This is a genomic window from Draconibacterium orientale, from assembly GCF_900111425.1.
GTDB lineage: Bacteria > Bacteroidota > Bacteroidia > Bacteroidales > Prolixibacteraceae > Draconibacterium > Draconibacterium orientale.
On sequence record NZ_FOHT01000025.1, the window covers coordinates 1 to 57671 of the forward strand.

The window sequence follows — 57671 nt, forward strand, 5'->3', positions numbered from 1 at the left end:
ACGTTTGATCTTATTGTCATATCCACCTTTAAGATACAAATCTTAAAGGGACAATAAAAACAAAGGCTGTCCAATTTTACTTTTTGGACAGCCTCTTCCTTTTGGTTGTATAATTTTTATTTCTGTACGTGTACATCCATTTGCGGGAAAGGAATATTGAGGCCTTCCTTCTCGAATGTTTTGTAAACATTTTCATGAAGATCAAAATAAATACCCCAGTAATTGGCGGCTTCGGCCCAAACACGAACCACTAAATTAACCGAGCTGTCGGCCAGTTCGCTAACTGCAATAAACGGTTCGGCCGGGTCGTTTATAATTCTTTCGTCGGCTTTTATCAGCTTCATTAATACTTCTTTGGCTTTGTCAACATCATCGCCGTACGCAATTCCAAAGGTAAAATCAACACGGCGTTTAGCTTCCGCCGAAAAGTTGATCATCGATCCGGTTGCCAACCCACCATTTGGAATAATAATTGTTTTGTTGTCGGGTGTTTTCAGTATCGTGTTAAAGATCTGAATTTCGTTTACGGTTCCCGAGTGGCCTTGCGCAGTGATGTAGTGTCCTATTTTAAATGGTTTAAAAATAAGGATCATAACTCCTCCTGCAAAATTTGATAAAGTGCCCGAAAAGGCCATGCCAATAGCCAAACCGGCAGCACCAAGAATGGCAATAAAAGAGGTCATTTGAACGCCCATCATTCCAATAACAGCGATCCAAAGCATGGCTTTTAAACCAATCCCGATCAAACTGTTCAGAAAGCCCCGTAGAGAGGGATCTACATTTTGTTTTTCAAAACGGCTACGAATTGCTCTTCTAAGAATAGAGATAATCCATAAACCCACAATAAGTGTGACGATTGCTCCAATTAGTTTGGGGCCATAGAACATTACTAAGTCGTAAATTTGTTCTGATAATTTGTTTACTTCTTCCATCTTGTTTCGAAATTAAAATTTTGTTTAAGTTACAAACTTTCAATTGAAAAGTTCAAAAAAAAAGGGACTCAAATGCATTGAGTCCCTTTTTTGTTCATTTCTGTTTCTTCTGTCTAACTTCTCGAATAAACCAATTCCCCACGTAGGTACAGGAGCGTATCGTTTACACTCGAAAAACGACTTAGCTCTTCATCATTAATTCGAATGGTGAAGATGCGTTCTAAATAGTGAATAAAAATTGTCCAATCAATGTGGTCGAAATTCAGATCCTCATAAAACGAGGCGGTTAAACAAATGTTGTCTTTGGTAACACCTGTTTTACGTAGCACCCGGTAGAGGTTTCTTCGTAGCGACTTTTCTGTAACTGTTTCCGTTTTCATTGTTAAAGTTTAAAATTCGAACAAATGAATTTACGGGTCAAATATATAAAAATTCAATGAGTTCGTATTCTTTTCTGGCTAACAAACTATATTATAACCATTGTTTTACATTAATACCGACATGAAAAGCTGGTGGAGGTTGCAACTATTCTGCAATTTCGTGTTTGAGCTTACTGTAAATTTTAAGGTTTACATAACCAGTGTTGTGGTGTTCTCCCTGGCGTTCAGTGCCTTCGTAAACAAATCCCAGTTTTAGAGGAATTTTCTCGCTTTGTAAATTTTCTTCTGCCACTTTAATTTGTATGCGGTTCATTTTTTGTTTTTGAAAAGCAAACCGGATGAGTTTTTCAACGCTAGAGGTTATAATTCCTTTGCTCTGCATTTTTTCGGCCAGCCAGTAGCCAAGTTCCGTTTTGCGGTTTACCCAATCGGTGTCTTTAAAACCTATCAGTCCGGCAAATTCTTCGTTGTACCAAATGGCATAAACCAGGTCGCTTTTGTTACCGCTTTGCGTGATGCTGGCTATAAAAGCCTTCGTATCTTCTATTTTGCTGGTGTATTGCACAAAGGGGAGCCATTTTTTCAGGTACTCGCGATCGCGGTCAATAGTTTGAAATACAATTTCGGCCATCGACGAATTAATCAGTTCGAGCCTGATTTTGTGGTTTACCCTAATGTGTTCCATCGCTGAGTTTATTTAAATCGAACAGGAAAACCTGCTGATTGTAACTTTGGGTTTTTTCGCACGAAACCAAAATGCTGTCGTTGCTTAAAAAGCAAATGCCCTCGGTCTGGGCGCCGTCAATTCCTTCCAGTTTAATGTGCTGGCTTTTGCCTTCAAAAAAACGATCGCCCGGAAAATCGGAAAACAACCAGATAAACGAGCGGTAATTTTCATAACCCACCAGCGCCAGTGTTTTATTATCGGGGCTGATATCGGCTCCCGTAACCAGGCACTTTACATTAAAAGTATCGGTTGGGGTTATTTCGTAATCGCCTTTTTTTGTGGGCACTTTGTACTGCCAAGTAGTTTCGTCGCGCCAGTTTTTACTAAAAAGATACAGTTTGTTTTTAAAGGCTACCATCGCTTCACAATCGTACGGTGTGGTTTTTTTTAAATATGAGAAGTTATCCTGTAGGGCATATTTTAATTTAATTTCTTTGGTATCAATTTTTTGTTCTGCTTTTTCCGAAAGATCTTTTTTGTCGATTCTGTAAATGAGCAGGTTATTGCGGTTGCCCATGTTGTTTCCAAAATCGCCGATAAAAATGTTCTCCTCGCTTTGTGTTATCGACTCCCAATCTTCGTTTTGGGCATTGTCGAGCTCAATCTCGTATATTATCTGGCCCGATTTATTAAAGCCATACAATTCGTTTTTGCCACCGCTGTCGTTAAATCCCCAAAAATGCTTGTTGTAAATCATCAATCCAGATATCTCGTTTAATTTATCTGCAATTTCAGGAATATAGTTCTCAGCCTTTAATTGAACAGTGGGGTTTTCGTGCTCTTTCTCCGGGATTGAACATGAAAAAAACACGAACATTAAAAGAAGCCAGGAGTGAATGTTTATCATCTTTTTATCTTTACGGGAATTTATAATGTCAAAATAAGAAAATTAAATACGAATGAGGAAACGAGCAGCTAAGAATTTTACACAATGGAGGAGGATTATAAGCGAGTTCCCGGCCTACCGGTCAGGCAGGCATGAGTTACCATTGAGAATTGACAATAATAATCGCATGAAATTAATTATTTTAATCTTAATTGTTTTTGTTGGAGTAGGAATTTCGTGTAGCAATGCCAAACAAAGTAGCGATAAGGACCTGGTTGTTATTTCAACCGATTTTGGCGAAATAAAATTGAAATTATACAACGACACGCCCGAGCACAAACAGAATTTTCTGAAACTGATTGACGAAGCTTATTACGATGGATTGCTTTTTCATCGGGTAATAGAAAACTTTATGATTCAGGGAGGCGATCCCGACTCAAAAGATTCAGCACCAGGCGTTCGTTTGGGAGGCGGAAATCCCGGATACACCATCCCGGCAGAAATTTTACCGCAACATTTTCATAAAAAAGGAGCTTTGGCAGCAGCACGTCGTGGCGGCCCCTCGAATCCTGAAAAACGATCGAGTGGCTCGCAGTTTTATATTGTGCAGGGCGAGGTTTTAACGCCCGGAAAACTCGACACTATGGAAATGATGATGAACAGCCGCGCCAAAAATGAATTTCTACAGGAAAAACTTGCCGAAGCAAAACCGCAATTAGACGAATACCGGGAGAATAACGATCAGGACGGGTTTAACATTTGTTTATCGGAACTGCGCGCCGCTGCTGATAGCGCGTGGACTGAACAGCCACAGCTTTCGTTTACTTATGAGCAGCGTGAGGCATACACCACCATTGGCGGCTATCCTTCGTTAGATGGAGATTACACTGTTTTTGGCGAGGTTGTTGAGGGACTGGATGTTTTGGATAAGATTGCGGCCGTTGAAACGGATCAGTACGATCGTCCGAAAGCGGATATAAAAATGGAAATAAAACGCTCAAAATAGTTTATGTTTAAAACCGGATTTTTAATTGTATTTGTTTGTTTATTAGGTGTTTCATCTTTTGCTCAGTCGCGTGTTATTGAGATTTCGACGAATTACGGCGATATGCGTTTCCGGCTGTACGACGACACGCCAAAACACCAAAAGGCATTTATCGAACTGGCCAACGAAGGTTATTACGATGGCACTTTGTTTTACCGCGTTATCGAGAATTTTCTGATTCAGGGCGGTTCAAAAAGCTCGCGAAACGCACCTCCTGGAAAACGTATTGGTTATGGCGATCCGGACAAAACCGTTGACGACGAAATTCTGAAGCATTATTTTCATAAAAAAGGTTCGCTTTGTGCACCCCGACAGCCCGATGAGGTAAACCCGTTTAAGCAGTCGGATATTTCGCAGTTTTTTATTGTAAAAGGAAGCGTGCATACTGAGGGGGCTTTGGATACGATGGAGTTGGCCGTGAATGTTCCAATTCGGAAAAAAATTGTGGAGAAGTATATGACACCCGAAGTTCGGGAGCAGTTGAAGCAGCTGAAGGAAGAGAAAAAAGTAAAAGAATTCCGCGAATTGGCCGGCGAAATAAAAGCCGATATTGAAACCGATTACAATTTGAATCCCAATACGCTTGAATTTTCTGATGCCCAGCGCGAAGCTTACACTACCGTTGGCGGCTACCCCGAACTGGATGGGAAATACACCATTTTTGGCGAATGCATTTCGGGCTTTGATGTAATTGATAAAATTGCAGCACTAAAAACCGACAGCAATAACCGGCCGTATAACGATGTGAAAATCAAAGTGAATGTGATTAAGTAGTGTTATGATAAAACAAATCCTTTACATAGTTCTGGCTATTGTTTTTTTGAGTTCCTGCGGAAATAAAACAAAAAAGGGAACAACACAGCAACAGGAAACACCATCAAAACAAGAAGCCGCTGCTGATGAAAAACAGGATATCTGGAATCAGTTAATGCGATCGATTGCAAAAATTGATTCGTACGACGGCGACCGGATTCTGGAATCGGGGCAGGGATTTTTTGTGGGCGAAGACCTGTTGGTTACTAAATATTCGTTGGTCAATCAGGCCACCAATGTTAAGGTGCAGCCTTTTGATGAGGATAAAAAATACACGGCACGCAGTTTTGTGGCTTTCGATCGGATAAACGACCTGATTATTTTGAAGGTGGACAGCATTAGCCGCGAACCCATTGAGCTGCATAAGGATACCTTGCCCAATTTTGCCAAATCGTTTTATGTGGCACCAAAAACCGGGAAAACCCTGCAACTTTTTACCGGCAAAGTGCTAAACCTTGCAAACATCAGGGGGACGAGGTTGTACCGCTTAAGTAACAAGATTCGGACATCGCAGTTTGGCGCACCAATTTTTGTCTCAACCGGAAAAGCGATTGGCGTGGCTTATTCCGGAACGGTTAATTTCGAATTGCAGAGTTTTGCCATCCCGGCGGAATTTATTGCAGCCATGCTGCGAAAGAAAAACGAAACTCCCGAGCCGCTGGAGATGCTGAAAAATACCTCGAACGAAAAGATTGCCGCCGAAAACCGCAAAATTAAAGGGCTTGTACTGGAAACCGATTACGGCAACATTACCATAAAACTGTTTAACGAAACGCCCGAGTACCGCGATAATTTTATCCGGCTGGCCAAAGAACATTATTTCGATAGTTTACTGATTCACCGTGTTATTGCCGACTTCGGAATACAGAGTGGTGCCGCTGATACCCGCTATGCGGTGTCCGGTGCAAATGTGGGCTGGAAAGGCCCGGGCTACACCATCCCGGCGCATATTGTTTCCGGGTTGTATCACAAGCGCGGAATGATCGGTTCGCCACGAAAACCGGATACCGAAAATCAGCGACAACGCTCCGATGGATCGCAGTTTTACATCGTTTCGGGGCGGAAATATTTTGATAAAGGTTTGGATGAGCTGGAGGAAGTTAACAATTACAAGTTTTCGGCCGAGCAACGGCAGGTGTATAAAACCATTGGTGGCGCACCTCACCTCGATGGCAGTTACACCATTTTTGGGCAGGTAACGTCGGGAATGGATGTGGTGGATAAAATCGTTCAGGTTGAAATCGACAGGCGTTGGCGGCCACTTGAAGATATCCGTATAAAACGGGTTCGGATAATAAAATAATGCGAGCTCCATTTCAAGAAAGAATTACAATAAATAGTATTTGCACCGTCTTTTAAGGCGGTGATTAATGATGAGCTCTGTTTAATGTAAATTTTTAGGATTTTTGTAAACTTCATGTTACAAAAATCCTAAAAATTAATTGAGGCTATCTTCACTTTTTAACACCGCTCTAAAGAACGGTGCAAGAAATATTTACCCGATTTTTTATCGAAGTCAAATTAAAATAGCTCCGTCATTTCCATACCGTTTTGTAACCAGAAAGTTTTTAATCCGGCTTTTTGCGCGGCAACGATGTTATTTTCCAAATCATCGATAAACAGCGTTTCTTCCGGATTAACCCCCGACAGCGCAATTACCTTTTCATAGGCACTTACTTCCGGTTTGCGATCGTGAATTTCGTGCGAATAATAAACCGTTTTAAACAGCGATGGGAAATCGATGCCGTGTTGAGTTTTAAATTCTGTAAGCAATCGGTCGATATGAATTTGATTGGTATTGCTAAACAAGTAAAGGTTATAGTTTTTGCTGAGCTCCTGCACCTTTTTTACCCGGTGTTCCGGAATGTCGAGAATCATCGCATACCAGGCTTTGTCAATTTGGCGGTCAGTAAGTTGTTCTTTTTTAAGTAGTTTTCTTACGCCACTTCTGAATTCTGCAGGAGTAATTTTTCCAATTTCGAGCTTGTAGAAAATAGGATCGACATAAGCATTTTTATGATCCAGAACTTCGCCATCGCTGCCAAGTTGTTGAAAGGCTTTTATCGACGCATCAAAATCAAGATTTAACAACACGCGCCCCAAATCGAAAATGATATTTTTTATGTTTGAAAGGTTTGCTTTCATTCGTTTAAATTTATTTCACTAAAATAAGCATTTCGGGAAAATCTTTTTTAACTTCATATTAAACTTTAAAAACTACAGGAAGTTCAGTATTCATGAAAATTCAGGGAAAACATTATCATACTATTTGGGTTGACGCGGATGACCCAACTATTATTCAGGTCATCGATCAGCGGAAATTGCCGTTTATCTTCGAAACTTTTGCCATGCGTTCGGCCAACGACGCTTTTTTTGCCATAAAAGAAATGGTGGTTCGCGGTGCGCCGTTAATCGGGGTAACTGCGGCCTATGGCATGTACCTGGCACTTTTTCAGCTGAAAAATGAAAATTGGGAAGAAGAACTGAACCGGGTGGCCGAGTATTTAAAATCGTCGCGGCCAACAGCTGTAAACCTGGCTTTTGCGGTAGATGAAATGATGGCTTTTATTCTGGCGAATAAAAATGAAGCCGATTTGAATGAAAAAGTACTGGCAAAAGCCGGCGAATTAAAACAGCAGGAAATTGATTTTGGCGATAAAATAGGGGAGCACGGACTGAAGCTGATTGAGGAAATTTATAAAAAGAAGGGAAGTGCAGTGAATATTTTAACCCACTGCAATGCCGGCTGGTTGGCCTGTATCGACTGGGGAACTGCAACCGCGCCCATTTATAAAGCACATTTAAAAGGAATTCCGGTGCATGTTTGGGTCGATGAAACACGCCCGCGCAACCAGGGAGCACGATTAACCGCCTACGAACTGGGCGAGCAAGGCGTGCCGCACACGGTTATTCCCGACAACGCAGGTGGCCATTTAATGCAACACCAAATGGTTGATATGGTAATTGTCGGCAGCGACCGAACCACTGTTACCGGCGACGTGGCCAACAAAATAGGAACGTATTTAAAAGCGCTGGCTGCCCACGACAATAACGTACCTTTTTATGTGGCTCTGCCATCGAGTACCTTCGATTGGGAGATGAATGACGGAGTTAAGGAAATTCCAATCGAGCAACGAGCTGCCGATGAAGTGGCGGAAATTGAAGGCTGGCACGATAAGCAGATAAAATCGGTACGTTTAATTCCTGAAAAAAGTACGGTGGCCAATTATGGTTTCGATGTAACGCCGGCACGCCTGGTGAGCGGATTGATATCGGAACGGGGAATTTGCAAAGCCGATAAACAGAGTATTTTAAAATTGTATCCCGAGAAAATTTACAGATAACGCTATGAAGAAAATTGCAATAATAGGAGGTTCCGGTTTGGAAGATCCTGCCATTTTGAAAGAGGTAACCGAAGTAAATGTTGAAACGCCTTACGGCGCGCCTTCGTCGTCGTTTAAATGCGGTAAAATTGGAGGCGTGGAAGTGGCTATTCTATCGAGGCATGGCCGTGATCATTCTATTCCGCCTTCGACGGTGAATAACCGCGCAAATATTTGGGCCATAAAAGAATTGGGGTGTACACATATTCTGGCAACAACTGCCTGCGGAAGTCTGCGTTTGGAGATTGGCCGCGGTGATATTGTGATGCTCGATCAGTTTATCGATTTTACACGATTCCGGAAAAACAGTTTTGTGGAAGAATTTGAAGACGGACAGCTGAACCACCCGGCGATGGCCGATCCGTTTAACTGGCATTTACGTCAGGCTTTAATTGAAAATGCGAAAGCTTTGGATCTTGGGTTTCATAAAAGCGGAACCGTAATAACCATTGAAGGACCGCGCTTCTCGACACGTGCCGAATCGAATATGTTTCGTGTGTGGGGAGCTGATGTTATAAATATGTCGACAGCACCCGAGTGTGCTCTGGCCAATGAACTGGAGATTCCGTATGCGGCGGTGGCACTAAGCACCGACTACGATTGCTGGAATGTGGATGAAGCGCCTGTTACCTGGGAAGAAGTGCTGAACGTTTTCAACGAGAACGTTAAGCATGTAATTGCCCTGCTGCAAAACACAATCACATCGCTGCAAAAACAGGGTAGAGTGAATGGATAAAACGCATTTTTGGCACAGCATTTGTTAAATGGATTACATCTGCTTCAATGCCATGAAACGCAGTTTTTATAACCGTTCAGTTAGTACTAAATAATTCAGCCAACTTGCTAAATTGGCTATTCAGTTTCCGGCGGCACTCAACAGAATGCCGCTTTTTTTATGCGAACATATTGCATAAAACAACAAAGCCGGTACAAATGAATTGCACCGGCTTTGTTCTTTCTGAAATTGTATTTTACTGGTTTTCTTCCTCAATATTTTCTTCTACTTCTACATCAACTTTCATCTCACCGTTTTTCTTCGTTTTCTTAATGATGATCTTTTTGCCGTCTTTTTCAATTATCTGCGTGTCTTCGTCACTTTCTTCAACGGTCCAGGTTTTGCCGTCCTCCAAAATTTCAATGCGGCCTTCATCATCGGTAATTACTTTAATTCTTTTGGTCATATTTGGCATTCCTTCATGAATAATCATTGGTGCTGCGCCGCTGTTGTGCATAATAATTTCTTCGTGTACTTCAATGTTTTTTTCGTTTGGCTTTTCTCGTACAATTACGATCTTTTCTTTTCCGTCTTTTAAGTCTTTCTTCTCGAACGAAATAATGCCCGGATCGCTCAAATCGATCACATTTCCGCTTTTTTGTTTGTCGATTCGAATAACTTTCGGACCGGCTGATCCCGGTGCACCAAAAAACATATCGTTACCATGTTTGCCGTGCCACTGCATAATGTCAGACGATACATCATCCGAAAATATTTTCATCATGATGTGTTTTGCCGAGTCGCCATCGTTGGTTTTAAACTTGTATCTCATTGGCTTTGAGGCTCCGTCGCCTTTCAAAATAAATACATTTCCGTTTTCGTCGGTTTCCATGTCAAAATCAAAGTCAATATCAAAATCGAAATCCTCTTCTGCCATCCAACTCAAGGCTTTGTCGCCGCCAATTGTATCGCCATTCCACACAAAAACCTGGTCGGCCTCTATTACCGTGTCGATTTCCATTTTTTTGCCATCGTCTCCAATTTTCACCATTTTAATGTGTTTCTGCACCTTTTTAGTTTTTGGAGGATCCTGCGGTGCTTCGTTAATCGAAATGGCAGATGAGAAAAATAAGGCAAGGGCAAAAATTCCTGTTAGTGATAGTACTTGTTTCATGTCGTTAATTTATTTTGTTTTTCGTTTGAATATTCTGGCTGAAACCAAATTCTGATTCCCGAAACAAATATAGGGTGAGGTCTGTCAATCAGTCCGTTAAAGGCCGGTTAAAATCTGTTAAGGAAAAGTTAAAATCTTCTGTTGGCAAACGGTTTTGCCTATATTTGAATCATGAACAAGAAACTTTTTACCGGATTGATCATTTTGATGGGGATCTCTATTTTGGGGATTATTGCCGTTCAGCTTGTGTGGATGAACAACGCGATTCGGGTAAAAAACGAAATGTTCGAACGTGATGTTAATCAGGCGCTGCAGCAAACTGTAAGTCGTTTGGAAGATTTGCACAATTTTGGTGTGGTAAACGAAATGTTTTTTGCCGCCGACTCGGCCGATCTTTTTCAGGATTTTGATTTGGATCTGGAATTTGATACCGACTCGGATGGCGCGTTCAGCTGGAATGTTTCGCCAGACAAAGCACGTGTTTTGCGCCAACAACCGGATTCTACGCGAAAACCTGTAAAAATCATTCGAGAATTTGCTCCCGATAATCAGGAATCCCGTATTGAAATTCATATCGATAATGATTCCGACAGCCGTAAAGTACAGTCGTACTCATATAGTATGAGCACTACATCCACGGATAAAAACCATGTGTTTGTTAGGGGCGACAGTGCTAAGCCGGGGAGTGTTGTATTTGTAAAAAGCGATACGATATTAAGCGATGTCGATTCGCTTTATACCATTAGTACCGTGAAGATCGATTCGCTGCTTACCGATCTGGATACTTTTAAAATTCTGGCTCCCGACATTTCAAAGCGCGTGAAGCTAAAAGCCACCAGCCTGAAAAGAATGGCGAATAAAGTAGTTACCGAAGTTGCCACCTGGGATGTGCGTAGGTTGGATGAGGAGCTGATTTATGACGTGCTTAAAAAGGAGCTGGATGAAAACAACATTCCTCTTGATTTCGAATACGGAATTTATCGGGGCGAGGAGCTGAGCTTTCCCCGGCCGGTTACCGATTCGCTGAAAGTGGCGAACACCGTTTTCCAGGCCCAGCTTTATCCCAACGATATTTTTCAGAAAGACATAAAACTGGCCGTTGTATTTCCCGGCCGCGACAGTTTTATTTATCGTTCGCTCAACTGGTTGCTTGTCGCTTCGTTTTTATTCTCGCTGATCATTTTAATGACTTTTGCCCTCAGTATTTTTTACATTATTCGGCAAAAGAAAATTTCGGAGATGAAGTCGGATTTCATTAATAATATGACCCACGAGTTTAAAACGCCCATCGCAACTATTTCGGTGGCAACCGATTCTATTACTAATCAGAAAGTGCTGAGCGATCCGGAGCGTATAAAATATTTTGTGGGCATGATAAAAAAGGAGAATACCCGCATGAACAGGCAGGTAGAGGACATTCTTACTATCGCACGATTGGATAAAAAAGACTTTGAATTTCACTGGGAAACCATTGATGTGCACGACCTGATCAGCGATGCCGTTCAGGGAATTAAATTGCAGGTTGAAAAACGCGGTGGCAAGATTGAACTGGATTTAAAAGCCATTAATTCAATGGTAACTACCGACCGGATTCACTGTACAAATGTGGTTTATAACCTGATCGACAATGCCAATAAATATTCCGGCGATACTCCCGAAATTACCGTGTCAACTGTCAATCACCAAAGAGGCGTGGTGGTTTCGGTAACTGATAAAGGAATTGGTATGAGCAAGGCAGTTCAGGCAAAAATATTTGAGCGTTTTTACCGCCAAACCAGCGGAAATATTCACAATGTAAAAGGTTTTGGGCTGGGATTGAGTTATGTAAAAGCCGTTTTGGAAGCCAACCGCGGAACGATTTCCGTGAGCAGCGAACCCGGCAAGGGAAGCAAATTTGATGTATTTTTACCTTTTGTGAGGGAATAATAAATAAAGCTGTCATTTCGAAGAAGGTACGACTGAGAAATCTGTTACAGTTTTCTCACTGCGTTCGAAATGACAATAATAAAGAATGACAATAAAGCAACACATATTTCTGGTGGAAGACGACCTGAGTTTTGGGGCAGTTTTAAAATCGTATCTCGAGTTGAACGACTTTGAAGTTACCTGGGTTGACGATGGAAAATATGCCGTGGATAAATTCATAGCCGAATCTTTTCAAATCTGCATTTTGGATGTGATGTTGCCCAATATCGACGGATTTACAATTGGAACGGAAATACGCAAGCTCGACGCGAATATCCCAATGGTTTTTCTTACCGCAAAAACATTGAAGGAAGACATTCTGAAAGGCTACAACGTTGGAGCCGACGATTACATTACCAAACCTTTTGATACCGAAGTGTTGCTGTGTAAAATTCAGGCGATTATTAAACGGCAGTCGACACAGCCGGTGCGTGATGAATTTCTTTTTTCCATTGGTTCGTACTCGTTTGATTCGAAGTTGCGCTCGATCTCGCGAAATGGCGAAAAACAAAAGTTGTCGCCAAAAGAAGCCGATTTGCTGAAGCTGCTTTGCCAAAATAAAAATGAACTGCTTTCGCGCGAAACGGCACTTCGCAAAATTTGGGGCGAAGATGGTTATTTCACCGCCCGTAGTATGGACGTTTTTATTACCAAACTGCGTAAATACCTGAAAGACGATCCGAACATCGAGATCAAAAATATTCATGGCAGCGGTTTCCTTTTGGAAGTGAATTCTTAACAGAACTTAAATGAAGCCGACTGAAAATGATTGCCGCAGATCGGGCGGTTAAAATTCACAAATAGCTGTTTTTTCAGGATTCCTCTTTTTATCTTTAGGATTCAAATTCGAAAAATATGGAGCAAAGTAAAACTGCCGTTGTTAAAAGTTGTGGCACATTAAAAGATCAACCACAATTAGCCGATTTTCAAAAATATGTTACCGCTTTGGAAGAGGAGCGGGGTTTTGCCACGCAAACCACAATCGACAAGTGCCTGTTGCTGGGTGAGGAGGTAGGCGAGTTGTTTAAAGCCGTCCGAAAATCGGAAGGATTGCTGGTCGATTCCAATTCCGATTTCTCCGAAATTGCTGATGAACTGGCAGATATTTTCATTTATTTGTGCGCCATTGCCAACCGGAAAGGAATCGATCTGGAAGCGGCTTTTCGCAGCAAAGAGGAAAAGAACAAACTGCGAAAATGGGTTCGCGTTTAATCAGAGTATAAATTCATCAAGGGCAGTTATTTTGCATACAAACGGGTTGCCCGGTGGCTTCTAAAACGCTTCCCCACAAGTTCCCTTCGAGGTTCACTTTTTTGCGTTCTTTTGTAGCCAGCGGAATAGGAAGCACAGTATAAGCTCCCTGCCAGTACCCGACTACAAAATCGGTTCTTCCGGCCATGGCGGCGTGCACCGCATTTTGTGCTAGCTGAAAACAAAATTTGCTGTCGTTTGCATTGGCCGGTGTGCTGCGCAAAATGTAGCTCGGGTCAATATATTTTAGTGAAAATGGTATATTGGACGCCTCGAATTCTTCACGGATTTTATCACGTATGTACAAACCGATGTCTTCGTAAACTTTATTCTCCAGTGTATTTTTGTTGTCTTTCCCAAAAAAGAACTGACCGGCGCCTTCGGCAACAACAATAACTGCGTGTTGCTTTTTCTGCAGCCTTCTTTTCAGAATAGTAAGAAAACCCTTTTCTCCATCCAGATCGAAATTCATTTCCGGTATCAGTACAAAATTTACATCGGGGCAGGCCAGAGCGGCATTGGCTGCGATAAATCCTGAATCGCGGCCCATGAGCTTTATAACTGCAATGCCGTTGTAAACTCCTTTTGCTTCGTAGTGGGCGTTTTGAATTACAGTCATTGCAATGGAAAAAGCCGTTTCGAAACCAAAAGAACGCTCGATCATGTTAATGTCGTTATCAATCGTTTTTGGAATACCGGCGATTGAAATCTTCAGATCCCGTTTCTTAATCTCCTGGGCAATTGCATGTGCTCCGCGCTGCGTACCATCGCCACCAATGGTAAAAAGGATGTTAATACTTAGGCGCTCAAGTGTGTCAACTATGGTTTCAACAGGTTGCTCTCCGCGCGACGATCCGAGCATTGTTCCACCTGCCTTGTGAATATCATCAACCACATCCGGATCAAGCTCGATGTATGGGAAATTGTACTCGGGAATAAAACCGGAGTAGCCATATTTTATGCCGTAAATTTTCTTTACTCCGTAACGTTCCCAGAGGTTGTTTACAAGTCCGCGTATTACATTGTTCAAACCGGGGCATAAGCCGCCACAGGTAACAATTGCAACGCGTGTTTTGGCCGGTTCGAAGTAAAGGTGTTCCCTGGGGCCGGCGCGCTCAAACGAAAGCGGTTCTTCGCCTTTTGCCAATTGTTCTTTTACTTTTGATACTGTATTATAGTAGAGTACACGTTCTTCATCGCGGGTAAAATCAAAAATCCCGTCTCCTTCAACCGTTGAAAGGTTCAGCGGCGATTTAACAGTGCATTTTCCCAATCTTTCAACATAAAATTCTTCAGCCATACCCATGTTTTTGTGGTTCCATTAAACCTTTCAAATTTAGCCATTATGGTTTAATAATACCTGCTGGTACAGAATAGATTTTGGTAATATGGAATTGTATTGAAAAAAAGGTGCAGAGGATTGCGGTGTTATAAAGAGGCAAGCCGATGAAGTTCTCTCCATCGGCTTGCTTCTTTTTACTCATATTCCTGCACAATCACGCCGGTTAAGCGCAATAAGGATGTTTGTGCGTTAATGAAATTATAAATCGCTTCCAGTTTGCCTTGTGCCGCACGCAGGTAAATTTCCTGTACATCGCGGAAGTTGAACGAGTTGATGGCACCCGCTTCAAACTTATCGCGCGAAATTTGCAGGTTCAGTTGGGCTGCTGCCAGGTTTTCGTCGGCAACCGTTAGTAACTCTTTACGCACCTGGTAAAATTCGAACAGATTGGCCAAACTGTTATCCAGATCGTGCTGCATGTCGGTGAGCTGAATTTCAGCGATGTCGCTGTCTATCTCTGCAATTTGCAATGCCCGCTTCCGGTTTCCGCCACTAAATAAATTCCAGCTGAGTGTGAGATTACCATAAAAATTGGCTGAGTTTGCCCAATCCATGTCCATGTCGCCAACTTTTGTTCCGGCACGTGATCCTGTCACTCCTCCTGTAAATCCTAAGGATGGAGAAAACGAACTTTTTGCCGAAGCAATTGCATTGTTGAGCAGGCGCTGATTGATGTACTGGTTTTGCAAACTCTTGTTGTTTTCAATCATTTGCGCCCTGAGATTTGCTAACGTATAATCCTCTGTAATGGCTTCAAAATCATCGGTGTATTCGTAATCTACAGCTTCTGTTTCGGCCATTAAATAAGCCAGATTACGTTTCGCGTTTTTGTAAGCTACTTCCTGCAAGAGGTAACTTGCCCGGTCGGCCAGGTAGGCATTTTGTGCCTGCAAAACATCGTATGTAACTGCCGATCCGTATTCTTTTTGTTGCTCCGCTTTCTGAAAACGATCTTGCGAAAGTGCCATTACTTCGTTATAAGTTGCCAGAATTTCTTTCTGTAACAAAACATCGTAATAGGCCAGAATCACTGATTGAATGGTCCCTTCAACCATAACTGCCGCATTGTTTTTCGACAGGTTCTCCAACTCCTCTAAACGGGTTTTGGTAATACTCACCGAAAAACCATCAAAAATAGTCCAGTTTACCGATGCTCCACCTGTTAATCCAATTGAGGTGGTATTATCGCCATCAACTACCCGAACTGAGTTGTTATCGCCCAGCGACAGATTGATGTAAGGGTAGCGGCCGGCTGTTCCCCAGTTGTTTTCAATTTCGGCAACGCGTTGGTTTTCTTTTGCAATAACAATGTCGTAGTTGTTTTCCAGCGCCTTGGTAATGGCGTTGGTAAGTGTAAGTGGCTGCTGGGCCTGCGCAAACAAACCCGAAGCCATTATTAATAATAGTGTTACTATCTTATTCATTGGTATCCTCCTCATCTTCTTCGTGATAAATGCTGTTATCGATTTTGCGTTGTGCATTTTGCCAGGCAATTTCTACGTGTTCGCGTTCAAAAGTTCTGCCGGTCCACTGTTCGCGTACAAATTTCCGGATATCGTTCAATACCAGTATTAGAGCCGGAAAGAACAAGAGAATAAACATGGTTCCGAAAGCCACTCCATATACCAGCGAAATGGCCATTGGAATAAGGAACTGCGCCTGGAAACTGGTTTCGAGAATAAGCGGATACAGACCGAAAGCAGTAGTAAGTGTCGTTAAAATAATAGGACGAAGCCGTGATTTTCCGGCCTCAACAATGGCGTCTTTTACTTTTAGTCCTTCCTCGACAAGCAGGTTGTATTTGGAAAGAAATACCACCGCATCGTTAACAATTACACCGGTAAGTGCCACAATTCCCCACAAGCTTAAAATCGAAAGCGGTTTGCCGTGAATACCGTGTCCCCAAACGGCGCCCAGTATCGAAATCGGGATCATAATAATGATGATCATCGGTTGCTCGAACGAACGGAAACTGATCATCAGAATAAAGATAATTGCCAGAAAAGCCATTGGGAAAAGGAAAGCCAGGTCGCTCATGTTTCGTTCACTTTCGCGCTGTTGTCCCTGGAATATTACTGAAATTCCCGGAAATAGCACCTTGAGTTCGGGAATTACTTCTGCTTTAATCAAATCCAGCGTTTCGGTAACCGAAGCATCCGGGTCAACCATGTCGGCATTTACCCTGATTTCGCGTTTTCCGTTAAAGCGGTTAATGTTTACCGGGCCACGTTTCATATCGTAATCAACCAGTTCCATCAGCGGGTATTCGCCTTGTGGCGTTTTTACCTTCATTTTTTCCAGCTGCCCGATGCGCTCGCGTCCTTCGGCGGGGTAACGTACCCAAATACGAAGTTCGTCGCGGCCAACCTGCAGGCGTTGTGCCTGTCCGCCATAAAATGCCTGGCGTACCTGGTTGGCAATGTAGGTTTCGTTTAAGCCAAGCATGTAGGCTTTAGGTTTTAGTTCCAAAAGAATTTCCTGTTTACCCAAGGCATTTGAATTAACCACATCTTTTAACTGCGGATATTGCAACAGCCTGTCCATGAGGTAATCACGTGCAGCTTCCAGTTCTTCGGTATTTCTCGACATCAACCCGACAGAAACCGGATCGCCAAAGCGGTTGCTGGCGCCAATGGTAAATTTCTCGGCTTCGGGCACATCTCCGATTTTCTGGTTTAAACGACGGATAATCTCATACGAACTGATTCCTGTTTCTTCCGAGTTTCGTGGCGATACATCAATATTTCCGCAATGCGCACCACTTTCGTCGCGGCTAAAAGCAGAACCCAAATTGATAATGCTGTTTTCGATAATAGGCAAGGAATCGTTGTAATCGGCCATCAATTCTTCGTTTACCACCCACACAATACTATCAAAACGCTCGAGGTATTGCATGGTTTGGCGTTCTCCTGAACCCGGTGTAAAAGCAATATTAATGTTGAAGGAATCGAACTCCATTCGCGGAAAGAAGGTTGTTTTAATCAGTTGTCCGCCAATTAATCCAAGAGTAATAACAATCATTGCCACCGGAATTCCGATTACAATATAGCGCCACTCCAAAACCAGTTTTACTACCCGGTCATAGGCATAATCGCGTAACCAGGTAAAAAAGCGTTCAGTATATTTTCGCAGGCCTTTTGCTTTTCTGTGTAATGTTTTTCGGTTTAAAACCTTTTCGTTACCAAGGTGTGCCGGAAGAACCAGAAAAGCCTCGATTAAGGAAATAAGCAAACTGGCAATTACGATTATTGCCATTTCGTACATCATTTCCATGCGACCGGTTATAAAAATAAGCGGCGAAAAAGCAACCACAGTTGTTAGTACCGATGACGTTACAGCGGGAATTACTTCCACAGTCCCGTCAACAGCAGCCCGCATGGGGCTTTTCCCCCGTTCGAAATGCTGGAAGATATTTTCCCCGATTACAATTCCGTCGTCAACCAGAATACCAATTACCAGGATCATTCCGAATAACGACATCATATTAATGGTAACGCCCATCAAATTCGCCACGATAAACATGCCCAGGAAAGAAGCCGGAATACCCCAGGCAACCCACAACGATAATCGGGTGCTGAGCATAATTCCGAGAATAAGAACCACCAGGATCAAACCCATTCCTCCGTTGCTGTAAAGCAGGTCGAGGCGCGATTTTAACAAGTCGAGATATGAACGGGAATAGATGAGTTTTACGCCGTGTGTTTCAGTGTTAAAGTCTTTTACATACTCCTGAATGTATTGGTCTATCTCGTCAAGGTCTTCCGTAATCAGTTTCATTACGTTGATGTTGATCAGCGGATTTCCCTTCTCAAGTGCTTTGTTGGGCACATCCGAGAATTTCATTTTTACTGTGGCAATATCGTTAATGCGAAGCACGCTTCCATCGGGGTTGGCACGTAAAATAATGTTGCCAATTTTATTCGGGTCGGCACTCCGCGAGCGCAAACGAATCAACAGCTCTTCATCTTTCGATCGTAGCTGCCCGCCCGATACATCGCGGTTGTTGTTGGTAATGGCGCTTTGCAAATCGTCGAATGTTAATCCGTAGCGCAGCAAATCTTCCTCGTCGGCTTCTACTGAAATTTCGAGGCTTGGAAAACCCGAAATGGTAACCTGGCTCATAATTCCCGATCCCAGGAAATCTTCTTCCACCTGCTGGGCGTACGATTTTAGTGTCATTAAATCAACGTCGCCGGTAACCAGCAAACGTGCGGCCGGCGATGTGGTTCGTGTTTTGGCCACAATGGGGCGTTCGGCAGCCGTTGGCAAGGCCGAAATTCCATCCACTGCATTTTTTACTTCAATAAGTGCTTCGTCGATATCGTATCCGGGCTGTATTTCAATACGGATGCTGGCACTGTTTTCGGCCGATACTGAATTGATCTCGTATATGCCGGGGATGGCTCTCACTGCTTCCTCAACACGCGAAGTAACCCCTTCTTCCATTTCAACCGGCGATGCACCGGGATAGGCTACACGAACAGTGATCATATGCGATTCGCGTTCGGGGAAGAAAGATTTCTTCATTGAAAGAAAACTTATGCTACCCACCACGATGAGGAAAAGCAGGATCAGGTTGGCGTAAAACGGAAATTTTACAAATAGTTCAACTATCTTCTTCATTGATCTGTCTCCTTTTTCTATTGAGGTTTAGTCTGGTTTCCGGGTTGTGGCTTGTTGGTGCCTTCTTCGCCCTGAATATTAACCGGAGTATTTTCTTTTACATTTATTAATGGTTCTGCAACTACTTTGCTTCCTTCAGGCAAACCATCAAAAATCAGTGTTGTTTCGTTGCGTTTTATCACGTTTATTTCGCGTTTTTTCAGTTCGCCATCAATTACAACATAAACCGTACTTGAGTTAAAAACTGCACCACGAGGAATTTCCATGGCATCGGCAATTTTTTGTCCGGGGAAAGTTACTTCGTAAACCTGTCCGGGAAGTACCTTGTCGGAGTAGGTTTGGTCAACCTGCACGAAAATGCTTAGCGACTGTGTTTCGGCTTCAACAAAATTTGATTTACGCACTACTTTGCCGGGAATTGACGAATTGTCGAGGTTGGAATGAATGAGCACTTTATCGCCGATTTTTATCCATTCGCTGTCTTCATTTGGCACCGGAACTTCAATCTCCACATGGTCGGTACGAATCATTCGTGCAATTTGCCCGCCGGTATTTACATACGATCCGGTTTCGTAATTTACCTGTGTAAATGTTCCATCGAAAGGCGCATAAAGTGTATGGCGTTTTAATTTTTTCTCGTCTTGTTTAATGCTGTAATATTCGGTTAACACTCCGCGGCTGGCTAAAAATACTTTTAGTTTTTCGTCTTTTACAACCGGCATTTCAGTCAGGTCGTTATCCAAATCGATGGCTCTGAAAAATGTTTCGAAAGCATTTAGTTGTTTTGGGAAATCAACTTTCAGGTCGGGTAATAACGATGTTATTGTTGTTAAAAGCTGAGCTTTACGGGCTTTTAAGGCAAGTTCTACTTCATCTTTGTAAATTTCGGCAAGCAACTGGCCTTTTTTAAACGATGTGCCTTTGCGCAGCACAACTGCTCCCGGCTCAATTTTTCCCGATGCTTCGGCAACCAGCAATACTTCGCTGCCCGATACGGCTCGTCCGCCGGGGAGTGAAAGAGGGGAAGTAATTTCTGAATAGTTAACTGTTTCCACTTTTACCGATCGTTTCATATCAACATCGGGTCGTTTGGTTTGCTCCGGTTTCATTGAGACGAATAGTTCTGATAATGCTGCGGCTCCTCCTAACAAAACAATAAGGGCAACAACGATAAACGTAGTTTTTCTCCAACTCATGGCTATTTCTTTTATTTGAATTTTTTAATCAACATAGGTTTAGTGTCGAGTGCAAAAATCACTAATTTTTTAATGTAACAAATTTTATTTTGTAAAAACGACACATTAATCGCTTATAATTAACCTCTACTGTCGCCAAACAAGTAATTACAAAGACCTTTTAGTTTGAGCTTGGTTTAATTTGAAATGTAACTTTTTTATATGAACAAAACACCAAAAAATATAAGATGTTTAACACGAGTAATTTCCGAGTGTTTAAAACTCTACTGCGCAGTGTGAAAATGGGGGTTATGGCTTTTGAAAAGTAGTCGGTTATGTGCGAATTTGAATTGCAAAAGGGGAGTGAATTAGCCCTGCGTACGAACAAGCCGTTAGCTCATTTCCCGGAAAAATCCACACGTCATTTTTTCGGGCAAGGCATTTATTAATCAGGGCAAAGTAAAACCTAAGTGATAAAATATAGGTTTTTGCTTAAAAGAAATGCTAACTTTGCAGGCTTGTTTGCGGGAAGCAGAAAAAACAGATGCAAATACTTGAATTTGATACGGTTGTAATAGGGAGCGGGCTGGCAGGATTGTCGGCTGCTTATCACTCTTCAAAATACGGACGCGTTGCGATAGTAACCAAATCGCAGCTTGATGTAAGTAACTCATATTATGCGCAGGGCGGAATTGCGGCGGCTATTGCCGACGAGGATTCGCCTGAACAACATGCACACGACACTTTGGTTACCGGGCGCGGCATTTGCGATCATGATGCGGTAGACGTTTTGGTTAACGAAGGAAGGGAACGTGTACACGAATTAATCGATTTGGGAATGCAATTCGATAAGGAAAATGGCGAATTTGTACTCGGCCTGGAAGGCGGACATACGAAACGCCGTATATTGCATGCCGGCGGCGATGCTACCGGAAAAGAGTTGACTTTGTTTAAACTGCGTCTTATCCGGGAGAATAAAAATGTTGAAGCATTCGAATATGTGGTGGCAGTAAAATTGCTGAAGCACCACAATGCAATCGTCGGGCTTCAGGCCTACGATTTTAAAACCAACGAAAATATCCTGTTCAAAACAAAAGCTGTAATTGTAGCAACAGGTGGCTTGTCGCGGGTTTTTGCGCGCTCAACAAATCCGCATACGGCAACCGGCGATGGAATTGCGTTGGCGTATGATGCCGGTGCCCGATTGGCCGACCTCGAGTTTGTTCAGTTTCATCCATCGGCATTGTGCCTGCCGGGCAAGGAAGCGTACCTGATTAGCGAGGCAGTTCGTGGCGAAGGAGCATGGTTGTTGAATTCGAAGGGCGAACGTTTTATGAAAGACATTCACCCGCTGGCCGAGCTGGCACCGCGCGATGTGGTGGCCTACAGTATTTTTAGGCAAATTCAAAAATCGGATGTCGAGCGTATCTATTTGTCGTTAAAACATTTGGATAAGGAAAAGATCAGAAACCGCTTTAAGAATATCGACAGGCATTTACGGGAATTTGGTTTCGATTTAACCGAAGATAATTTGCCCATTGCACCGGCAGCGCACTATATGGTTGGCGGAATTCGGACCAACCTCGATGCTGAAACAAATATTTCGGGGCTTTTTGTTTGCGGCGAAGCCGCATCAACCGGAGTGATGGGAGCCAATCGCTTGGCAAGTAATTCCTTGCTCGAGTGTTTGGTTTTCGGAAAACGTGCCAGCGAAAAAGCGGCAAAACTGGTTGCCTCGGAGCATTTAGTTGAAAAACCCGAGCCAATTACCTTGGATGCCGGTAACGAGCAGCTCTTTCTGACCTATCAGCACGAAGTGGCACAAATTATGTCGAAAAAACTGGGAATTGTCAGAAACCGGGAAGACCTGGAAGCTGCACTCAGCCGCCTCTCTGAAATTGTTTCAGAATTCGACAAGGATCAAAACGAATATAATTTAATTAAGATCAGGAATATGTCGCTCATTAGTAAGCTTATTGCGCAATCGGCATTGATTCGCGAAGAGAGCCGCGGTGGGCACATCCGGGAAGATTTTCAGAAGGAGAACCCTGATTTTAAAACACATATTATTCAACAAAAAAACAAAAACATTGAGTTTGAACCCATAAGAAAGTAAAGCTATGATGGATGCGAAAACATTAAAATCGGCCGAGGTTCTGTTCGACATGGCCTATGCCGAAGATATTGGCGATGGAGACATTACTACAAACAACCTGATTGACAGTAACGTTGTTAAAACGGCGCAGTTTGTAGCTAAGGAAGAAGGAGTTGTTGCCGGTTTGGAGGTGGCAGAAATGGTTTTCAGAAAATTTGACCAGGAACTGGAGTGGACAGTATTTATGCCCGACGGAACCCATGTGGTGCCCGGCGATGTAATTGCCGAGTTTAAAGGGAACTATCGTGCTTTGTTAACCGGAGAAAGAAAAGCGCTGAACTTTTTGCAACGCTTATCGGGTATTGCAAGTTATGCCAACCTTTGCATGAAAGAAATTGAGGGTACAAAAGTTGAGATTCTGGATACCCGAAAAACCTTACCCGGATACCGCTACCTCGATAAGTATGCGGTTAGAATGGGAGGCGCTTCGAATCACCGTTTTGGATTGTACGATATGGTGATGATTAAAGACAACCACATTCAGGTTGCAGGAAGCATTACAAAGGCTGTTGAAGCCATTCGTAAAAAAATCCCAAAAAGTATTAAGATCGAAGTGGAAACCACTACCATCGACCAGGTTAAAGAAGCATTGGCTGCCGATGTGGATATTATCATGCTCGACAATATGCGCTCGACGATGATGAAAGAGTGTGTGGATATTATCGATCGTCGTGCAAAAATTGAAGCATCGGGGAATATGACCATCAAACGTATTCGCAAAGTAGCGCAAACTGGCGTTGATTATATTTCGATTGGAGCACTAACACATTCGGTAAAAGCACTCGACATTAGTCAGCGTATAATTGATTAATGAATCTGGTAATAGATATAGGCAATACCCGGACAAAGTATTCGGTTTGTGCGAAAAACGAGGTGGTGAAAACGGAATCGGTTGATGCCTTTACGCCTGCGTTAATCGCTACCTTAAAACAAGAATACAAGGGCTTGGATCGTGCAATTCTTTCGTCGGTAAAAGATTATCCCGAGGAATTAAAAGTTGCCCTGGCCGAACAGTTCAAGCTATTTATTGAACTGAACGCCACCACACCTTTGCCTGTAGAAAACTGTTACGAGACGAAAGAAACATTGGGAAAAGACCGCATTGCGGCAATTGTAGGAGCTTTTGAGCTGTATCCCGAAACAAATGTTTTGGTTATTGATGCCGGAACAGCAATTACCTACGATTTGTTAACTGCCGATGGTAAATACCTGGGCGGAAATATATCACCTGGTTTGGAAATGCGCTTTAAGGCACTAAACCAGTTTACAGGAAAACTTCCTAAAGTTGAAAGGGGAGTCGTTAACGAACTAATTGGAAAAACAACCGAGCAGGCAATTAGAGCCGGTGTACAACACGGTATCGTGTTCGAAGTAGATCATGCAATTACCTCATTTAAGGAAAATTATAATAATTTAAAAGTTATTATGACCGGGGGCGATGCCGAATTTTTTGATAACAAATTAAAAAATTCTTTCTTTGTACACTTTAATTTAACCAGCATTGGTTTAAACCGCATTTTACAACATAATGGGGAGACTAAATAGAGTAAGTTTTTTGATTGCCGGGTTATTATTTATCCCGGCTGTATTGTTTGCACAATTTAATAATAACACCACATCGCCATATTCGCGTTATGGCCTTGGCGATTTGCAACCCTATTCGCTCGGCCGTTCGTCGGCCATGGGAGGTGCAAGCCTTGCAAGCAGATACAACATGCAAATAAATGCGGCCAACCCCGCCAGTTATACATCGCTCGATTCGCTTAACTTTATTTTCGAGTTTGGTTTGGAAGGCAAATTTGCCAATAACAAAACCGAAAGTACAAGCATGAAAACCAGCGATGTAAACTTCAAGTATTTTGCCATGAGCTTCAGATTAAACAACTGGGCGGCAACAAGCTTAAGTTTAACACCCTATTCCGATGTAGGTTATTCTGTAACATCTATCGCCGACATTGAAAATGTTGGAACCGTTTACAACTCGTATTACGGTGCCGGAACCATATCGAATGCCCGGTGGGGAATTGCCATCGAGCCCATTAAAAATGTATCGGTTGGTGCGAACTTGAATTACCGTTTCGGAACATTAAACCGAAATACGGAAGTAACCTTTGCCGATCCAACATTTTATAATGTACAGCGGTATTCAACAGTTCGTATTCGCGACTTCGGGTTGGATTTGGGTGTACAGGCAACCCTGCCAATGAAAAATGATAAAAGTTTAACATTTGGATTGGTGTTTGCCAATAAACCCGAATATACCGACTTTGTATCCGATATTATTCAAAAGAACCTGTCGTACGGAGGTGCAATTGATCAGGATACTTTGAATTACCGCGAGGAAGAAAAAGGGACTATGACTTTCCCGATGATGCTGGGCGGAGGACTGTCGCTGACAAAAGAAAATGTGTATGAGATAAATGTGGATTATTACCACGAAGGATGGGCCAACGCCGATTTTTTAGGAGGCAAAAGTAATTTCTTGACAGATTTGAATAAATTTGCGATTGGGGCTGAGTGGGTTCCGGATAAGTTTTCGATCAGAAGTTTTATTAACCGTGTGGCCTATCGCGCAGGTTTTAAATACGAACAAACTTACCATACCTTTGCCGGACAACATATAAACGACTTTGGCATAAGTTTTGGAGTGGGATTACCACTGTATCGCTCTAACTCAACACTTAATGTAAGTGCCGAGTTTGGGCAAAGAGGGACAAAAGAATATAATTTAGTACTTGAAAAATATGCCAAAGTTAATGTAAGTGTAAGCCTGCATGATTTGTGGTTTATGCAACGAAAAATTGACTAGCATTAAAAAAAGAAAAAACAAATAAAACTCATTATGAAAGCTATTTTACGCATATCTCTTTTAATCGCGGCAGTTGTAATGGTCGGTATTACAACGGCACAGGCGCAAAGAGTTATTAAAGGAACTGTTTATATCGATGGAGAACCAGCAGCTGGAATTACAGTTGAAGCCCATAAAGGTGGCGAAATGATGACCAGTTTTGATGGAAAGTATGAAGTTGAAGCTGATGAAAAATCAAAATACATCAGGTTTACATTTATCGATGAATCAAAAAAATTAGACCTCGAAGGCAAATCGGGCGATGTGTTTGATTTTGCATTTAGTGGAAGTCTTCCATCAGAAGGTGGTGATGTAGAAGAAGAAAGTGGAGACGTTAATCTGAGCACTTTGGATGAACTGATGAAAGCACAGGATAAAGACTTCTTAAATGAGCTTTCGTTATACACCGAATTTTACAAACAACAGGATTATAAATCAGCAATTCCTCACTGGCAAAAACTGTATAACAAGTATCCTAAATCTACCATGAACCTGTACATTCACGGTTCTAAGATTTATGAATACCAGATTGAAAATGCCAAAACTGATGCTGAGCGCGACAAGTACATTGATTTGTACATGAAATTGTACGACAAACGAATGAAGCACTTTGGCGATCGTGGTAATGTGTTAGGTCGTAAAGGTACATCGTGGTTAAAATTCAAATTAGACCAGAACAGAGACAAAGCACCTGAAGGCGAAGCTTTAAAAGCAATTCATAAGTCGGCTTACGAGTGGTTGTCAGAATCGGTTAAGCTGCAAGGCGACCAAACTGAACCACCTGTTCTTTTATTGTATATGCAAACAACTGTGGCACTGTTTAAATTGGGCGAGCTTCCAAAAGAGCAGGTTGTGAAGAATTACGAAGAAGCAACTTCTTTGGCTAATGCCATTGTTGAGGCCAACGAAGATGCTGATAAAGTAAAACTGACACAGGAAACCGTTATTCCTTATATCGAAAATATTTTCGGAAAATCGGGTGCTGCCGATTGCGAAGCTTTGGTAAATATTTACGAACCTCAGTACCGCGAAAATTCAAACGATGCTGACTTTATTAAATCGATGTTACGTCGCTTAGGCAGGGCCAACTGTACCGAAACTGAACTTTTTGGCATCGCAACCGAGCGTTTGTACGAACTTGATCCTTCAGCAGAAGCAGCCTTTAACATGGCGCGTCGTTTCCTGAAAAAGGACGATGTTGATAAAGCTCGTGAATACTACCAAATGGCTATTGATCAGGAAACTGACGATAAATTAAAAGCCACTTACCATTACGAGCGCGGCTTGGTACGTTTCTCTAAAGATGGTAATTATGCCGGAGCGCGTAACGATGCCAGAATTGCACTACAATTGGATCCTGATTTATGCGATGCAAACATGTTGATTGGAAATATCTATGTTGCCGCTTCACAAAAATTCCAGGGTTCTGCCATTGAAAAATCAGCAGTGTTCTGGTTAGCATGCGACTATTTCGCAAAAGCGCGTCGTGGCGAAGACTGTGCAATTGATGCAGCAGAAAACCTTAGAAAATACAAAGCTTATTTCCCGAATAAGGAAGAAGCATTTATGGAAGGACTACAGGAAGGTTCTACCTATCACGTAGGAGGTTGGATTAATGAAAACACAAAAGTTCGCTTCTAAAATAGTACAACTGATAAAGATGTCTCGTATTGCAGTTCCCGTGTTGGGAACTGCAATACTTTTCTTTGCGTGTAAGAAAAACGACATTGAAAAAATTAAAGCTTTTAGTTCCCCCGAAAATTTGCCGGTTTTAGAGGCAACAAATTTCGAGACACTCAATACCGATTCCGGTACAGTTCGCTTTTCACTAAAAGCCCCAAAATTACTTCGCTTCGAAAACGACGGCCAAATATATCACGAGTTCCCCGAAGGGTTGTTACTGATTGAGTACGACGAAAACCATAAAATAACTTCCAGTATTAAGGCCGATTATGCGAAGGAATTTATTAAGGAAGAAAAGTGGGAGGCCAAAAATAATGTGGTAGTTACCAACGAAAAAGGCGATTCGCTAAAAACCGAACACCTGATTTGGGACGAAAAGCATGAAACGATCTTTACCGAAGAATATGTGAAGATTATAAGTGCCGACAAAATTATTACCGGAACAGGATTAACATCCGACCAAAGCATGCAAAACTGGAAGATTACCAATCCGAAAGGTGTTATTTATGTGGCGGTAGATAATAAAAACCAAGCTCAACAACCCGATAACACTATTGAACGCCCCCAGGCCGAAGTTAACGATCCGGTTATTTCGGAAACACCACCCAAAAAAGCTGTAAACTTTAACTAACTATTTATGAACCCGTATTTGCTGATTCTGATTACGATCATTCTCTCAGCCTTTTTTTCAGGTATGGAGATTGCTTTTGTTTCAGCAAATAAACTGCGCCTCGAGTTGGATAAACAATCCGACCCGTTCAGCTCCAAACTATTGAAGTTTTTAACCCATAATGGCGGCCAGTACATTGCCACCATGTTGGTTGGCAACAACATTGCGTTGGTTGTTTACGGTATTGCTTTTGCCGCAGTGTTAGAGCCCGTTTTGATAAGTTCTATCCAGTCGGAGTCGGTGGTTTTATTACTGCAAACCATAATCTCAACATTTGTAATTTTACTTTTTGCCGAGTTTTTACCCAAAACATTATTTCGCATTTTTCCCAACACCCTGTTAAATGTTTTTGCTTTGCCACTGGCCTTTTTTTATGTGGTGTTTTTTCCGGTAACACGTTTTTCGATGGGCATTACCAACTTTTTGCTGCGAAATCTTTTTAATACCGAGCCCGGCAACGAAGACAAAAATAAAGTATTCCGCAGGATTGATCTCGATGAGTTTATAAATGAAAACGACCGTACACATACCGAGCATAAAGAATTGGTTGAGACCGAGATTAAGCTGTTTAAAAATGCACTCGATTTCTCGAAAGTAAAGTTACGCGATGTAATGATTCCGCGTACCGAAATTGAAATGATGGAAACGGGTGCATCGATAAGCGATTTGCGGCAAAAATTTGTTGAAACCGGATATTCAAGAATCCTGATTTATAGCGAAAGTATCGACAATATAATTGGGTATGTTCACTCATCAATGTTGTTTAAAAATCCGCAAACCATCGATCCGTTTATTAAAAATGTATTGATTGTTCCCGAAACCATGCCTGCAAATAAACTGCTGAGCACTTTTATTCAGGAGCACCGCAGCATAGCTATTGTGGTTGACGAATTTGGTGGAACAGCAGGAATGGTAACCAGCGAAGATATTCTGGAAGAAATATTTGGTGAAATTGAAGACGAACACGACGTTAAAGACATTATTGAAAAGAAGATAAGCGAAACGGAGTTTATTTTTTCAGCACGAGCCGAGATTGATATGCTGAATGAAAAGTATTACCTCGAACTACCCGAAAACGAAGACTTTGAAACACTTGCCGGATTTATTCTTTACAACTACGAAAGTATTCCGAAGGTGAACTCAGTTATAAAAATCGAAAAATTCCAATTTAAAATCCTTAAGGCCACCAATACTAAAATCGAATTGGTAAAACTCAAACTTCTAACTGATTGATTTTACAAACAGGAACGAGGGTAAGGTGCTGGAAATGTGGTAATTCTCAACTCGTTTCGGGCATTGGTAAAAAATATTCGATATTGGAGGTAAAACAGTTAAAATTATTATCTTCGTAGCTCGAAAAATTCAAACGATTTTAGACAAAAAATAACTGTAAATCAATGGCAACGTTACAAAACATTAGAACGAAAGCAGGATTGTTAGTAGCAATTGTAATCGGTTTATCATTGGCAGCGTTCATCCTTGGCGATTTGTTACAAGGAGGTTCGTCGATGTTTCAGAGAAACCGCTTAGAAGTTGGAGTAATTGATGGTGAATCAATTCAATATCCTGAGTTTCAGCAAGAGGTAGAAGAACTGGGGGAGATATTCAAACAAAATTATGGGCAAAATCAGTTAGATGATAATACCTGGGCACAAGTTCGTGAGCAGGCCTGGCAACGCAAAATTGCCGAGATCGTAATGGGTAAAGCCTACAAAGACCTTGGAATTGAAGTTAGCTCAGAAGAGTTATTCGATATGCTGCAGGGGGCAAATCCTCATCAAATTGTTCGTCAGCTATTCAGCAATCCTGAAACCGGTCAGTTTGATCGAACCGCGGTAGTTCGTTTTTTAAAAAACCTGGAAACCGGAATGGTTGCAGCCGATCAGCGTGCCTATTGGTTAAACATCGAGCAACAAATTGTTGAAGAACGTACACAAGGCAAATACACCAACATGGTAGCCAAAGGTATGTATGTTACCAGCGAGCAGGCTGAAGCAAGCGCCACTGCCGGAAACAAATCGGTTAATTTCGATTACATTGCTCTGCCACACAGTACTGTTGCCGACGAAGATGTTGCCGTTACTGAATCGGACCTGAAAGAGTATTACAACGCTCATAAAGAAGATTACGAATCGGAAGCCAGCAGAAGAATTGAATACATTGCTTACCCGGTAGAACCATCGGAAAAAGACTTTGCTGATGCGGAAGCGTGGATCACAGATATTAAAGCCGACTTCGAAGAAACTGATAACACTATTCAGTTTGTTGACACCAACTCGGACATTAGTTTTAACGATGCCTGGGACAAAAAAGACGACCTGCCGGAAGCCGTTGGTAACTGGATTTTTGATGAAGGTGCTGAAGTTGGCTCAGTGTACGGTCCGTACAAAGACGGTGAATCATTCACTTTGGTAAAATTGTACAAATCGGAAATGATGCCCGACTCGGTTGAGGCACGTCATATTTTGTTGCAGGTAACCAATCAGGCCGAAGCGATTCTTGCACAGCAACTGGCCGACAGCCTGAAAACAATGATTGACAACGGAGCTGATTTCGCCGAACTGGCGCGTACCAATTCAGATGACCAGGGCTCTGCAATAAACGGTGGAGATTTAGGTTGGTTCCAGCGTGGACAAATGGTGAAACCTTTCGAAAATGCAGCATTTAATAACACAACGGATAGTGTAACAATGATTGCAACACAATTCGGAATTCACCTGGTTCAAACTACCAAACGTGGAAAACTTACACGTCAGGTGCAGGTGGCTTATCTTACACGCAATGTTGTGCCAAGTACAAAAACGTATCAAAATGTATATGCAAAAGCAAGCCAGTTTGTAGGTGAAAATCCAACTGCCGAAGCATTTAATGCTGCCGTAACCGAGCAAGGTCTTACAAAACGGGTAGCAAATGTTAGCGAAAATCAACGTACTATTGTTGGTTTGGAAGACGCTCGTCCGTTAGTTAGAGCTGCCTACGAAGCTGAGGTTGACGATATTTTGACTAACAATCAGGATTCGCGAATTTTCGAGCTGGGCGACAACTTTGTAATTGCCATTTTAGCAAACAAAACTGAAAAAGGAATTGCTCCTTTCGAAAACGTAAAAGCACGAGTTGAGCTGGCAGTTACAAAAGAGAAAAAAGCTGAATTGCTGGTAGAAAAAGCAGAAGCTGCCCTAAACGACAATGCCGATTTGGCCGGAGCTGCTGCAGCTCTTGATACCGAGGTTCAAACAGCAAACGCAATTAATTTTAACTCGTTCTCGGTTCCCGGAATTGGATTGGAACCTGCCGTAATTGGTACAGTTGGAGCGCTTGAGGTTGACGAAGTATCGGCACCAATTGCAGGAAATAACGGTGTTTACATTGTAATGCCAACTGCTGTAAACGAAGGAGCCGGTGTTGATGTAGCGGCCGAAAAAATGCGTTTGGCACAAACAAACACTTACCGGGTTGGTTCGGCTGTATTTAATGTATTCCGCAACTCGGTTGAAATTGAAGACAAAAGAGCGAAATTCTATTAGTAGAAAAACGCACAAAGATAGTAAAAGCCGTTCCTTTTTTAGGAGCGGCTTTTTTTCTGAAAATCACTTTGGTGAAAACATAAAAGTTCACGCAGAGTAGATCACTAAGTTTTCGCAAAGCACGCAAAACAGATTCTATACCTTTGCGAATTTTGCGCTTCTTCTTTTCTTTGCGTGAAACAATATTGATGTACTTCCATCACTGTTGATGATTCTTCGGAATCATGAATGTTCTTTATATTTTGTGCGCAAAACAACAATCCTGGCGGTTGAGCTTTATATTTTGCATGTAAAATGTTGATCCTAACGGTTCAGATGCTTGTTTTGTCGGAAAAATATCAATCCTGATGATTTTTTTCCTCGTTTTGTGCGCAAAACAACAATCCTGGCGGTTGAGGTTTATATTTTGTGCGTAAAATGCTGATCCTGACCGTTCAGATGCTTGTTTTGTCGGAAAAATATCAATCCTGATGATTTTTTTCTTCGATTTGTACGCAAAACAAACCTTCTTACGTTTTTTATTCGCATGCCGCGCAGCCCATAAAGTATAGCTTAATAGATTTTACCAGCTAGCTGCCTGAAACATAAAAAATAAGTTTAGTGTTTAAAACACAAAAGCCCTAAAATTTGTGAATACGCACCTTGAAAAACGTTAAAAAGCAATAATGATAAGTGGTTTACAGGCCATATAAGGTGTATAACAATGCTTTTTTTAACGGTATAAGGGAAATAACATTATCTGCTAATGTTATACAGTAGTGTGTTGGATATTGAAATGCCTTTACAAAAAGAGTAAAATTTGTAAATAATTAGTTATGCAATTCATCAATCGATTTTTCAAAAAGGATTCCTCCTTTATACATTCCTTTGAGGACAGGATGAATTTCTTTACCAAGTTCTGTTAAGCTGTATTCAACGCGTGGAGGAACTTCAGGAAAAACAGTCCGATTTATTAATCCATCCGATTCTAACTCTTTCAGCTGTTTCGTCAGCATTCGTTCACTAATATCAGGTAAGAGTTTAACCAATTCGCTATACCTTTTATCTCCTTGAAAAAGGTGTAAAATGATGGTTCCTTTTCGTTTTCCTTTAACTACATTTATAAATGTGTCAATCGGGCAATAACTTTTTTCCATTTTTTTTCTTCCCTCAAAGTCTTTAAAATACTAAAAACAGAAATAAATGTTCGTTGGCCAACCAAAGGTAAGTTCTTGGATGGCAAAATATTTATCCTGAAGTTTGTACAAAATAAGAAAAATTAAAAGACAAAAGATGGTACAGAATAGTTCAACATTTAAGGCATTCCGAATTGAAGAGATTGATGGGATTTATCAGGGGTCTGTTCAAGAAATGGATTTTGGCACATTAAACAATAACGAGGTTTTGGTAAAAGTGCACTACAGCTCATTGAATTATAAAGATGCCTTATCAGCTTCGGGAAATAAAGGAGTAACAAGAAATTATCCGCACACACCAGGTATTGACGCCGTTGGGATAATTGAAAAATCGAACAGTGATTTATATGCTGTTGGAGAAAAAGTAATTGTAACCAGTTACGATTTAGGCATGAATACCGATGGTGGATTTGCAGAGTATATTCAGGTTCCGGCAGAATGGGCCGTAAAATTGCCCGAAAATATAACGATGAAAGAGGCAATGATATATGGTACTGCAGGGTTAACAGCAGGAATGTCTGTTTTACGGCTTACGGAATTGATAAAACCTGAGGATGGAAAAATTGCGGTTTCTGGTGCAACAGGTGGAGTTGGCGCATTGAGTGTTTCCATTTTAAGTAAATTGGGTTATTCGGTAGTTGCAATAACAGGGAAGGAAACAGAATGGGACTATTTAATGAATCTTGGTGCTGAAGAAGTGCTACTGCGTAGCGAGGTTGAAAATTTTGCTAAAAAGCCATTATTAAAACCTTTGTTTGCCGACGCCATTGATACAGTTGGAGGTGTAATACTTGAAAATATAATTAAATCGACAAATGCCATAGGTGTTGTAACTTGCTGCGGAAATGTTGCATCTCCAAAACTTGATTTGACCGTTTTTCCCTTTATCCTGAGAGGGGTTACACTCATTGGAATAGATTCTCAAAACTATCCAATGAAATACAGAAAAATAGTGTGGAATAAGTTATCACAAGAGTGGAACCCAAAACAGTTAAATCACACTTGCAATGAAATAAAATTGAAGGATGTAGGGCAAAAAATTGAATTAATGCTTCAGGGAAAATTAAAAGGAAGAACTGTAGTGACTTTGGTTGAATAAATATACAACAGAACACCCGGTATAAAGCATAAGTGTTTTATACCGGGTGTTCAAATTTTTTGCCACCAACTAAGTTCGGTGTAACTGGGCAGGAAAGTAGTCTGCATTCCCCAACAATTTCATATCGCCACCGTTGAATACAGAAAAGGAAGCCCAATCTATGTCCACGTATTCCATTTGGCAATAATAATTGGTAGCCAAAGTGGCATTCAACAGAATTGCCGTTTAAAGCTTTTGCTTTCCTGATTACTATTTTTATATTTACCCCGGCAGCTATTAAACGGTTTTAAAAACCGAAAAAAATAAAGCTAAAACAACGCATAAAAACCCGGAAACTACATGACCGAATTTACAAGATCGATACTGTTATTACTGGTTTTATTAAATCCGTTTTTGGTAATTGTTTATTTAATCGACATTGTTCAGAAGCTCGATAATACACAGTTTCGGCGCGTATTAATTCGCGCCGGGCTTATTTCGTGTGTTGCCTTTTGTAGTTTTGCCGTGTTGGGCGATCGGATTTTCTCCGATGTATTTCAAATTCGTTTTGCTTCGTTTCAGTTGTTTGGTGGTATTGTTTTCCTGCTTATTGGCCTGCAGTTTGTTTTTCGGGGGCCAACCGCTATTGAAATATTGCGCGGCGAATCGAAACACATTGCCGGAGCCATTGCCATGCCGGTTTTAATTGGCCCGGGAACCATTAGTGCCAGTGTGGTAATAGGTAAGCGTAACGATATTCTTATGTCGTGCGCATCTATTGTTGTGGCGGTTATGCTGTGTATCCTGGTTTTGCTGTTTTTAAAATTTTTGCACGATGTAATTCGCGAAAAGCGGGAAGAATTAATTGAGCGCTACTTCGATTTGGCCGGGCGTATTACCGCGCTGTTTGTAGGTTCTGTAGCCATTGAGATGATTATGGCAGGGGTGAAAACATGGCTCAATCTTCACTGGAGCTAATTTCAGCAAATCTCAACCAGGCGTATATCAAAACTCAACACTGCGTTTGGTGGAATTTTATTTCCTGTACCTTTTCGTCCCCATGCCAGTTCGGCAGGAACCCAGAATTTATAACGGCTGCCTAAGCTCATCATAGGCAAACCTTCCTGCAACCCTTCAATAAGTTCTTCTATTTTAACTTCGTCGGGCTGGTTTTGGCGGTAAGTATCTTCCAGTATTTTACCATCGAGCAGTAAAGCGCGCTGGTGAATTTTAACCGTATCGAAAAGACCCGGTTTTGGCCCCTGTTTTTCTTCCACAATTAAATATTGCAAACCACTGTTGGTTTCTAAAACACCGGTTTTCTGTTTGTTGTTCTGCAAAAAATCTTCACCCGATTTTCGGTTGTTTCCTGCCGATCCTTTACTTCGTGATTTTTTCTCTCTGCGCGCCATGTTTCTCTGTCACTATTAAGAAGTATTACAAAGTAAGTGAAAATCAGCAAGTAAGTTTTAAATATTACAGTTGAAATTTTATATTTGAGCTGCTGTTAATATAGATTTACTATTTAAACCAACTTGAACCTGATAAGGAGGACTAAAATAATGCTGCGCTTTCTCACTATTTTTACACTTCTGTTTTGTTTTGCATTCATTAATGTTCGGGCTGCAGAAAAGCCCGAAAAAGATGTGCGTATAAAAAGCCGTGGATCGTTGTCGTACAACAAGCGCGAGGCCAAAATTAAAGTTTATATCGAAGGTGTTCGGCTTGATATGGATTACATGCGCCGCAATATGCGTTTTGCCGATTTTGTAAACGATCCGGCCGTTGCCGATGTGCATATTATAATAAATAACCGGGTGAGCGGCTCGGGCGGAATGGTGTATTCGTTGATGTACAACAACCTTACATTCGAGAATTTTAGCGATTTTACCATTACATGCACCACACTTGCCGATGATACAAACGAAGAGGAACGCCAAAAACTGAAAGACGCACTTTCGTTGGGCTTAATGCCTTTTGTAAACCAGACAAAAGCTTCCGATCAGTTAAGTTTCCGCTACCGGGGCGACGTTGAACCGGGGCAAGTGGAAATCGTTGAAGATCCCTGGCGCAACTGGACATTCAGAGCTGATGTTAGTGGCCGTGTGAACCTGGAAGAAAGTAAAAAGAATTATAACTATTCGTTTTATGGCCGTGCCGATAAGGTTACCGAAGATATTCGGATAAGAAACAACGCACGTCGCTCGGTAAATACACAGAAATACACCACCGAAGGAGAAGAGTACCGCTCGGATAATACATCAACATATGCCTCGTCGAGTACCGTAAAAAGTTTATCATCGCGTTGGTCAACAGGTTTATTCGGTAGTTTCTATAACAGCAATTACCGCAACACGAAATACTCAGTGTCGGTTAAGCCGGCAGTAGAATATAATATTTTCCCATGGGATGTGTCGGACCGAAAGGTGTTTACCATCGCCTATTATATTGGCCCCGAGTGGATGAAATATTACGAGGAATCGATATATGACAAAATGGAAGAAAGCCTTTGGGAGCAGTCGTTACGGTTGGATTTGCAGATTGTGCAAACCTGGGGCGAAGTAAAAGCGGGGCTTAATGCTACGAACTATATGCACGACTGGACCAAAAACCGGATTACTTTTGATACCGATTTATCGGTTCGTATTATTCGCGGACTTTCGGTTCGTATGGGTTTTACCGTAGAGAATGTTCACGACCAGATTTACTTGCCTAAAGGTGAAATTTCTCTGGAAGATGTTTTGCTGAATAAGGTTCAGTTACCTTCGTCTTTCGAGGTTGGAGCCAATGTTGGAATTCGCGTGCAGTTCGGTTCAATTTATAATAATATTGTGAATAACAGGATGTAAAGTTAGCTGCAAGCCGCTGGTTTTTTAGTGTCAATCTGCATTCAATCTGCATCAACCTTTTATCAATCTTTCTTAACAGTTGCGATAACAACCACCCGTGTTGCCATCTGAAAACCATGTTGTTTTAAGGCATTTTCAATTTCCGGAATTTGCTTTTTCATCGCGTGGTATTCGGGCTTGTCTTTAATCTGGTTGAGCATTTCTGTTAACTTTTCTTTTCGCTCAGCAGTTTCATCGGGAGTTGGTTCTACACGATCTTTTTCCTGATTAAAGGCTGTGCAAATTTCCAATCCGGCTTTTTCAACCTGCTCCAGAATTTCGGCGCGGGTGAAGGTTTCGTTATGGCAAACACCATTTAAGCGATCAATCGTACTTCTGAAATGATGCATACTTTTGTGTACTTCCTGTGCAGGATTCAGGTTGTTGCTAAACAGTTCGTTTACAACAAGCCAGCCACCGGGTTTTACCACGCGTTTCATTTCGTTGAAAGTTTGCTGAACATCAGGCAGGTGGTGCATGGCCATCGAAATACTTGCTGCATCGAAAGTGGAATCGGGGAAATGCAGCTGCCCGCCGGTCATATTCATGAATAGCACATCAGGATGGGCTTTTTCCGCCTCTTCAAGCGATGCTTTGTCCGGATCGATGCCGGTGAATTGGGTATTGTTAAGTGTTTCTTTTAAAACAGCAATAAAACTTCCGGTTCCTGTTCCAACGTCCAAAAGGGTTTTTACTGTTTTGTCCTTAAAAAATTGTTGCAGTTGTTCCATCAGATTAAGAGTAAAAATGCCGACAGGGCGGTTACGATAATTACGGCGGTCCGGTATAGCTTCTCCGATATTTTCTGTACCAGTTTTATGCCGGCAAATGCACCAAAAGCAATGGCCGGTAAAAGCATCAGATCAAGTGTGAGCGTATCCAGGTTAATGGTTTTCCACACGAAAATATGCAGGGGAAATTTCGAAAAATTAACGATCAGAAAAAACCAGGCTCCCGTGCCAATAAAACTGTTTTTTGGTAAATGCATAGCCAGCAGGTAAATGGCAAAAATGGGGCCGGCCACATTGCCAATCATCGTGGCGAAACCTCCTAAAATGCCCATCATTGCCGAAAACCACCAGGTGTCGGGAAAAAGGTTTTGTCCTTTTTTGCGGTCGTGCCACAACATTAGTCCAATACACAGAAAAACCAAAATAGCGATTATATTTTTAAACCAGGTATCGTTTACCACTTCGCCTACCCAAAGCGCAATGCCAATTCCCACAAAAGCCCATGGCAGTAGTTTCCACAGGTATTTCCACTCGGCATGACGGTGATAATAACCAACTCCAAAAAGGTCGGCCATCATTAACATCGGTAGTAAAATTCCGGTTGAGGCTTTGCCCCCAAAAATTAGCGCCAGCGCGGGAACCACCAGCATTGAAACACCGGGAACACCTACTTTCGACATGCCAATCAGCATGCCACATACCGCCAGTAAAATCCATTGAAGCGTGGAGAAATCAAGTTCTAGCATAGCAAAAAAGATAAGTCGCTAATGTACAAATAACCTGAGTTTGGCACTAAAATATGAGTATTAAATATGGAGCAGGGGAGAAAAGAAAAGGTCCCGCAGTAGCGGGACCAGTCTAGCTAACAATTTGAAGGTAGATCTTACCTCCTCAAAAAACAAAAAACAAAAACCATGTTCAAGGCCTAAGCCTTACTTCCAGTCACTTCATTTAAAAACATGATAGCTACAGTATATGTAACTAATTAGATATGTGCAAAACGCATGCCATAACTTTCATACAAGTAGCAGATTAACCTCTGTTAACGTGCTTGCAAAAAAGTCTTAAAAAGTCTTTTTATCAATATCCTGAAGTTCTTTTGGGTCGATTTCGCCAAACCATTCGTTAAGTTTTTCGCGTGCTTTGGCCTTAATTTCGGGGGTAATGCTACCTGCTACTGCCGAGAGTGTAAAAAGTAGTACGCCCAGGTCGTCGCTAAAACCAATTAGTGGTGTCAGGTCAACAATGGCATCGGTGGGTAGAATAAAATAACCCAATGCGGCGGCAATGCTGAGTTTCGTTTTTAATCCAACGCCTTTGTCTTCGAAAGTGTAGTACAACAATAAAACGGCATAAACAACTTTTGCTCCGGCAGCTTTACCAAAGTTTTTAAGCTTGTCCCACAACGATTGTTCGGAGAAATATTTTGAATACTTGTCGTACATGGTTGTTCTATTTTAAGCTGGCCGTTGAAAAATCGAGCTGAAATGCACCGTATTGTTCGGTAATTTGTTCAAGAATTGCGTGCACCTCGTTGTTCGTTTCAGCGCGCAGCAGTTGAATTTTTAGTTCCCTGAAATTTGGCAGTCCCGGGAAATATTTGGCAAAATGGCGGCGCATCATTAAAATTCCTGAGCGTTCATTGTCGCGCCACTCTAGGTTTAAGCGGAGTTGTTCTTTCAAAACATCCACCACCTCGATAACGCTTGGTTGTGGAAGTTCTTCCCCGGTTTGCAGGTAGTGTTTTACCTCGCGAAATAACCATGGCCGGCCAATTGCCCCACGACCGATCATCAACGCATCAACACCTGTTGCATCAAGCAGTTGTTTGGCTTTTTTACCGCTGTTAATATCCCCGTTGCCGATAATTGGAATATGAATTTTCGGATTGTTTTTTACTTCACCAATCAATGTCCAGTCGGCTTCGCCGGTGTACAATTGTTCGCGTGTACGTCCGTGAATGGCCAGTGCCTGAATACCGGCATCCTGCAAGCGCTCGGCTACTTCAACAATGGGCAGGTTTCCTGCCGACCAGCCCAGTCGTGTTTTTGCAGTTACGGGTATTTTTACGGCCTTAACAATCTCGGCAGTCATTTTCTGCATTTTATCCACGTCTTTTAACATGGCCGATCCCGCACCGTGGCGTACAATTTTTTTCATGGGGCACCCGTAATTGATGTCGATAAAATCGGGCTCAAATTCTTCGGCTACCTGCGCGGCACGAACCATCGAATCGATGTTGTGTCCGTAAATTTGAATGGCTACGGGGCGGTCGAATTCAAACAGGTGCATTTTTTGTTTGGTTTTTTCCACATCGCGCACCAGTGCCTCCGACGAAACAAACTCGGTGTACATTACATCGGCACCAAATTTTTTGCACATCATCCTAAACGATTTGTAGGTGACATCCTCCATCGGTGCCAGAAAAAGGGGAGTGCCCTCCAGTTCTATGTTGCCAATCTTAATCATTCCTTTGAAAATTGCTGCAAAAATAGCTAAAAATATTTGGGATTGAATTTCTTTTAAATCAGGCGTTTAACTTTTGCGTTTGGGGTCAGTTTCATGGTTTTGAAATCGATGCCGGTAATCAGGTTTACACCGGGTTTTTTACCTTTCTCAAACGATCCGAAGGTAGTTGAAATGTTTAAGGCTTTGGCTCCGTTTATGCAGGCCCACGACAACAACTCTTCCAGTGGGACTTCAGGTAAATTTTGCTGAATGGTAAGCATTTCCTGAAGTATCGAAAGTTCGGTGTTCGATGCCAGGCTGTCGGTTCCCAAACAGATTTGCAGCTTTTCTTCCCGAAAAAGTTCCACCGGAGGTAGTTCATTTTCGATAAAAAGGTTAGAATTCGGGCACAAAACAAAAAAGGTATTGACGAGGCTGCAGTGCTGTTTTAGAGCTTTAATATCCTCTTTTTTGGTTTGTGTGTTGTGCACCAAAAGCAGCTGATTTTCTTTTGGCAGATAGTTAATAATGGATTGCAACGACGATTTTCCGGTAGGTTTCCAGTGCGAGGTATCGAGCTTTAAATTAACGCTGAAATGTTTGGAAATAGCACCTTTGCCAGATATAAAGAATTCCGTTTCAGCCTTGCTCTCCTGGTTGTGAATGGAGAACAGCCCCCCTTTTTCTTTTGCACGGTTCTTTACTTTTTCGAATAACTCTTGCGAAACAGAATAGGGCGAATGCGGAACGATGGATGCGGAAAGGTTGGCTCTTTCAAACGAGCGATACACTTGCTCGGCTTTAGCAAAAGCCCGCTCTGCCCGCGATGGATGAAAGCCAAAAACTTCAACAAAAGTATGGTAGTTGATTTTGCTTTTTTGTTTTACCGAAAGCGATAGTTCGGAGTTGGAAACATCGGCAACAGCTGCAATTCCTGCCGCCCACATTTTTCGGTCGGCAATTTGCATAGTCTTTTCTTTGTCGGCCGGTTCATCTCGTAATTGGTTTATCTTTTCAAGAAAACCACTAAAACCAATGTGTTTTTCTATTTTGTTGTGCAGGTGCGAGAATTCTAAATGACAATGGGTGTTTACAAATCCGGGAGCCAATATGCCGCTGTAAAATTCCACACCGGCCTCTTCGCGGAATAAATCGCCCCGGTCGAGAATGTCGATGATTGTTCCATCATCGTCGCAAACTAAAATTCCGTTTTTTATTGGCGAGCTTGTTCCGGGGAAGATATATGTAGCGGCGATTTTTCTCACCTTACAAGCCATTATTCTTCTTCTTCAAATTTCAGCAATTCCTCTTTCCGGCCCGAACGTTCCTGCTCCATTTCACTCAGCCGGCTCATTACTTTTCGATACATTTTCTCAAAGTTTTTTGGGTGACTTTCGTAGTAAACCAGCGATTGCTCGAATAACGAATCAGTAACTTCGTATTTATCCAAAACTGAATAGTAGAAATTTTCGGTCCGGCTGTTTATCATGGCGGAGTCGTACCTGATATGGTTATAAGCAGCTTCAGCCAGGTGCACGTCAACCAGCATATTGATCATTTTCTTTTCCTTGATTAAATGCTCGGGTTTGGGCATAATCTCGTTTTCGCACGCCGAGAATGCGAATACCGCAATAATTAGTATCAGAAAGGCATTTTTCATTTGGCTGCCAAATTATAAATTGTTGAATCGTTTTTCAAAAAAAGGTCGTTAAAAAAGCTTATTTATACACTGTTTTACCGAATGTTTCTCGCTGATCTCGCAAATAACGCTGATTTTATAAGCTTGTGTCCAGTTTTTCTGCGTTCATCTGCGTAATCTGCGAGAAATTATTTTACGCAAAAATTGTTTTAAATACCTCTTCTACCCGGCTAACTTTTACAATATCGATTTTAAACTTCGAAACATCGAAACCTTTGTTCAGTGTTGGCACATAAATGCGCGAGAAACCCAGTTTGGCTGCTTCGGCAATGCGTTGCTCGATGCGGCTAACGGCGCGAATTTCTCCGGTTAGTCCAACCTCGCCGGCAAAACATATTTTGTGGTTTATGGCAATGTCGATGTTCGACGATAGAATGGAACAAATTACCGCTAAATCGGTGGCCGGATCATTGATTTTTAGTCCGCCTGCAATATTCAGGAACACATCTTTTGCAATGAGTTTAAAACCGGCGCGTTTTTCCAGCACGGCCAAAAGCATGTTCAGGCGGCGCAGGTCAAAACCTGTTGACGAACGCTGTGGCGTTCCGTAAGCCGCCGAACTAACCAAGGCCTGAATTTCGATCAGGAAAGGCCGCACACCTTCTACGGTTGCGGCAATGGCAGTGCCACTTACATCGACGTTTACTTTTGAGATCAGCTGCTCGGATGGGTTAGTGATTTCGCGCAACCCGTCGCTGCGCATTTCAAAAATGCCGAGCTCGTTGGTGGAGCCAAATCGGTTTTTATTCGAGCGCAAAATGCGGTACATATAATTGGTGTCGCCCTCAAATTGCAAAACGGTGTCGACCATGTGCTCCAGCACTTTTGGCCCGGCCAGGCTGCCTTCTTTTGTAATGTGCCCGATTAGTACCACGGCAACATGATTCTTTTTTGCAAATTTCAATATCGCCGAAGTACACTCGCGAACCTGCCCAACCGAACCCGGTGATGATTCAATCAGTTCGGTTGAAATGGTTTGAATGGAATCGATGATCAGCAGCTCCGGTTTTGCCTGTTCGCCCTGGGCGATAATATGTTCCAGCGATGTTTCGCTTAAAAACAGGCAGTTGCTTTTGGCATTGCTCAATCGTTCGGCACGCAATTTTATCTGTTGCAGGCTTTCCTCGCCCGAAATGTAGAGAATTTTTTTGCCGTTTAATCCGAGTGCCAGCTGAAGTGCCAGTGTTGATTTTCCAATACCGGGGTCGCCACCTAAAAGTATCAGCGAACCGGGAACAATTCCGCCGCCCAGCACCCGGTTAAATTCTTCAATACCCACCGAAATGCGCTGGGTTCTTGCCATTTCGATATTTTCGAGCGTAATGGGCTGGTTCCCCGAAATCTGCACCGAAAGTTTTCCGGTAGATTGTTTCTTTTCTACAATCTCTTCTACGTAGGTATTCCACTCGTTGCAGTTGGAACATTTTCCGAGCCATTTGGGCGATTGGGCGCCGCAATTCTGGCAGGTGTATATGGTTTTTGTTTTTGCCATTCTGTAAACTACTTTGTTTGTGAGAAAAATTAACCACAAAGAACACTATGGTTTCACAAAGTTTCTCAAAGGTTTTTTATTCGTTCAATAATTTCGCTGGTGGAGATCCCTTCTACTAATTCCAGTGTTTCCACTTTTCCTCCGTTATTAAGAACGGTGTCGTGGCCGGCAATTTCATGAATTTCGTATTGGGCGCCTTTCACCAAAACGTCGGGGATGATTTTTGCAATAATTTCGGCCGGTGTTTCTTCATCGAAAAGGATTACCGCATCAACACATCCGAAGGCAGCCAGCACTTCGGCACGCGCCTGCTCGTTCAGAATTGGGCGCTTGTCGCCTTTTAAGAGTTTTACCGACACATCGGAGTTTAGCCCAACAATCAATTTAGTGCCATAGGCTGCCGATTTGTGTAATGAATCAACGTGCCCGTTATGAATAATATCGAAACAACCGTTGGTAAAAACAATGGTGTTATTGCTGCCTTTCCAAATGGATAGCAGGGGATCAAACGATTCAAAATCCTTAAAAATCTTTGATTTAAACATGAGATTCATATCTGTCAAAAATAACTATTAAATTGAAGTATCACTATTGCATTTTAAAGGATGTGTGAATTATTTTTATTCATTCTAAATCCCCCCCTAAACTAATTTTTAACATATTATATTTTGAAAAAGAGTATTTATTGATTTATATTTTGATTATCCGTTCTATGTCATAATTATTATTTAGCAAGTCATGCTGTCCATCAGCTGACGGATTCAGCATCTCTCGCATCTAATAATCAACTATTTGCAAGAAAGACCCTGAAACAAGTTCAGGGTGACGTGCTGGTTGTGACCAATTGCGGACATCCAATTTATATTTAATCCGTCATTAAAAGAACCCCTGTTCTTCGATACAAATTTTCAGGAAAAGGATAGTATAAAGTGAGGTAGGAAATAAAACACAATGGTGTTTTAGGATGAAAGAAATAAAGTTGTTGAAGTCAACTAATATATAATTTCAGAAAACTATAAAACATACTAAAATGAGAAAAATTACACTCGTATTTCTATTATTTCTTTTTGTGAAAATTTCATTCGGACAAGATGAGGGTGAGTTAATAAAAAGTGGATTTAAATTCACAATCGTTAATCCAGGAATGGAATATGAATTTAAGTTGTCAGAAAAATCAACTTTCGCTTTAAATCTTGGCATCGGTTATGGTGGCTCGTACAAAGATTTAAAAACCAGTGGGGAGGGATTTATGTATTTGTTATCACCGTTTTACGATATGCAGTATCGTAATTACTACAACATAACGAAAAGAAACAGTGCCGGTAAAAATGTAAGGTATAATTCATCTAATTACTTTGGAGTAAGACTTCTGATTCGAGGTCCCGAAATGGCTTCCAGTTTTTCGAGAACTTCTGAATTGGATTATGCATTTGGGCCAACATGGGGAATACAGCGCGCTTTTAGTCAGTTTTATGTTTTATTTGATGTTGGACCATATGTTTATTTTGACATGAAAGGGGAGTATGGATTTTTACCAATGTTCCAGCTTAACATCGGTTATAATCTTAGAAAATGATCTTCTTAACTGTGCCCAAATTGGGCACAGTTTTTTTATATTTAATAGTATTCTTGATGGCTAAAATCTTTTCAACGCTCAATACTTCTATTTTAATCTTATTTGGGATTTTTACGGAAATGCTCAATCCTTCAGCGTGTAATGCACAAGACGAAAAATTCCCTGCTCATTTAAATTTTGATATGGGTACGAACGCATTTGTGCTTGATAATGAAGATTATGGATATTATTTTGGAACTGGTTATGAGTATTATCTATCCAGAAAATTTGCTTTTGAGTTGAAAGGATATGCGGGAAAGAATTCTCATAAAAAAATAAAGCCCATAGGTGGTGAAATCGTTCCTTATGGCGATGATTACATACTGTTTACCGAAGCCAGTTATTATACACTTAGCCTGTGTCCTCGGTTTTACCAGGAATTATCTGATATTATTTTCTTTTTTGCTGATGTAAACCTGGGATTTGAGAGCTCGAAAAGTAATGCCACTTTCGGGAATGAAGAGACCGAAGAAGAAAATTATCTTGGAAGCTCAAAGTCATCTTTTAGTTGGTATCCGGGATTGCATGTAGGGTTTAAAGTAATAGCCGAAGACCTTTCCGTGTGGTTTTATGTGGGTTGGGAGAACGTTGATTTAGGAAGAAGTTTAAATGAATTACCGATCTCGGAAACAGGTGTTTTTGAGGATTACTCGGGTAGTACGGAGTTTTTGCAACTCGGAATTCGATTGGGAGTGCCGTTGGGAAAGCGGAGATAAAAAATTACGTTGGTTCTAACAAGGATCCGATCCGTATTTCCTAAAATGATACGGATCGGATCCCTGTTCTTGTTGAAAAGAAATTCAAATAAAAAACCCCGCAGTAAAAACTACGAGGTTTACAATTATATCGTAAATGTATTTTATACTACGGTATTGGTCTCAATATCCGGGAAGATCAAACTTGGCTTAAATGTTTTGGCTTCCTCGAAATCCATTAAGGCGTACGAAATGATAATTACCACATCGCCAACCGCCACTTTACGTGCGGCAGGGCCATTCAAACAAATGGTTCCCGTTCCACGTTCACCCCTGATTACATAAGTTTCTAAACGCTCGCCGTTGTTAATATTAACAACCTGTACTTTTTCGTTCTCAATAAGGTTTGCCGCGTCCATCAAATCTTCGTCGATGGTAATACTTCCAACATATTGCAGGTTCGCTTCGGTAACGGTAACCTTGTGTATTTTCGATTTACACACTTCAATTTGCATAACTATGCTTATTTCGGTCTTAAAAAACTATATTGTCAATTAATCGGATCTTTCCGCAGAAAACAGCAACACATCCAACTTTTGTCGATTTTTCGTCCCAGCTTTTCACCGGTTGCAGCTGTTCGTCGTCAACGATCTCAAAATATTCAACATCAAGGAAAGGGTTCTTGTTTATCGTTTCGGTTACCCAATCCGTGATTTCTTGTACGGATTTCTGCCCCTTAAGTTCTTTGGCTTTAAACAAAGTCTCCGAAATTACGGTTGCATTTTTCCGCTGTTCTTCCGTCAATAATTCATTTCGCGAGCTCATGGCCAAACCACTTTTTTCGCGAATAATGGCGCAAGGTACAATTTCCACAGGAAGTTGCAGTTGTTTCACCATATTTTTAACAATGGCCAATTGCTGAAAATCCTTCAATCCGAAGTAGGCTTTGGTAGGTTTTACCATGTCGAAAAGGCGGCTAACCACTTGTGCTACACCATTAAAGTGTCCCGGGCGATGCTTGCCTTCCATTACTTTTTCTAATTTTCCAAAGTTAAATTTACGTTTATCCGGTTCGGGATAAACCTCCTTCGCATTGGGTGCAAAAACGATTGAACAACCTGTTAGCTCCAATAATTTCATATCGTTTTCGAGGGTGCGCGGATAACGTTCCAAATCGGCCGGATCGTTAAATTGTGTTGGATTTACAAAAATACTTACCACCACAACCGGATTTTCCAAAACGGCCTGTTTTACCAACGAAATATGGCCTGCATGCAAGGCTCCCATAGTGGGTACGAAACCCACTGTTTTGCCATTGGCAAGGTGCTGTATTTCAGTCTGTAACTCTTGTATTGTACTTACCAGTTTCATAGCTTAAAAATTGCGGCTGCAAAGTAAGTAATTTTAATTGGTAAAATAGCACAAATCCGAAGTATAGTAACTGAAACTAACGAACTTAACTTGTCTATTCGCATATTTTTATTACTTTTGCACACTGTTTTTAACTGCACTATAGGTTCATGGAAAAGAAAAGAATCCTTTATATTTCACAAGAGATTACCCCTTATTTACCAGAAAGCGAAATGTCGGAGATTGGACGTTACCTGCCACAGGGCGTTCAGGAGCAGGGGAGAGAGATTAGAACATTTATGCCACGTTACGGGTGTGTAAATGAGCGTAGAAACCAGTTACACGAGGTTATCCGTTTGTCGGGTATGAACCTTGTGATTAACGATGCCGATCATCCACTTATCATAAAAGTAGCGTCGATACAAGCTGCTCGTATGCAGGTTTATTTTATCGATAATGAAGATTATTTTCAACGCAAAGCCGTTTTGCACGATGACGACGGCAAAGAGTTTGAAGATAACGACGAACGTGCAGTGTTTTTCGCGCGTGGTGTGCTCGAAACGGTAATTAAGTTACGCTGGGCACCCGATATTATTCATTGCCACGGCTGGCTGACTTCGTTGGTGCCTTTATACATTAAAAAGTATTATTACAACGATCCCTTATTCAAGAACACAAAACTGGTTTACTCGGTTTATAACGATGACTTTAAGCAAACGCTTGATCCGAAGTTTAACGAGAAACTGTTGCTTGAAGGTATTACAACCGACGATGTAAAAATGATTGAAGAGCCAACTTTTGCCAACGTAAGCAAAATGGCTATCGATTATTCGGATGCAGTGATTCAGGGAACTGAAACGATTAATGCCGACGTTAAAAAGTATATAAAAGATAACGAAAAGTTATTTCTCGATTTCCAACCAAAAGAAACATACATTGATGCCTACAATGCGTTTTACGATAAAGTGTAAGGCTTTGGTGTTAAAGAATCAAAATTATATTTAAAAAGTTCAATTTTACTGCGATTTCAGAAATGCTCTCGTTGTAATTTTCTATGTTTGTGTAATTTTTCGGAAATCAGAAAATTGAAGAAGTAACCATAACTGTTTAACCAGGCTAAATTGCATTGGCTGCAGGGGGTAAGCTTCCTAAAATAAATTGGAATTATTGACATGAAATACAGTACAGTGCAGTTGTTGAAAATAGTTGGAGGATTATTCGTTCTTGTAAACATTTTGGTTGCCTGCAACAGCGAACAAAACGATTTGGGATTGGAAATCCTGCCGGACGAAGACCTGATTAATGTCCGAAACATTTCTGTTTCAGATAAAATTGCATCCTATACATTTAACGAAAACGGAATTACTTCCAATAAAGGAGCAACAAACCTGTTGGGAACCCTTAATGATCCGGTTTTTGGAAAAACAACAGCCAATTATGCCACGCAGTTCCGATTGACTTCATTTCCTGATTTTGGAACCAATCCGGTAGTTGACTCTGTTCGTTTGTACCTTTTTTACCGAAATATTTACGGCGACACAATTACAACACAGCATGTTAAAGTGTACGAAATGGAAACGTACCTCGACCCTGATGCTGAATACACCCAGGATATTGATTTGAAATCGATGGCTTCGGACATTCCGCTTGCCGAATTTGATTATACACCAAAAGTGGAACTGGATTCTGCAACCCAGGATACCAACTACCAGTTGCTGACCATTCCATTGGACAATACTTTAGGCGAAAAGCTCATTGGTGCCGATTCGCTTGATATGGTTAATAACGATGTTTTTCTTCAGTATTTTAAAGGCCTTTTACTCGAAAGTGCTGATGTTACAGGAGAAGGTTCGTTGGTTACCCTGCACACGGCATCAAGCAGTACGTTTCAGGGATCGGCGTTGCTGGTGTATTATAACAACGACGAAAATACCATACTGCTTGAAGACGATGAAGCTCCCGATACCTTATCGCAGGCTTACCTGATAACTCAGTATAGTTTGCGGGTTAACGAATTTAAACACGATTACAACGGTGCACCGTTCCTGGATAATCTCGACCAGGAAGAGGAGGAAAGCGACCTGATTTATGTGCAGCCCACCGGAGGATTAAAATCGCGCATAACAGTTTCCGGTCTTGAAAGCTGGAAAGACTCCGTAAATATGGGCATCAATAAAGCTGAAATCATTTTTCATGTTGATACCACTGCAAGCGATATTCATAATTATCCGCCACCAAGCCAGCTGATGTTTACCTTTGTGGCACCCGATGGCGAGGAATACCGCCCGATTGATTACTTCTTTAGTCCTACGTTTTACGGTGGTGTACTGGATACCAGCGATTACACTTATACCTTTAATATTACGCAGCATGTTCAGCGTATTATCGATGTAACCGATCCTGATGATGATGACTTTGTTGGAAACGAGGGATTTTTCCTAACAACAGGTCGCCGTGCCGATATTGCCAACCGGGTAATATTAAAAGGAGCAAAACAGGGTGGCGTTGATATGCGGATCACTTATTCAAAATTTTTAGACTAGCCGATTAGCCAATCTTTTATTTTCTGGTAAATGGTTAAAACTCTGCTTCCTGAACTTCGGGATTATTGCAGCTATTTTAGTTTTTGAAAATATTGAATATAGAATGACAATTAACGAATTATGACTGCAGAAGTGTATCTAATAGGAATTTCCTCGTACCTTCTTTACAATCGCTAATCAAAAATCGTTAATCGATATTCATTATTCATTAGTTTCTAATCCTTCGAATTTCATTCGATATTTAAAACCAGTGTATTTCCAATGCATAGTGGTTTATTTTTCCTGTAATTGTAAGCACTTTTACCGTAGATGCCGGTGGTATGTTTATTTAGTGGATGCTGTACGAATCGTTTGTTATCGATTGAGCGCTTAATAAAACTTTACTTAAATTCAGCGTTGTAGCAGGTCTGTCTCCCCGAAAACTTTTATTTTAGCAGCCTTTAACCAACAACTAAATTTATTGCACGGTTTAACCGCTTGCAAGGCTGAGAATAGAAAGAATTTTCGTTCTCGGCAAACCACAAAAATTGTATTCATGAAACCACTACTTCATTGCGCCGTACTTTTGGTGCTGTTCATTTCCTGTAAAAATCAAAAAGAAAAGAATTCGGCCAACAGCGTACCAGTTGAAAATATTTGCCGGTTTGTAAATCCACTGGTGGGTACAAGTACCATGGGACATACTTTTCCGGGAGCTACCGCGCCTTTTGGAATGGTGCAGCTGGGGCCGCAAACCGATATGCAGCCTTACTTTAATGCCGATGGCAGCTACAATAAAAAAACCTACGAATATTGCGCCGGCTACCAATATCGCGACACCACAATAATTGGTTTTGCACATACCAATTTTAGTGGAACCGGGCACTCCGACCTGGGCGATTTTCTGGTCATGCCAACCACGGGCGATCTGGTGCTCGATCCTATAAAAACCGACAACGGAAGCAAAGGCTTTTATTCGGTTTTCTCGCACGATAATGAAAATGCAGCGCCCGGTTATTACAGCGTAAAACTCGATGATTACAGTATAAACGCTGAGCTTACAGCATCAGAACGAGTGGGATTTCATCAATATGCTTTTCCTGAAAGCGATGAGGCACATATTATTCTCGACCTGGTTTATAATGTTTATCATTACGAAAAGAAAAACGTGTGGACATTTTTGCGCGTGGAAAACGATTCGCTGGTTACCGGTTACCGTCAAACCAAAGGGTGGGGCCGCACGCGAAAAGTATTTTTTGCCATGCAGTTTTCAAAACCGTTTAAAAGTTACGGGCACAAAAAGTACGACGAGGATAACTACGACGGGCATTACCGGTATTTTAACCAGGAGGAAAATTTTCCGGAAATGGCCGGACGAAATATACGGGCGTATTTTAATTTCGATACAGCCGAAAACGAAAAACTAAAAGTAAAATTTGCCCTGTCGCCGGTAAGTATGGCGGGTGCATTAAAAAATATGGCGGCCGAAATTCCGCATTGGGATTTTGAAAAAGTAAAAGCCGAAACGCAACAAAAATGGAACAACGAACTGGCAAAAATACGGGTGGAAAGTATTTCCGATGAAGATAAGCGTACATTCTACACTGCGCTGTATCATACTTTCCTTAGCCCGATTGTGTACGAAGATGTGGATGGCAGTTACCGTGGCCTCGATCAGAATATCCACCAGTCGGAAGGATTTACCAACTACACTATTTTTTCGCTATGGGATACTTACCGTGCTTTGCATCCTTTCTTCAACCTCGTTCAGCCATCGCGTAACAACGACATGATTAAATCGATGTTGGCGCATTACGACCAGAGTGTGCACCACATGTTACCGGTTTGGAGCCATTATGCCAACGAAAACTGGTGTATGATCGGCTACCATTCCACTACTGTTTTAGCCGATGCTGTAGTAAAAGGAGTGGGTGATTTTGACCGTAAGTGTGCGTTGGATGCTTCTGTTACAACCGCAAAAGTTTCTTATTTTCATGGAATTGGCGATTATATGAAATATGGTTTTGTTCCCGAGGACAAAAGTTCGTACTCGGTATCGAAAACGCTGGAATATGCCTTCGACGATTGGTGTATTGCGCAGATTGCCAAAAATACCGGGAATGCAGCTGTTGAAAATGAGTTTTTGGAACGGTCAAATGCTTATAAAGAAGTTTACGATTCTACTATTGGTTTTATGCGCCCTAAATACTCAAATGGCGAGTTCAAAAAAGAATTTGATCCGCTGGACACACACGGACAAGGATTTATAGAAGGCAATGCCTGGAATTACGGTTTGTATGTTCCGCACCAGGTAGAAGATATGGTGCAGCTAATGGGCGGTGAAAAACGTTTGTCGGGTATGCTTGATTCGTTGTTTACCATGGATCTGGACGATAAATACATTGAAAAGAACGAAGATATTACCCGCGACGGAATGATCGGAAATTATGTGCATGGCAACGAACCGGGGCATCATATTCCGTTTTTGTACAATTACACCGGCGAGCCCTACAAAACCCAAAGCCGTGTGCGTATGATTATGAAAACAATGTACGGTGCTGAAGTAAATAGTTTGTGTGGGAACGACGATGCCGGACAAATGAGTGCCTGGTACATCTTTAACAGTTTGGGCTTTTATCCGCTGGCTCCCGGATCGGAATACTACGAGTTGGGAAGTCCTTCCGTGAAAAAAGCAGTGGTTTCATTTGAGAATGGCAAACAGCTGACCATAACAGCCAAAAATCAAAGCGAACAGAATGTTTACGTTAGTAAAGTTACCTTAAACGGTAAGGAAATTGAAGGAACAAAAATCTCACACCTCGATTTAATAAAAGGTGGAGATTTGGTATTTGAAATGAGCGATCGGGCAACAAAGTAGGTTATTCGTTGCTTCAAAAGTTGTGCCGGCTGGCGTAATTAGCATAAACAGCGAGCAGAAGTCTTCACGGGTTGAAAAAAATTAATTCGAACTGAGCTAATTCTCAAAATTAAAACCGTTGAAAAACGCATTACTGTAATTGGTCAATGCATTCGAATTTATCGGGTAAGCAGATTTTGCGTATAAGTGGCTAGCCTCCAGAGAGTTCGACGATGTTGCAAAAAGATACCTGCGGAATAACAAAAGAAGCTAAAACCTCGCTCGGTCAGATTTTTTTTGAAGATTTTCGGATCGATGAGCCTGGTGAAAATGATTTTGATGCCATTACGATAGGAGTAGTGCGTTTTGCCTGCCTTGTAATAAGCCACAGTTGGTTTAGCCGTAATGTCCTGGCTAAAAGCGAAGAATGTAATATTCTTGAAATCCGCGACAGCAACCTGATAGTGCTGCAAAGCCAGCTAACAACTAAATTGAGAGTTCCAAAAACTATTTTAGCGAATTAGTTGTTACTTTTCGTAATATTTTGATCACGTTTTTTTGAATATTCTTAATTGTGCCGAACAGGCCATTAACGAAAAAGGAAAAATTTGGATAAATACAAAGAAAGAAAATAACCATTTAATCATTACAATCTCCGACTCAGGAGAGGGGATAGAAAAGGACGCTATAAAAAAATCACCGATCCGTTTTACACCACAAAAGACCCCGGGAAAGGAACCGGCTTAGGTCTTTCTATTGTTTTTGTTATAAGTAACGAACACGGTGGGAGCCTCGAATTTGAGTCGGAAGTAAACAAAGGAACAACGGTAACAGTTATGTTACCAGAAAAAAAGGACGCAACATGAAAAACAAACCCAAAATTCTTTATGTGGACGATGAGAAAATGAATATCACCGTTTTTCAATTAACCTTCTCGAAAGTTTTTGAGGTATAAACTGCCGACAGCGGCGCGAAAGGTCTGGAGATATTTACCACCGAACCGGACATAAAATTTGTAATCTCTGACATGCGAATGCCCGAAATGGATGGCCTGGAGTTTATTCGAAACATTAAAAATGTGCGCGAAAATATTCCCTGCAGCATTTTATCGGGGCACCAGCAATGTCCCGAAATTTTAACCGCCCTGGATAACGGCGAAATCGTTGATTACTGGCTAAAACCTTTCGACAAAAAAGCAATCGAGCAACTGGTTCTAAAATACGTTAACAACACTGCCGGGAGTTAAGTGTTCCGGTAGTGTTGCCCCCGCCTCCGCACCCCCTGAGTTTTGTTTTTTGCGAGGCGAAATCTACGGGTTGATAGAAGTAACCAGTATCCAATATCCAGTATCCAGTATCTGGTATCCAGCATCCAGCATCCAGCATCCAGCAAACCTTGCGTAAAATATTGGAGAAACTTTCACCCAAAAGCTGAAGCTGTGTAATTTCGTTTTATTTTTGAGGCCGAAAGATTACAGAAAAAAGCATGAATAATTCATCCGATCAATGGCTGCGTTTGCCCGCCGAGTGGGAGCCGCAGTCGTTTTTACAACTTACGTTTCCGCATCCCCACAGCGATTGGGCTTATCTTTTAGACCAAGCCAGTGCCTGTTTTGTGGATATAATTGAAGCTGCTGCCCGATTTCAAAAAGTATTGGTGGTTTGCGACAATGTGAAACGTGTTCATGCTTATTTCCGAAATACTGCGAATGTTTATTTTGTTGAAGCTCCATCGAACGATACCTGGGCACGCGACCACAGTGGAATTACCGTTCTTGAGAATGGAAAAGCCATTGTTCAGGATTATATTTTTAACGGCTGGGGGAAAAAGTTCGAAGCCGGACAGGACAATCTGATCACGAAAAGTTTGTTCGGGCAGGGCATTCTTCAGCATTGCGAACTAAAGAGCTTCGATTTTGTGTTGGAAGGTGGCTCCATTGAAAGCGATGGCTTAGGAACGATTCTTACTACCACCGAATGTTTGCTCGAAGAGAACCGCAACCCGCAGTATGCTCAACAAGAAATTGAGGCTATACTGAAACAGAATTTTGGAGCAAAACGCATTTTGTGGCTCAGCAACGGTTACCTGGCTGGCGACGACACCGATTCGCATATCGATACACTTGCCCGCCTGTGCAACGAAAATACGATTGCCTACGTTGGATGTAACGACCCGGAAGACGAGCATTTCGAGGCGCTGCAAAAAATGAAAGCCGAACTGAAACGGTTTACTACCAACGATGGAAGGCCTTACAAACTGGTTGAACTTCCGTTTGCCGATCCTTGTTTTGATGAAGAGGGGAATCGCTTACCGGCAACTTATGCAAATTTCACCCTTATCAACGGTGCGGTTTTGCTTCCGGTGTACGGGTTAAAACAAGATGCCGAAGCCGTCGATATTTTGCAGCAGATTTTTCCTGAAAAAGAAATAATTCCAATAAATTGCAGGGTATTGATCGAACAACACGGATCGTTACACTGCGTCACCATGCAGTATCCGGGAGCGGTTGGGTTAAATATTGAAAATTAGAAATCATGAGCAAATTAAAAGTAGGGATCATACAACAGAAACGTTCGGGCAACAAAAACGAGAACACGCAAAACAGTTTAAAGGCCATTCAGCGATGTGCCGAAATGGGTGCTGAATTGGTGGTGTTGCAGGAGTTGCATGCCAGCCTTTATTTTTGTCAGGTGGAGGATGTTAACCTTTTTGATCTGGCCGAACCGATTCCCGGAAAAGATACCGAAATATTTGCCGCAGCAGCGAAAGAGAATGGCGTGGTGTTGGTTACTTCGCTGTTCGAGAAACGTGCTGCCGGATTGTACCACAACACTGCTGTGGTTTTTGAGAAAGACGGATCGATGGCCGGGAAATACCGCAAAATGCACATTCCCGACGATCCCGGGTTTTACGAAAAATTTTACTTTACACCGGGCGATATGGGTTTTGAACCGATAGACACTTCGGTTGGTCGGCTTGGCTTGCTGGTTTGCTGGGATCAGTGGTACCCTGAAGGGGCGCGTTTAATGGCACTGGCCGGAGCAGAAGTGCTTATTTATCCTACCGCTATTGGTTGGGATCCGGCCGATACCGACGACGAAAAAGCCCGCCAGCTGGATGCCTGGATTATTTCGCAACGCGGACATGCCGTGGCCAACGGCCTGCCTGTGATCAGCGTTAACCGCACCGGTTTTGAACCTGATGCTACCGGAACAGGAAACGGAATCGAGTTTTGGGGCAATTCATTTGTTGCAGGTCCGCAGGGCGAATTTATTAAACAGCTGTCGGCACACGACGAGCAAATTGAAGTGGTGGAAATCGACCGCAAACGCACCGAAGATGTGCGCCGTATCTGGCCTTTCCTCCGTGACCGCCGCATTGATGCCTACAACGATCTGTTGAAACGTTACCGCGATTAAGGAGTTTTATCCAATGGATCCATAAGTTGGAAATTCATTATTGAATATTTTACATTTGAACTAGATACTAGTCATTAGCCACTGGTCACTAGTCACTAGTCATTAGCCATTTGTATCCAGTATCCAGTTGCGCGAAGTGAAATCCCGACCGCAGCGCCTGGGCATCCGGCATCTAGTATCCAGAATCCACTCTTGTTATACAAGGATCACTTCGGTTTCCGTCCGTCGTTTGCCTGACTGCTCCCTCGTGATGCCGGCTTTTGTTGTACCGAATGCCGCGGACGGCAACTAACTTGTTTTCACTTAATACTTCTTGTCCGCGGCTGCTACTTATCAACCAAATTGTCCTTGCGATCCCGATGAGTAAAACGAATCGGGAGAAGCAATCGCTCTTTAATCCAGCATCCAGTCAAGCGAAGCGCAATCCCGACCGCAGCGTCGGGGCATCCAGTATCTAGCATCCAGAATCCACTCTTGTAATACAAGGATCACTTCGGTTGCTGTCCGTCGTTTGCCGGACTGCTCCCTCGTGATGACGGCTTTTGTTGTACCGAATGCCGCGGACGGCAACGAACTTGTTTCCACTTTATACTTCTTGTCCACGGCTGCTGCTTATCAACCAAATCGTCCTTGCGATCCCGATGAGTAAAACGAATCGGGAGAAGCAATCTTTCTTTAATCCCGGCTTTCCTGTAGAACGCAGCGAATTAAAACTCCGGCCAATTGTCCCGCCCTTCTCGACGCAAGAGACAGTAAAGAGAATGTAAATCAACTACAAATTTCCATTATATAATAATTATTATTAAATTGGCTTCCCCTAACCCGGTGACACCCAGAACGATTAGCAGCGATAGATTTTTGCCACCCCAGGGATTGAGATTATAGAAGCACTATAAGCGTAACTATTATCACGCAATCAATATATATTAGAAATCAATAATGCTCAATTGAAATGATTAAAAAGCTTTTCTTAAATGATAAATTTATTCTCGGACTCATTCTTTTGAACTCCGTAATATTATTTATTAATTCATACTTCCTATCTGAAAGCGACCAGCAAATTTTGGCAATTATTGATAATTCAATTACAGCATTATTTATGCTCGAATTGATTTTTAAATGCAAGGAGTTTGGATTTCAAGGCTATTTCGGGTCCAATTGGAATAAACTCGATTTTGTTCTCATTTTGCTTTCAATTCCAGCATTGATAACTTTCATTTTCAATTTAAATATCATTGATTTTAGTTTCTTGCTTGTATTCCGAATAATGCGGGTTTTTAAAGCTTTCCGGTTTTTTAAATTCATCCCAAACGTTGGCGAATTAGTTGCTGGAGTTCAAAGAGCGATGAAAGCTTCGGTATTTGTGTTTTTAGGTTTTGTCATTTACATTTTTATTATCGGTGTACTTTCGTTTTATCTTTTTCAGAACAGCGGTTCCGAATATTTTAAAAATCCCTTAGTTGCTCTTTATTCTACATTTAAGATTTTCACCGTTGAAGGTTGGTTTGAAATTCCCGAACAAATAATAAAGAATTATTCAGAAACAGCCATATTTTTTACTTATCTCTATTTCATTTTTGTTGTGCTAACAGGAGGAATATTTGGCCTTTCAATTGTGAATTCCATCTTCGTGGATTCAATGGTTAGCGACAATAACGATGAATTGGAAAGAAAAATTGATGACCTTGATTCTAAAATAACCGAAATACTAACAAAAATCAATACTAATGAAACTTGAAAAAATCCTCGACAGTGTTAACTCACTTGAAAAAAACTCATTCTTAAAAATTATCGACAACATAAAATCAAGCAATCCTAAAAACAGCAAGGAAATCGATAAAATTCTTTCTGACAGTAGTGATAACTTGAAAAGTGTTGACAGTATTAATATTGCCAAAGTTTTTGACCTGATTAAAGACGAATTTGCAGAAACGATTAAAGCCGAGTTTATTAATACAACCTCGCAATTGGATATTTTAATCGATATCATTATAAAAGATGGTAATAACATTTTGAAACAAGACTGGTTTGCCCGACTTTACGAAAAGGAAATAGCAAAAATTAAAAAGAGAACCAAAGAACTAAAAATACAACTTGAATCGGATAAATCTGAAATTTCTGAAACAAGAAAACGTGATTATTTAATTTACAAAGCATGTGTGGAAACTGCTTACAATAACGATTATCAGAACAACCGAGAGTCAAAAATTACAGATGACGAATTATCAATTTTACTCACACTAACCAATCAATTGGATTTATCCCAGGAAGAAGTAAAATTGATAAACTATTTGATAATTCCGCCAGACAAGTCCGACATTGAAAACATAACAACCTTTTTGAAAAATATTGGAGTTATCTTTTATTCAAGGAAAAATAATTTGATTTACGTTGCAGATGAAGTAGTTCGGGTTTTGCGTAAAGTCAGAAAGAAAGAAATAGCAGACAAATATTACCGACGTGTTCTGAAA

General features: G+C 41.6%; 51 protein-coding genes and 2 pseudogenes (1 of these 53 running past the window's edge). 31 read left to right on the plus strand and 22 right to left on the minus strand.

Annotation, left to right across the window (positions count from 1 at the left end; genetic code table 11):
• Positions 1-116 precede the first annotated feature (116 nt).
• From BMW53_RS13760 to BMW53_RS13775, 4 genes are all read right to left on the minus strand, one after another.
• On the minus strand, positions 117-932 hold the full coding sequence (locus tag BMW53_RS13760; RefSeq protein WP_038556739.1) for a mechanosensitive ion channel family protein: 816 nt from the start codon (positions 930-932) through the stop codon (positions 117-119).
• Between the two features lie 113 nt (positions 933-1045).
• On the minus strand, positions 1046-1312 hold the full coding sequence (locus BMW53_RS13765) for an acyl carrier protein (RefSeq protein ID WP_038556736.1): 267 nt from the start codon (positions 1310-1312) through the stop codon (positions 1046-1048).
• A gap of 145 nt (positions 1313-1457) precedes the next feature.
• Complete coding sequence (locus BMW53_RS13770; RefSeq protein ID WP_051567659.1) at positions 1458-1997, minus strand: GNAT family N-acetyltransferase; 540 nt, start codon at positions 1995-1997, stop codon at positions 1458-1460.
• Complete coding sequence (locus tag BMW53_RS13775) at positions 1984-2886, minus strand: hypothetical protein (protein ID WP_038556734.1); 903 nt, start codon at positions 2884-2886, stop codon at positions 1984-1986. Before BMW53_RS13775 ends, BMW53_RS13770 begins: the two co-directional genes overlap by 14 nt.
• Positions 2887-3052: 166 nt before the next feature.
• Here BMW53_RS13775 and BMW53_RS13780 point away from each other — a divergent pair, with 166 nt between their 5' ends.
• Genes BMW53_RS13780 through BMW53_RS20660 form a run of 3 tightly spaced genes read left to right on the plus strand, consistent with a single transcriptional unit; the run spans position 3053 to position 6026 of the window.
• Complete coding sequence (locus tag BMW53_RS13780; RefSeq protein WP_038556733.1) at positions 3053-3871, plus strand: peptidylprolyl isomerase; 819 nt, start codon at positions 3053-3055, stop codon at positions 3869-3871.
• A 3-nt stretch (positions 3872-3874) separates the two neighbouring features.
• Positions 3875-4684, plus strand: coding sequence for a peptidylprolyl isomerase (locus BMW53_RS13785; RefSeq protein WP_038556731.1), 810 nt, complete (start codon positions 3875-3877; stop codon positions 4682-4684).
• A 4-nt stretch (positions 4685-4688) separates the two neighbouring features.
• Positions 4689-6026: a peptidylprolyl isomerase gene (locus tag BMW53_RS20660; RefSeq protein ID WP_051567658.1), complete on the plus strand. Its 1338-nt coding sequence runs from the start codon at positions 4689-4691 to the stop codon at positions 6024-6026.
• Positions 6027-6244: 218 nt separating this feature from the next.
• Here the strand turns inward: BMW53_RS20660 and BMW53_RS13800 are convergent, their stop codons facing one another.
• Positions 6245-6868 (minus strand): HAD family hydrolase, encoded by a 624-nt coding sequence (locus BMW53_RS13800; RefSeq protein ID WP_038556728.1) that lies wholly within the window; start codon positions 6866-6868, stop codon positions 6245-6247.
• A 92-nt stretch (positions 6869-6960) separates the two neighbouring features.
• On the opposite strand from BMW53_RS13800, the gene mtnA reads away from it, so the two are divergent.
• Together mtnA and mtnP are read left to right on the plus strand one after the other, a co-directional pair.
• Positions 6961-8067 (plus strand): S-methyl-5-thioribose-1-phosphate isomerase, encoded by a 1107-nt coding sequence (gene mtnA, locus BMW53_RS13805; protein WP_038556725.1) that lies wholly within the window; start codon positions 6961-6963, stop codon positions 8065-8067.
• A gap of 4 nt (positions 8068-8071) precedes the next feature.
• Positions 8072-8842: an S-methyl-5'-thioadenosine phosphorylase gene (gene mtnP, locus BMW53_RS13810; protein WP_038556723.1), complete on the plus strand. Its 771-nt coding sequence runs from the start codon at positions 8072-8074 to the stop codon at positions 8840-8842.
• A gap of 235 nt (positions 8843-9077) precedes the next feature.
• Here the strand turns inward: mtnP and BMW53_RS13815 are convergent, their stop codons facing one another.
• Positions 9078-9995, minus strand: a complete 918-nt coding sequence (locus BMW53_RS13815) for a hypothetical protein (RefSeq protein ID WP_038556720.1) — start codon at positions 9993-9995, stop codon at positions 9078-9080.
• A gap of 171 nt (positions 9996-10166) precedes the next feature.
• Between BMW53_RS13815 and BMW53_RS13820 the strand changes: the two genes are divergently transcribed.
• The 3 genes from BMW53_RS13820 to BMW53_RS13830 all read left to right on the plus strand — a co-directional run bounded on the left by BMW53_RS13820 (position 10167) and on the right by BMW53_RS13830 (position 13172).
• Entirely contained in the window at positions 10167-11921 is a 1755-nt protein-coding gene (locus tag BMW53_RS13820) for a sensor histidine kinase (RefSeq protein WP_051567657.1), read from the plus strand.
• A gap of 85 nt (positions 11922-12006) precedes the next feature.
• On the plus strand, positions 12007-12699 hold the full coding sequence (locus BMW53_RS13825; RefSeq protein ID WP_038556718.1) for a response regulator transcription factor: 693 nt from the start codon (positions 12007-12009) through the stop codon (positions 12697-12699).
• A 116-nt stretch (positions 12700-12815) separates the two neighbouring features.
• Complete coding sequence (locus BMW53_RS13830) at positions 12816-13172, plus strand: MazG nucleotide pyrophosphohydrolase domain-containing protein (protein ID WP_038556715.1); 357 nt, start codon at positions 12816-12818, stop codon at positions 13170-13172.
• A 16-nt stretch (positions 13173-13188) separates the two neighbouring features.
• Here BMW53_RS13830 and BMW53_RS13835 read toward each other — a convergent pair whose 3' ends face one another.
• From BMW53_RS13835 to BMW53_RS13850, 4 genes are all read right to left on the minus strand, one after another.
• Complete coding sequence (locus BMW53_RS13835) at positions 13189-14511, minus strand: ATP-dependent 6-phosphofructokinase (RefSeq protein WP_081804940.1); 1323 nt, start codon at positions 14509-14511, stop codon at positions 13189-13191.
• Positions 14512-14687: 176 nt separating this feature from the next.
• A complete protein-coding gene (locus BMW53_RS13840) occupies positions 14688-15977 on the minus strand; it encodes a TolC family protein (protein ID WP_038556711.1) in 1290 nt (429 codons plus the stop codon).
• Positions 15970-19176 carry an efflux RND transporter permease subunit gene (locus BMW53_RS13845; RefSeq protein WP_051567656.1) on the minus strand — a complete coding sequence of 1069 codons (3207 nt, stop codon included), beginning with the start codon at positions 19174-19176 and terminating at the stop codon, positions 15970-15972. Before BMW53_RS13845 ends, BMW53_RS13840 begins: the two co-directional genes overlap by 8 nt.
• A 17-nt stretch (positions 19177-19193) precedes the next feature.
• Positions 19194-20372 (minus strand): efflux RND transporter periplasmic adaptor subunit, encoded by a 1179-nt coding sequence (locus BMW53_RS13850; RefSeq protein ID WP_081804776.1) that lies wholly within the window; start codon positions 20370-20372, stop codon positions 19194-19196.
• A gap of 523 nt (positions 20373-20895) precedes the next feature.
• On the opposite strand from BMW53_RS13850, the gene nadB reads away from it, so the two are divergent.
• The 8 genes from nadB (at position 20896) to BMW53_RS13890 (ending at position 31231) form a co-directional block, all read left to right on the plus strand.
• Positions 20896-22467: an L-aspartate oxidase gene (nadB, locus tag BMW53_RS13855; protein ID WP_038556706.1), complete on the plus strand. Its 1572-nt coding sequence runs from the start codon at positions 20896-20898 to the stop codon at positions 22465-22467.
• 4 nt (positions 22468-22471) lie between these two features.
• A complete protein-coding gene (gene nadC / locus BMW53_RS13860; RefSeq protein WP_038556704.1) occupies positions 22472-23317 on the plus strand; it encodes a carboxylating nicotinate-nucleotide diphosphorylase in 846 nt (281 codons plus the stop codon).
• Positions 23317-24051: a type III pantothenate kinase gene (locus BMW53_RS13865; protein ID WP_038556702.1), complete on the plus strand. Its 735-nt coding sequence runs from the start codon at positions 23317-23319 to the stop codon at positions 24049-24051. The genes nadC and BMW53_RS13865 overlap by 1 nt, the downstream gene beginning before the upstream one ends.
• Positions 24035-25315, plus strand: a complete 1281-nt coding sequence (bamG, locus tag BMW53_RS13870; RefSeq protein WP_139178162.1) for a beta-barrel assembly machine protein BamG — start codon at positions 24035-24037, stop codon at positions 25313-25315. Before BMW53_RS13865 ends, bamG begins: the two co-directional genes overlap by 17 nt.
• Before the next feature lie 33 nt (positions 25316-25348).
• A complete protein-coding gene (locus tag BMW53_RS13875; protein ID WP_139178164.1) occupies positions 25349-26995 on the plus strand; it encodes a tetratricopeptide repeat protein in 1647 nt (548 codons plus the stop codon).
• 19 nt (positions 26996-27014) lie between these two features.
• Positions 27015-27668 (plus strand): LPS export ABC transporter periplasmic protein LptC, encoded by a 654-nt coding sequence (lptC, locus tag BMW53_RS13880; protein ID WP_038556696.1) that lies wholly within the window; start codon positions 27015-27017, stop codon positions 27666-27668.
• A 6-nt stretch (positions 27669-27674) separates the two neighbouring features.
• Entirely contained in the window at positions 27675-28940 is a 1266-nt protein-coding gene (locus tag BMW53_RS13885) for a hemolysin family protein (RefSeq protein WP_038556694.1), read from the plus strand.
• Between the two features lie 164 nt (positions 28941-29104).
• Positions 29105-31231 (plus strand): peptidylprolyl isomerase, encoded by a 2127-nt coding sequence (locus tag BMW53_RS13890; protein WP_038556692.1) that lies wholly within the window; start codon positions 29105-29107, stop codon positions 31229-31231.
• Positions 31232-32040: 809 nt separating this feature from the next.
• Here the strand turns inward: BMW53_RS13890 and BMW53_RS13895 are convergent.
• Positions 32041-32367, minus strand: a complete 327-nt coding sequence (locus tag BMW53_RS13895) for a winged helix-turn-helix transcriptional regulator (RefSeq protein ID WP_038556690.1) — start codon at positions 32365-32367, stop codon at positions 32041-32043.
• A gap of 103 nt (positions 32368-32470) precedes the next feature.
• Between BMW53_RS13895 and BMW53_RS13900 the strand changes: the two genes are divergently transcribed.
• Positions 32471-33505, plus strand: coding sequence for a YhdH/YhfP family quinone oxidoreductase (locus BMW53_RS13900; RefSeq protein WP_245749048.1), 1035 nt, complete (start codon positions 32471-32473; stop codon positions 33503-33505).
• 339 nt (positions 33506-33844) lie between these two features.
• The gene (locus BMW53_RS13905) at positions 33845-34462 is read left to right on the plus strand and encodes a MarC family protein (protein WP_038556686.1); all 618 of its coding nucleotides are present in this window, start codon (positions 33845-33847) and stop codon (positions 34460-34462) included.
• 2 nt (positions 34463-34464) lie between these two features.
• Here the strand turns inward: BMW53_RS13905 and BMW53_RS13910 are convergent, their stop codons facing one another.
• The gene (locus BMW53_RS13910) at positions 34465-34896 is read right to left on the minus strand and encodes an FKBP-type peptidyl-prolyl cis-trans isomerase (RefSeq protein WP_038556684.1); all 432 of its coding nucleotides are present in this window, start codon (positions 34894-34896) and stop codon (positions 34465-34467) included.
• A gap of 150 nt (positions 34897-35046) precedes the next feature.
• On the opposite strand from BMW53_RS13910, the gene BMW53_RS13915 reads away from it, so the two are divergent.
• Complete coding sequence (locus BMW53_RS13915; RefSeq protein ID WP_038556682.1) at positions 35047-36333, plus strand: hypothetical protein; 1287 nt, start codon at positions 35047-35049, stop codon at positions 36331-36333.
• 62 nt (positions 36334-36395) lie between these two features.
• Here BMW53_RS13915 and BMW53_RS13920 read toward each other — a convergent pair whose 3' ends face one another.
• The 8 genes from BMW53_RS13920 to rfaE2 form a co-directional block, all read right to left on the minus strand.
• Positions 36396-37103 (minus strand): class I SAM-dependent methyltransferase, encoded by a 708-nt coding sequence (locus BMW53_RS13920; protein WP_051567655.1) that lies wholly within the window; start codon positions 37101-37103, stop codon positions 36396-36398.
• Entirely contained in the window at positions 37103-37849 is a 747-nt protein-coding gene (locus BMW53_RS13925) for a sulfite exporter TauE/SafE family protein (protein ID WP_038556680.1), read from the minus strand. Before BMW53_RS13925 ends, BMW53_RS13920 begins: the two co-directional genes overlap by 1 nt.
• 318 nt (positions 37850-38167) lie before the next feature.
• On the minus strand, positions 38168-38548 hold the full coding sequence (locus BMW53_RS13930) for a YkvA family protein (protein WP_038556678.1): 381 nt from the start codon (positions 38546-38548) through the stop codon (positions 38168-38170).
• Positions 38549-38555: 7 nt separating this feature from the next.
• A complete protein-coding gene (gene dusB / locus BMW53_RS13935; RefSeq protein WP_217642954.1) occupies positions 38556-39572 on the minus strand; it encodes a tRNA dihydrouridine synthase DusB in 1017 nt (338 codons plus the stop codon).
• Between the two features lie 53 nt (positions 39573-39625).
• A complete protein-coding gene (locus BMW53_RS13940) occupies positions 39626-40816 on the minus strand; it encodes an amidohydrolase family protein (RefSeq protein WP_168136396.1) in 1191 nt (396 codons plus the stop codon).
• Between the two features lie 11 nt (positions 40817-40827).
• The gene (locus BMW53_RS13945) at positions 40828-41211 is read right to left on the minus strand and encodes a DUF4296 domain-containing protein (RefSeq protein WP_038556674.1); all 384 of its coding nucleotides are present in this window, start codon (positions 41209-41211) and stop codon (positions 40828-40830) included.
• Positions 41212-41383: 172 nt separating this feature from the next.
• Positions 41384-42742, minus strand: coding sequence for a DNA repair protein RadA (gene radA, locus BMW53_RS13950; protein WP_038556671.1), 1359 nt, complete (start codon positions 42740-42742; stop codon positions 41384-41386).
• 65 nt (positions 42743-42807) lie between these two features.
• Positions 42808-43287, minus strand: a complete 480-nt coding sequence (gene rfaE2 / locus BMW53_RS13955; protein ID WP_038556670.1) for a D-glycero-beta-D-manno-heptose 1-phosphate adenylyltransferase — start codon at positions 43285-43287, stop codon at positions 42808-42810.
• Between the two features lie 485 nt (positions 43288-43772).
• Here rfaE2 and BMW53_RS13960 point away from each other — a divergent pair, with 485 nt between their 5' ends.
• The gene (locus tag BMW53_RS13960) at positions 43773-44318 is read left to right on the plus strand and encodes a hypothetical protein (protein WP_038556668.1); all 546 of its coding nucleotides are present in this window, start codon (positions 43773-43775) and stop codon (positions 44316-44318) included.
• A gap of 56 nt (positions 44319-44374) precedes the next feature.
• The gene (locus BMW53_RS13965; RefSeq protein ID WP_139178168.1) at positions 44375-45073 is read left to right on the plus strand and encodes a hypothetical protein; all 699 of its coding nucleotides are present in this window, start codon (positions 44375-44377) and stop codon (positions 45071-45073) included.
• Between the two features lie 143 nt (positions 45074-45216).
• On the opposite strand, the gene panD is transcribed toward BMW53_RS13965, so the two are convergent.
• Both panD and panC read right to left on the minus strand, forming a co-directional pair.
• A complete protein-coding gene (gene panD / locus BMW53_RS13970) occupies positions 45217-45567 on the minus strand; it encodes an aspartate 1-decarboxylase (RefSeq protein ID WP_038556664.1) in 351 nt (116 codons plus the stop codon).
• 19 nt (positions 45568-45586) lie between these two features.
• Positions 45587-46423 (minus strand): pantoate--beta-alanine ligase, encoded by an 837-nt coding sequence (gene panC / locus BMW53_RS13975; protein WP_038556662.1) that lies wholly within the window; start codon positions 46421-46423, stop codon positions 45587-45589.
• Positions 46424-46572: 149 nt separating this feature from the next.
• Between panC and BMW53_RS13980 the strand changes: the two genes are divergently transcribed.
• From BMW53_RS13980 to BMW53_RS14030, 10 genes and pseudogenes are all read left to right on the plus strand, one after another.
• On the plus strand, positions 46573-47373 hold the full coding sequence (locus BMW53_RS13980) for a glycogen/starch synthase (protein ID WP_038556660.1): 801 nt from the start codon (positions 46573-46575) through the stop codon (positions 47371-47373).
• Positions 47374-47574: 201 nt separating this feature from the next.
• On the plus strand, positions 47575-48945 hold the full coding sequence (locus BMW53_RS13985; RefSeq protein ID WP_038556658.1) for a DUF4270 domain-containing protein: 1371 nt from the start codon (positions 47575-47577) through the stop codon (positions 48943-48945).
• A gap of 460 nt (positions 48946-49405) precedes the next feature.
• On the plus strand, positions 49406-51802 hold the full coding sequence (locus BMW53_RS13990; protein WP_256999119.1) for a GH92 family glycosyl hydrolase: 2397 nt from the start codon (positions 49406-49408) through the stop codon (positions 51800-51802).
• A 212-nt stretch (positions 51803-52014) separates the two neighbouring features.
• On the plus strand, positions 52015-52305 hold the full coding sequence (locus tag BMW53_RS13995; protein WP_038556654.1) for a hypothetical protein: 291 nt from the start codon (positions 52015-52017) through the stop codon (positions 52303-52305).
• 34 nt (positions 52306-52339) lie between these two features.
• A pseudogene (locus BMW53_RS21510) lies at positions 52340-52647 on the plus strand (sensor histidine kinase).
• Between the two features lie 101 nt (positions 52648-52748).
• Positions 52749-53027 (plus strand): annotated as a pseudogene (locus BMW53_RS14010) (response regulator); the annotation flags it as partial.
• A gap of 239 nt (positions 53028-53266) precedes the next feature.
• Positions 53267-54310, plus strand: coding sequence for an agmatine deiminase family protein (locus BMW53_RS14015; RefSeq protein ID WP_038556650.1), 1044 nt, complete (start codon positions 53267-53269; stop codon positions 54308-54310).
• A 5-nt stretch (positions 54311-54315) separates the two neighbouring features.
• Positions 54316-55200 (plus strand): carbon-nitrogen hydrolase, encoded by an 885-nt coding sequence (locus BMW53_RS14020; RefSeq protein WP_038556649.1) that lies wholly within the window; start codon positions 54316-54318, stop codon positions 55198-55200.
• A gap of 952 nt (positions 55201-56152) precedes the next feature.
• Positions 56153-56938, plus strand: a complete 786-nt coding sequence (locus tag BMW53_RS14025) for an ion transporter (RefSeq protein ID WP_051567653.1) — start codon at positions 56153-56155, stop codon at positions 56936-56938.
• On the plus strand, positions 56928-57671 hold the 5' end (the start) of the coding sequence (locus tag BMW53_RS14030; protein ID WP_038556647.1) for a hypothetical protein. The gene runs 1110 nt beyond the window's last position; 744 of the gene's 1854 nt are visible here — the first part of the coding sequence; its start codon is at positions 56928-56930; its stop codon lies beyond the right edge, outside the window. The genes BMW53_RS14025 and BMW53_RS14030 overlap by 11 nt, the downstream gene beginning before the upstream one ends.

Bases quoted from the DNA above. Each gene is read 5' to 3' on its own strand.
- BMW53_RS13760 (WP_038556739.1), bottom strand. From the start codon at position 932: ATGGAAGAAGTAAACAAATTATCAGAACAAATTTACGACTTAGTAATG.
- BMW53_RS13765 (WP_038556736.1), bottom strand. From the start codon at position 1,312: ATGAAAACGGAAACAGTTACAGAAAAGTCGCTACGAAGAAACCTCTAC.
- BMW53_RS13770 (WP_051567659.1), bottom strand. From the start codon at position 1,997: ATGGAACACATTAGGGTAAACCACAAAATCAGGCTCGAACTGATTAAT.
- BMW53_RS13775 (WP_038556734.1), bottom strand. From the start codon at position 2,886: ATGATAAACATTCACTCCTGGCTTCTTTTAATGTTCGTGTTTTTTTCA.
- BMW53_RS13780 (WP_038556733.1), top strand. From the start codon at position 3,053: ATGAAATTAATTATTTTAATCTTAATTGTTTTTGTTGGAGTAGGAATT.
- BMW53_RS13785 (WP_038556731.1), top strand. From the start codon at position 3,875: ATGTTTAAAACCGGATTTTTAATTGTATTTGTTTGTTTATTAGGTGTT.
- BMW53_RS20660 (WP_051567658.1), top strand. From the start codon at position 4,689: ATGATAAAACAAATCCTTTACATAGTTCTGGCTATTGTTTTTTTGAGT.
- BMW53_RS13800 (WP_038556728.1), bottom strand. From the start codon at position 6,868: ATGAAAGCAAACCTTTCAAACATAAAAAATATCATTTTCGATTTGGGG.
- mtnA (WP_038556725.1), top strand. From the start codon at position 6,961: ATGAAAATTCAGGGAAAACATTATCATACTATTTGGGTTGACGCGGAT.
- mtnP (WP_038556723.1), top strand. From the start codon at position 8,072: ATGAAGAAAATTGCAATAATAGGAGGTTCCGGTTTGGAAGATCCTGCC.
- BMW53_RS13815 (WP_038556720.1), bottom strand. From the start codon at position 9,995: ATGAAACAAGTACTATCACTAACAGGAATTTTTGCCCTTGCCTTATTT.
- BMW53_RS13820 (WP_051567657.1), top strand. From the start codon at position 10,167: ATGAACAAGAAACTTTTTACCGGATTGATCATTTTGATGGGGATCTCT.
- BMW53_RS13825 (WP_038556718.1), top strand. From the start codon at position 12,007: ATGACAATAAAGCAACACATATTTCTGGTGGAAGACGACCTGAGTTTT.
- BMW53_RS13830 (WP_038556715.1), top strand. From the start codon at position 12,816: ATGGAGCAAAGTAAAACTGCCGTTGTTAAAAGTTGTGGCACATTAAAA.
- BMW53_RS13835 (WP_081804940.1), bottom strand. From the start codon at position 14,511: ATGGCTGAAGAATTTTATGTTGAAAGATTGGGAAAATGCACTGTTAAA.
- BMW53_RS13840 (WP_038556711.1), bottom strand. From the start codon at position 15,977: ATGAATAAGATAGTAACACTATTATTAATAATGGCTTCGGGTTTGTTT.
- BMW53_RS13845 (WP_051567656.1), bottom strand. From the start codon at position 19,176: ATGAAGAAGATAGTTGAACTATTTGTAAAATTTCCGTTTTACGCCAAC.
- BMW53_RS13850 (WP_081804776.1), bottom strand. From the start codon at position 20,372: ATGAGTTGGAGAAAAACTACGTTTATCGTTGTTGCCCTTATTGTTTTG.
- nadB (WP_038556706.1), top strand. From the start codon at position 20,896: ATGCAAATACTTGAATTTGATACGGTTGTAATAGGGAGCGGGCTGGCA.
- nadC (WP_038556704.1), top strand. From the start codon at position 22,472: ATGATGGATGCGAAAACATTAAAATCGGCCGAGGTTCTGTTCGACATG.
- BMW53_RS13865 (WP_038556702.1), top strand. From the start codon at position 23,317: ATGAATCTGGTAATAGATATAGGCAATACCCGGACAAAGTATTCGGTT.
- bamG (WP_139178162.1), top strand. From the start codon at position 24,035: ATGGGGAGACTAAATAGAGTAAGTTTTTTGATTGCCGGGTTATTATTT.
- BMW53_RS13875 (WP_139178164.1), top strand. From the start codon at position 25,349: ATGAAAGCTATTTTACGCATATCTCTTTTAATCGCGGCAGTTGTAATG.
- lptC (WP_038556696.1), top strand. From the start codon at position 27,015: ATGTCTCGTATTGCAGTTCCCGTGTTGGGAACTGCAATACTTTTCTTT.
- BMW53_RS13885 (WP_038556694.1), top strand. From the start codon at position 27,675: ATGAACCCGTATTTGCTGATTCTGATTACGATCATTCTCTCAGCCTTT.
- BMW53_RS13890 (WP_038556692.1), top strand. From the start codon at position 29,105: ATGGCAACGTTACAAAACATTAGAACGAAAGCAGGATTGTTAGTAGCA.
- BMW53_RS13895 (WP_038556690.1), bottom strand. From the start codon at position 32,367: ATGGAAAAAAGTTATTGCCCGATTGACACATTTATAAATGTAGTTAAA.
- BMW53_RS13905 (WP_038556686.1), top strand. From the start codon at position 33,845: ATGACCGAATTTACAAGATCGATACTGTTATTACTGGTTTTATTAAAT.
- BMW53_RS13910 (WP_038556684.1), bottom strand. From the start codon at position 34,896: ATGGCGCGCAGAGAGAAAAAATCACGAAGTAAAGGATCGGCAGGAAAC.
- BMW53_RS13915 (WP_038556682.1), top strand. From the start codon at position 35,047: ATGCTGCGCTTTCTCACTATTTTTACACTTCTGTTTTGTTTTGCATTC.
- BMW53_RS13920 (WP_051567655.1), bottom strand. From the start codon at position 37,103: ATGGAACAACTGCAACAATTTTTTAAGGACAAAACAGTAAAAACCCTT.
- BMW53_RS13925 (WP_038556680.1), bottom strand. From the start codon at position 37,849: ATGCTAGAACTTGATTTCTCCACGCTTCAATGGATTTTACTGGCGGTA.
- BMW53_RS13930 (WP_038556678.1), bottom strand. From the start codon at position 38,548: ATGTACGACAAGTATTCAAAATATTTCTCCGAACAATCGTTGTGGGAC.
- dusB (WP_217642954.1), bottom strand. From the start codon at position 39,572: ATGATTAAGATTGGCAACATAGAACTGGAGGGCACTCCCCTTTTTCTG.
- BMW53_RS13945 (WP_038556674.1), bottom strand. From the start codon at position 41,211: ATGAAAAATGCCTTTCTGATACTAATTATTGCGGTATTCGCATTCTCG.
- radA (WP_038556671.1), bottom strand. From the start codon at position 42,742: ATGGCAAAAACAAAAACCATATACACCTGCCAGAATTGCGGCGCCCAA.
- rfaE2 (WP_038556670.1), bottom strand. From the start codon at position 43,287: ATGTTTAAATCAAAGATTTTTAAGGATTTTGAATCGTTTGATCCCCTG.
- BMW53_RS13960 (WP_038556668.1), top strand. From the start codon at position 43,773: ATGAGAAAAATTACACTCGTATTTCTATTATTTCTTTTTGTGAAAATT.
- BMW53_RS13965 (WP_139178168.1), top strand. From the start codon at position 44,375: ATGGCTAAAATCTTTTCAACGCTCAATACTTCTATTTTAATCTTATTT.
- panD (WP_038556664.1), bottom strand. From the start codon at position 45,567: ATGCAAATTGAAGTGTGTAAATCGAAAATACACAAGGTTACCGTTACC.
- panC (WP_038556662.1), bottom strand. From the start codon at position 46,423: ATGAAACTGGTAAGTACAATACAAGAGTTACAGACTGAAATACAGCAC.
- BMW53_RS13980 (WP_038556660.1), top strand. From the start codon at position 46,573: ATGGAAAAGAAAAGAATCCTTTATATTTCACAAGAGATTACCCCTTAT.
- BMW53_RS13985 (WP_038556658.1), top strand. From the start codon at position 47,575: ATGAAATACAGTACAGTGCAGTTGTTGAAAATAGTTGGAGGATTATTC.
- BMW53_RS13995 (WP_038556654.1), top strand. From the start codon at position 52,015: ATGTTGCAAAAAGATACCTGCGGAATAACAAAAGAAGCTAAAACCTCG.
- BMW53_RS14015 (WP_038556650.1), top strand. From the start codon at position 53,267: ATGAATAATTCATCCGATCAATGGCTGCGTTTGCCCGCCGAGTGGGAG.
- BMW53_RS14020 (WP_038556649.1), top strand. From the start codon at position 54,316: ATGAGCAAATTAAAAGTAGGGATCATACAACAGAAACGTTCGGGCAAC.
- BMW53_RS14025 (WP_051567653.1), top strand. From the start codon at position 56,153: ATGATTAAAAAGCTTTTCTTAAATGATAAATTTATTCTCGGACTCATT.